The organism is Halorarum halophilum (assembly GCF_013401515.1).
Taxonomy (GTDB): Archaea; Halobacteriota; Halobacteria; order Halobacteriales; family Haloferacaceae; genus Halorarum; species Halorarum halophilum.
This window is the reverse complement of the sequence record NZ_CP058529.1, coordinates 221223-277311: the sequence shown is the minus strand read 5'-3', so window position 1 is coordinate 277311 and position 56089 is coordinate 221223. Positions and strand designations below refer to the sequence as shown.

Genomic DNA, 56089 nt, shown 5'->3' with positions numbered 1-56089 from the left:
CGGACATCGCCCCCATCACGAAGCGGGTCCAGCGCGAGGTCATCGAGATGATCGTCTACGGGGAGGATCACGGGAAGGTGAAGGAGTACGTCCACGACGAGATCGCCCGGTTCAGCGAGGGCGACGTCGACCTCGAGGAGATCGGCATCCCCGGCGGCATCGGGAAACGGCTGGAGAACTACGACACCGACACGGCGCAGGTCCGCGGGGCGAAGTACGCGAACCTGCTGCTCGGCACCAACTTCCAGCGCGGGTCGAAACCGAAGCGGCTCTACATCGAGAAGGTCCACCCCGAGTTCTTCCGCCGCATGGAGTCGGTGCGGGGACTGGACCCGCAGGCCGACCCGCTGTACGGGGAGTTCAAGCGGAACCCGGACGTCATCTGCTTCGAGTACGCCGACGAGGTGCCCGACGAGTTCGAGGTCGACTGGGACAAGATGCTCGACAAGACCCTGAAGGGCCCCATCGCCCGCGTCATCGAGGCGCTCGGGATGTCCTGGGACGAGGTCAAGACCGGCCAGGAGCAGACGGGGCTCGGCTCGTTCGTGTAATCGGACGCGGCCTTTCAATTTCCGATTCGGAAAAGAAAGTTCGTGTGAGAGGATTTCACACGCGCGGATGCGAAACCATTAACCCCCGAAGAGCCCCATCTCCGCGTACGAGGGAATTCACCACATGGCAACACTCGAACTGAGCAACCTGCAGGCGGAAGTCGCCGAGACGGGGGAGGAGATCCTCCGGGGCGTCGACCTCGAGGTGAACAGCGGAGAGATCCACGCGCTGATGGGCCCGAACGGCTCCGGGAAGTCCACGACGGCGAAGGTCATCGCGGGCCACCCGGCCTACGAGGTCACGGACGGGGAGGTCCTGCTCCACCTCGAGGACGAGGACGTGTCGGACCTGGACGTAGAGCTGGACGAGGACGACTACACCTGGAACCTGCTCGAACTGGAGCCGAACGAGCGCGCCGCGCTCGGCATCTTCCTCGCCTTCCAGTACCCCGCGGAGATCGAGGGCGTCACGATGACGAACTTCCTCCGCCAGGCGCTCAACGCGAAGCTCGAGGAGCGCGAGGAGCTGTTCGAGGACGAGGACGAGACCGACGAGGAAGAGGAGGAAGCGGGCTACGACACCTCCCCGATGGAGGGGGACATCGACGAGGGCGAGATCGGCGTCGCCGAGTTCCAGCAGCTCCTGAAGGAGAAGATGGAGCTGCTCGACATGGACGAGAAGTTCGCCTCGCGCTACCTCAACGCCGGCTTCTCCGGCGGGGAGAAGAAGCAGAACGAGGTGCTCCAGGCGGCCATCCTCGAGCCGACCATCGCCGTGCTCGACGAGATCGACTCCGGGCTGGACATCGACCGCCTGCAGGACGTCTCCAAGGGCATCAACGCCCTGCGCGACGAGCAGGGCACCGGCATCCTGCAGATCACCCACTACCAGCGCATCCTCGACTACGTCGAGCCGGACCACGTGCACATCATGCTCGACGGGAAGATCGCCAAGAGCGGCGACGCATCGCTCGCGCAGGATCTCGAGGACGAGGGGTACGACTGGGTCCGCGACGAGGTGTACGGCACCGCGTAATCGGATTCGGGTACTAAACAGTCTAATAACCGTTCGGACGTAAATCAGAGACAAGACATGAGTTCAGATCAAGACCATCTAAAGGAGACCGACACGGAGGACCGCTTCGACTTCAAGAAGGAGGAGAAGTCGGCGTTCCAGACCGAGAAGGGCCTCAACGAGGAGACCATCCGAGCGATCTCGGAGGACAAGGACGAGCCGGAGTGGATGTACGAGCGCCGCCTGCGCGCGCTCAAGCAGTTCCACGCCATGCCGATGCCGACCGACTGGCCCGGCCAGCCCGACCTCAGCGAGGTCGACGTGGACGAGATCGTCCCGTACATCCGGCCGGACGTCGACACGCGCGGCGGCGTCGACGACTGGACCGAACTCCCCGACGAGATCAAGGACACGTTCGACAAACTGGGCATCCCGGAGGCCGAGAAGAACGCGCTCTCGGGCGTCGGCGCCCAGTACGAGTCCGAGGTCGTCTACCAGAACATGCAGGAGCGCTGGGAGGACAAGGGCGTCGTCTTCTGCAACATGGACGAGGCCGTCCAGGAGCACGAGGAGCTCGTCCGCGAGCACTTCATGACGACGTGCGTGCCGCCGAGCGACAACAAGTTCGCCGCGCTCCACGGCGCCGTCTGGTCCGGCGGGTCGTTCGTCTACGTCCCGGAGGACACGACCGTCGACATGCCGGTTCAGGCGTACTTCCGCATGAACTCCGAGGGGATGGGCCAGTTCGAGCACACGCTCATCATCGCGGAGCCGGGCTCGGAGGTCCACTACATCGAGGGCTGCTCGGCGCCGAAGTACTCGGCGTTCAACCTCCACTCGGGCGGCGTCGAGGTGTTCGTGAAGGACGACGCGCACGTCCAGTACTCGACCGTCCAGAACTGGTCGAAGAACACGTACAACCTCAACACCAAGCGTGCCATCGTGGAGAAGGGCGGCCGCATGGAGTGGATCTCGGGCTCCATGGGCTCGAAGGCGACGATGCTGTACCCCTCCTCCATCCTGAAGGGCCGCGGCGCGAGCGACAACCACATCACCATCGCGTTCGCCGGCGAGGGCCAGAACATCGACACCGGCGCGAAGGTGTACCACAACGCCCCGAACACGAAGTCGACCATCGAGTCGAAGTCCATCTCGAAGGACGGCGGCCGGACGAACTACCGCGGCCTCGTCCACATCGCCGACGGCGCGGAGAACTCCTCGACCGCGGTCGAGTGTGACGCGCTGATGTTCGACAACGAGTCGACCTCCGACACGATGCCGTACATGGAGATCAACGAGTCGAAGGTCGACGTCGCCCACGAGGCGACCGTCGGCAAGATCGGCGACGAGGACGTGTTCTACCTCCAGTCGCGCGGTCTCGACGACGACGACGCGAAGCAGATGATCGTCTCGGGCTTCATCGAGCCGATCACGGAGGAACTGCCCATAGAGTACGCGGTCGAGCTCAACCGCCTCGTGGAACTCGAGATGGAGGGGTCGCTCGGATGAGCACGCAGGTGCCACTGAGCATCTCCGAGGACACCATCCACACCATCTCGGAGGAACGAGGGGAGCCCGAGTGGCTGCTCGAACGCCGCCTCGAAGCGTTCCGCGCGCTCGACGAACTGGACCTGCCGGACGTCATCCAGACGCCCGGCCGGCGGTGGACGAACCTCGAGAACCTCGAGTTCGAGAACCTCGTCGACCCGCTGAACCAGAGCGACGAGACCGAGCGCGTCAGCGCCGAGGGCGCGACCGTGCTCTCGTTCGCCGAGGCACTCGACGAGCACGGCGACCTCATCGAGGAGCACTTGGGCTCGGTCGTCGACCCGGAGAGCAACTACCTGACGGCGCTCTCGGCGGCGCTGTTCACCACCGGCACGGTCATCCACGTACCGAAGGGCGTCGACGCCGAGGACGTGAAGGTCCGTGCCGAGATGAACAGCCAGTCGCTGTTCAGCCACACGCTCGTCGTCGCCGAGGAGAACGCCTCCGCGACGATCCTCGAACGGATCTCGAACGGGGAGAGCGAGCCGCCGGCCGACGGCGAGCGCTACTTCAGTAACGTCGTCGAGATCGTCACCGGCGAGAACGCGTACGTCCAGTACGGTTCGCTCCAGGACCTCGACGAGGACGTGTACACGTACTCGCTGAAGCGCGGCGACGCCGACCGCTACGCGACGGTGAGCTGGATCGAGGGGAACCTCGGCTCCCGGCTCACCCGCTCGGACATCGAGACCGAGCTGAACGGCGACTCCTCAGAGACGAAGATCGTCGGGGCGTTCTTCGGCCACGGCGACCAGCACTTCGACGTGAACGCCCGCGTCTGGCACAACGCCGAGCACACGACCGCCGACCTCGTCACGCGCGGCGTGCTCGACGAGCGGGCCCGCTCGGTGTACGAGGGCGTCCAGGACGTCGGCCGCGACGCCTGGGACACCTCGAGTTACCAGCGCGAGAACACCCTGATGCTGAGCGACGAGTCGGAGGCGGACGCCTCCCCGAAGCTCATCATCCACAACCACGACACCGAGGCGTCCCACTCCGCCACGGTCGGGCAGGTCGACCGGGAGGACCTCTTCTACATGACGTCCCGCTCGATCCCCGAGCGGACCGCCCGGAACATGCTCGTGAAGGGCTTCTTCGTGCCCGTCCTCGAGGAGGTCGAGGTCGACGAGCTCCGCGACGACATTGAGGAGCTCATCCGGCAGCGGCTGGACTGAACGGTCGCTTCGTTTTTCGATTCGTTCGCTTCCGTCGAAATCCCGAGTTGTGGTAAGTTTCTTTCGAATCGCTCAACGCAGTCGAGCTACCGATTGCTACGTACAGGGTAGGAACCGGGCACTCCAGCGGATACTTGTCCCCCATTTCGAGGGGTAAACGCACCCCGGGATCAGAGCACGTAGATCGCTAGCCAGTACGCACCGTACAGGAGAAGTAACAACGTCCCGCCCGCTCGCGTCACTTCGCCTCGATAGAAGAGTGCGAGCACCACCAGCAAGGAGCCGACGAGAAACGGCCAGTGAATCGAAAACACCGCCTGCGTGACGGTGATCGGGCGGACAAGCGCGATAACGCCCACGTTCGCTGTGACGAAGAACAGGACGCTCCCTATCACGTTTCCCACGCCGATCTCCGGCCGATTGCGACGCACGGGTTCGACAGTGAGCAGGATCTCTTCGAGACTGGCGATGACCGCCAGTATCGTCGCACCGAACGCCAACCCCGAGAGACCGGAGGCTGCAAGCAGCCCCCGCGCACCGATGACTGTGGCCTCCGCCCCGATCGTCATGCCCACCACCGTCGCAAACACCAGTACCAACGCGAGCAGTTTCGCCCGGAGCGTCGATGATCGCGGGTTCGTGCTCGCTGTCTCACCCGTTTCGCGGTCCGCTCTAAACTCCGCTTCGAGTCCCTCGTCGTCGAAGTACCGTGTCTCGCCGCTCGTCTCCCATCGATACAGAAGCAACAGTATCGGCAGGTATGCGACGAAGAGAACCGCACCATCCATTCGTGAGAGCGTTCCATCCAGTGACAAGACGAGAACGAGGGTGGGGGACGCCAACGTGATGGCGAGATACGGCCGGGGGGTGGAAACCTCGAACGGCGTTAGCACGCCCGCGAGACCAACGGTGAACGTGAGCACGAACACACCAACGCCGAGCACCACCCCGAGGGCGACATCGGGGAGATCCCCGCCCATCGCGGCGAGCGCGAGCGCCGCGTTTTCGATATCCGCACCGGCGAACAGAACCGTGAGAAGGAAGGCGGACACACCGAAGTGGAGCGCAGCCTCGGCGACGTACTCGATGAACTTCTCGACGCTCACGAGTACCACCCCGACCCCGACGAGGAAGACGAGCGCGGAGAGGAGCACCGAGTCGACTACGAACGATTCGGGTCCCATATCCGTACTCGTGTATGCGATACGTTATCATTTGGGTGGCACGATACACACGCCCGCATCACCAGCGCCGCCACGCGCCACCGCCGCGGATGTCGAGCGAACCGTCAGTCGCCCGATCCGAACACCGCGGTCCGCCCGGTCCGCCGTCCCAGCCTGAGCAGCGCCGGCAGCGTCGCCAGCGCGACGAGCACCTCCAGCCCGCCTGCGACGCCGAACGCCGCGAGGTAGCCGAACGTCGCGGCGACGCCGCCGCCGACGAGCGACCCTGCGAGGAACCCCAGGCTGCCGGCGGCGTTGAACCCCGCGACCGCCACGCCCCGCTCGTCGTCGCCGGCGAGGTCGACGACGAGTGCGAGCGTGGCAGGGGCCATGAGCGCGCCGAGCACGCCGACGGCCACCATCCCGACCGCGGCGAGCGTCGGCGTCGGGGCGAACCCGACGGCGATCACTGCGAGGCCGAACGTCGCCGAACCGACCGCGACCGGGACGACGCGTCCGACCCGGTCGGAGAGCACGCCGAACGGGTACTGGAGGAGCGCGAACGGGGCGAAGAACGCCGCGAGCAGGAGGCCGGTCTCGGCGGGACCGAGGCCGAACTCCTCGCGGAAGTACAGCGTCCCGACGAGGGCGAAGAAGCCGGCCGTGAGCCTGTCGACGAACGCGAACGCGTACGGGACGACCAGATCGCCGCGTTCGCGGAGCCCGCGGACGAGCGCGCCCAGGCCGCGCTCGCTTCCGCCGGAGGGCGCCCTGTCGGGAACGGGGAGCGCGAGCAGACCGGCGATGGCGAGGAGGCCGGCGGCGGCGTACAGCGGCCAGAAGACGGAGACCTCGTACAGTTGTCCGCCGAGCGGCGCGCCGATCGCGGTTCCCAGACCTATGGCGATGCCCGCGGCGCCCATGTTCCGGCCGTTTCCGCCGCCCAGGTCGGCGAGCGCGCTCATCGCGAGCGAGAAGGCGCCGACCGTGAGCGCGCCCTGCAGGCCGCGCAGGAGGAGCGCGCCGACGAACGGAAGGCCCGTGGCGGCGGGAAGCACCGCCAGCCCGAGATAGCCCGCGGCGCCGCCGAACGCCCCCGCGACGACGAGCGGCCGGCGGCGGGACGTCGCGTCGCTCAATGCGCCCCACCCGCCCGCGAAGAGGACGAACGCGGCGAACTCCACCGAGAGGAACAGCGTGGGGGCCGCGACGCCCGTCCCCCCGAGTTCGACCGCGAGGAGATCGACGCCCGGGTAGACGAGCGTCTGGGCCAGCATGACGGCGAACACCACCGTCGCGAGCGCGACCCGGTCCCGTCGGTCCGTCATCGGTTCGGCGTTGGGGGGGCCGGGGCTTGAGCGTTGGCGAATCGACACGGCGAGGGAACCGTTTAAGTCTCCCGTCACCCGAGATGCGGTCAATGAGTTCCGTATCGTTCGCCGAGCGCGCGACGGGAGCGATCCGCCGATGAGCGTCGGCCAGCAGGTCACCTCCGACCACCAGCTCGCCAGGCTGCTCCAGATCGGCGTGGTGCTGGAGGAGGTGGTCGAGGCACGGTCCACCCACCACTACCGGGAACTGGACGGGGACTTCGACGACGAGATCGAGGCGCTGCTCGAACACGCGGCGGAGGAGTCCGCCGAACACCGCGAACGCCTCGAGGACATCATCGAGGAACTCGACGCGGAGTCGGTGTCCTACGAGGAGATCGAGGCGCTGGTCGAGGCGCAGTACGGGCAGACCAAACCGGAAGACTTCGACGGCCTGCTCTACGACCAGCTGTGCAACGAGGAGACGGCGTACAAGTTCTACGACGACCTCATCGGGGCGGTCGAGGGGAGCGACTCGCGGTTCTCGGTCGACCGGGACCGCCTGCTCGCGACGCTTCGGGAGATCCGCGAGGAGGAGGCGGAGGGCGTCGAGGAAGTGACCGACATCATGGAGCGACGAGTATGAACACTGCAGATCAGTACCTCAAGGCGATCTACCTGGTTCAGGAGATGGACGACGGCCCGGCGTCGACCGGCGCGGTCGCGGACGCGCTGGACGTCAGCCCCGCGAGCGCGAACGAGATGATCGGGAAACTGGAGGGCCGCGGCCTCGCGGAACACGAGAAGTACAAGGGGGTGAGCCTCACGGACGACGGCATCCTCCGCGCGCGGGACGCCATCCAGAACTACTGCATCATCGAGCGGTTCCTCGCGAACGTCCTCGAGGTCGAGGAGTTCCGCGCGGAGGCCCGCTCGCTCGAGGCGGTAATCGACGACACGGTCGCGGAACGCCTCGACACGATCATCGACCGCTCCTCGGAGTGTCCCGACTGCTTCGACGCGAAGACCGACGCGTGTCGGTATCTCGAGGTCGAACAGGAGAACCCCGCGGACTGAGTCACGGACCGACCCGCGGGAGTTAAGGGGTGGGACCGAGTGTGGCCATCAAGTTCTATGGGTGGGAGCGTTGCAAGCCGGCTGCGACGGTTCGTGGGCCTCGAGGGCGAACAGCCGGCCGCATTCGAATGTCAGGGGTGTGGAGAGGGGTTCCAGATGAACAGACAGCAGTGTCCGGAGTGCGACGGGTTCGACATCCGCCGGGCCTGACCGCGTTCCGGAACCGCTTAGTTTCGTCCGGAGGTAGTGACGTCCGCAGCGGTCGCCCCGTAGTGGTCCGTGAACGCGAAGCGTTTACGAGTCGAACGGGGCTACGGACGACGTGAGCAGTCCCGTGGTGTAGTGGCCAATCATAACGGCCTTTGGAGCCGTTGACGGCGGTTCGAATCCGCCCGGGACTATCCCGTTCCGGCCCGATGACTCCGGAGCAACGGCACCGACCAGTGGAACTAAGCCCAAGACTGGTAATACCCGAGTATGTCTCAGAACATACCCGAAGAAGGCCCAGGGCATATTCATCGAGGAGAGTCGGTCACTCGGACGCTCCACGTGGGGAGGGACCGTCCGATTCGAATCTCGGCTGGGCACCGGCTTCTCCACCACGACGGCAAGTGCAGTCGACCGCACGGACACAACTACGAGATAGAGGTCCGACTTCGGGGAACGCTCACCGAGGAGGGGTGGATCGCCGACAAGGGGGACGTTACGGACGTCATCGACGGCTGGGATCATCGATTCCTCGTGGAGGAGGGCGACCCCCTCGTCGAGGCGTTCGAGGCGAGCGGTGACGCCGACTCGCTCGTCGTCCTCGACGTTCCGCCGACGGCCGAGATGATGAGCGTCCTCCTCGAGGAGCGACTCCGTGCGGAACTCCCGGAGACGGTCTCGTCCATCGCCGTCGACGTCCGTGAGACCGCCGAACTGTGCGGCGGCGGGATGCTGGAGTGACACCATGCCGGTGAACTCGAACGCCGACGCGCTCGACGAGCAGCCAGATCCGGACGCGGACGGACTCCCGATCAACGAACTCTTCCACTCGATCCAGGGGGAAGGCGAACTGGCCGGCGTCCCGTCCGTGTTCGTCCGAACGAGCGGGTGTAACCTCCGGTGCTGGTTCTGCGATTCGTACCACACCTCCTGGGAGCCGACGCACGCCCGGATGACGGTCGACGACGTCGTCGAGGACGTGCTGTCGTACGAGGAGGCCGACCACGTAGTCCTCACCGGGGGCGAGCCCCTCATCCACGAAGCGTCGGTGTCGCTCCTGGAGCGACTGCACGAGTTGGGCTACCACACGACCGTCGAGACGAACGGGACCATCTACCGCGACGCGCCGATCGACCTGGCGAGCGTCAGCCCCAAACTGGCGTCCAGTACGCCCACGCCGGCGAAGGACCCGAAGGGCGAGGGCGAGTGGGAAGCGCGTCACGAGGGGAACCGCATCGACGTGGACGCGCTGGCCCGACTGGTCGACTCCTACGACGCACAACTGAAGTTCGTCGTGACGGACGCGGACGACCTCCCGGAGATCGAGCGGATCGTCGAGCGGATACGGACCGAGGCGACGACGACCGTTCGCGACTCGGACGTCCTCCTCATGCCGGAAGGGACGACGAGAGACGCACTCGACGGGCGACGAGCCGACGTCGCCGAACTGGCGATGCGTAACGGCTACCGGTACACGCCGCGGTTACACGTCGACCTCTGGAACGACGCACCCGGAACCTGAGATGACGAGTACCTATTCACAATCGACCCGACAAACGACGGAACCGGACGAAACGATCGACCACGAGAGGGAGCGGCGCGGCGTTCGCCTCCTCCTGAAGGCAGGAGCGGAGGACGCGCGATGAGTGCCCGACGGGCGGTCGTCCTGGCCTCCGGTGGGATGGACAGCGCGACCGCCGCGGCGGTCGCACAGGAGCGGGGCTTCGACCTGTTCATGCTCCACAGTTCCTACGGGCAGCGGACCGAGTCCAGGGAGTTCGCGTGCGCGACCGCACAGGCCGAGTACTACGACGCGGCCGAGTTCCTCCACCTGACCACGGACCACCTCTCGAAGATCGGCGGGTCGAGCCTCACCGACGACGGGATCGACGTCGAGGACGCTGACCTGGACTCGGATGAGATCCCGTCCTCGTACGTCCCGTTCAGGAACGCGAACCTGCTGTCGATGGCCGTCTCGTTCGCCGAGGCGAACGACTGCGGCGCGGTCTTCATGGGCGCTCACTCCGAGGACTTCTCGGGGTACCCCGACTGCCGTCCCGAGTTCTTCGAGGCGTTCGAGACGATGGTTGACGTCGGGACGAAGCCCGGGACCGACATCGCCATCGAGGCACCGTTCGCGGAGTGGTCGAAGACCGACATCGCCGAACACGGCGCGGAACTCGGCGTTCCGTTCGAGCACACGTGGTCCTGCTATCGCGACGAGTCGCCCGCCTGCGGAACGTGTGACGCCTGCGCGTTCCGGCTGCAGGCGTTCCAGCGGGCGGGGGTACACGATCCGATCGAGTACGCGGAACGGCCGGACTACCTGAACCGGTGAGGAACTGATCCGTTTCCGCGATTCGGCCGACGCGGAATCCCGACCGAGGGTCGCTCGGCGTCCATCTCCCGAACGGACCCTCTCGACCGTCCACTTTCGACGTCGAGTTCCACCCCCGACGTGTAAGTCACTACTGCCCAGTATCGGTCAGTCGTCGGCTCCGGCATCGGACTACTCGTCCCGAAAACCGGGCGTCACGTCGCTTCTACTGACCAAATGGGCCGGTCCCGTCCGTCAGACTCACTCGACGTATCCGAGGTCCTCCAGCCGTCCCTCGACCGACGCGTCGATCGCCTCCCGTACCGCAGGCGCGTACTCGGGGTACGACCTCGCGTCGGTCGCCTCGACGATCGGGAGCGGGCGCCCGTCCATCCGATCGTTTCGGGGGACGCCGAGCGCGGAGAGGATCGTCGGCGCGACGTCGAACAGGTGGGCGCCCTCGATCGATCGGGACGTGTCGATCCCGTCGCCGCTCGCGAGGAACACCCCGTCGATCTTGTGATTCCAGGGCTCCGTGGTCTCGGCGAAGTACTCCTCGCTCGGCTGTGCGGAGAGGAAGTGCTGGAAGTCGTTCGGAATCGTGACCACGTCGACCGCGCGGTCGGCGTACGGTCCGTGGAAGTACCGCTCCCGCGGGGCGACCTCCTCGAACACCGGCTCGCCGTCCGGGTCGGTCACCGATTCGAGCTCGCGAACGAGGTCCGCGCGGACGTCGTCGTACTCGTCGGCCGGGACCTTCCCCGCCGGGTCGCGCCCCTCGACGTTCATCCGAACGCCGAGTTCAGTGCGCGCACGCATGTAGGCCGTCGAGTTCGGAAAGTCGACCTGCTCGTTGCCGGTTTTGACGACGCCGTTCGGCGCGTACTGCCTCGTCCGATCGGCGATCCCGAGCCGTTCGAGGACGAGCCCGACCCGGCGCGTGGTGAGCCCGACCGACGCGAGCCTCGCGGCGAGGCGTTCGACGGCGCCGGGCTCCCACTCCTCGGCCTGTTTGCCCTCCCGCAGGTCCTCGCGCATGAGGTTCCACGTCGGCATCCCCTTCCCGCCCATCGTCGTCTCGACGTACCCGGCGTCCTCGAGGAGGGCGTTGACGCGGAACTCGGGTTTCTCGTACCGGCCGATCCCGTGGTCGCTGGCGACGAACACGCGCTCCGGGTCGCACTCCTCGAGGACGCGGCCGATCTGTTCGTCCGCCGCCCCGTACACCCGTTTGACCTTCTCCCACTCGCCGTCGAACTCGTGGAAGACGGTGTCGGTCTTCTGGAACTCCAGGAAGCCGAAATCGGGGTCGAAGCGGCCGGCGAGGTAGCGGAACGCCTCGCCACGCATATCCACGAGCGAGCAGTACTCCTCCATCTTCTCGGCGTCGGACAGCGAGTCGTCCCCCCGCGTGTATCGGGGGTAGATGCGGTACTCGCCGATGGCGTCGCGTACCTCCTCGAGGATTCCGTCGGGGTGGCACGGCGGGTCCTCCGGGGCGAGGAAGCCGGGGATGATCGCGCCGTCGATCTCGTCGGGCGGGTGGGTCACGGGGACGTTCACGACGACGCTCGAGAGGCCGTGCCGGTCGAGCATCGTCCAGAGGCGGTGGGCGCGGACGTCGCCGCCGGTCACGACGTGGAAGTCGTAGCCGTCGAAGCCGGTGAACCCGAAGACGCCGTGTTTTCCGGGGTTGACGCCGGTGTACATCGACGGCCAGGCGCTCGGCGTCCAGGGAGGGATCTGGGACCGCAGCGGCGCAGCGACGGACGCGTCGACCAGCGCGCTCAGGTTCGGCACGACCCCCTCCTCCGCGAGGCGGTCGAAGACCGAGAGACACCCCGCGTCGATGCCGATGAGCAGCGCACCCATCCGGTCACTTCGGGCCATGAGGTCTCGTTGGCCCAGTGGGAGCCGGGCCCTTATCTCCCTTCTCTTTTCGCCGAACCGCCCGCCGGTCACTCCTCGCTCCGGAGCGCCGTGTAGACGGCCTCGGCCCGTTTCTGCCCGACACCGTCGATCGCCCGTAGCTGATCCTCCCCGGCGGCGAGCGCCGACTCGATGGTCGGGAAGGCGTCGTACAGCGCCGCCGCGGTGTCGGGACCGATCCCCTCGATGCAGCCGTACATCCGCTTCGCGATCGGTTCGGTTCGACCCGTCACCGCGCCGACCGGAAGCTGACGGACGGACGGGTCATCGACGTGCTTGCGGGCGAGCCGGACCGCCATGTCGACGAGCCGTTCGGCGCTGCCACACGGGATCACCGGCACGCCGAACCGCGCGGTGATCGACGCGAGCGACCCCCGGACCGACGCGTCGGGCGTGCCCGGCCAGCAGGCCTCGACGTCCGCGATGTCGCCCTCGAGGAGGACGTACGAGTGGTCGTAGGCATCGGTCATCTTCCTGACCTGTGCCTCCAGATCCGAGCCGAGGCGGCCGAGCGCCGACCGGAGGTAGTCCTCGCCGGATTTCCGCTCGAAGCCAACCCTCCCGATGACGATGTCGGCCGCGAGGAGGCGGTGCACCTCGACCGCCTCGACGTCGGCGTGGGCCCGGAGCGCCGCCGCGACCGCTGGCGGTTCCCGGTCGTCGACGGTCACGGAGACGAACATATCAACGAGGGGACGTAGACGGCGCTCCTGTATGAGTTCTCCGTCGGACGCGGGTCCTTCGACCCCGGAGGTCGGCCACCGACCGCGACGACCCCGTGGGTGCTGTCCGCCTATCTCGTGGACGGGTCGGCGATCCCGAGCTGTCGCAGGAGGCCGAGCATGTCCAGCTGGATCCACCGTTCGGCGATCATCCCGTCCTCGGTGCGCGTGAACACCATGGTTCCGACCTCGAACGTCTGGCCGGTCGGTTCGTAGCCCAGGAACGGCCCCTCGTGCGTTCCGCGGAGCGTGACGCGCATCGCGACGGTGTCGTCCTCCGCCACGACGTCGCGGACGGTCGCGGTGAAGTCCGGGAACGCGGAGAGGAACTGGTCGAACTGCTCCCGAATCGCCTCCCTGCCTTCCCGCTCCCCCATCGGGCCGTGTTCCACCGCGCCCTCCGCGTACACCTCGTCGATCAGGTCGAGGTTCCGCTCCGTCGCGATCTCCTCGGGAACGCGGCGTGCGAGTCGTCTGTGTTCCTTCGTCGTCGGTGTGGTCACGATGTTCTCCTCCGGGCGCCCGCGCCGACCCTCGTCGTCTCCGGGTCGGCTTCGGAAGGAGCCCTGTTCACGACGACAGCCCGGCGCGCGTTAGTGGTTACCACGAAGTGTGTACCAGTTGGGGGCCGTCCATGCCCGCCACACCCCACCGAGGGCGGACCGGATAGCCGCGTTTTTGGTGCCGGCCGTGGACGCTGGAACCATGAGCCTCGAGGCCGCAGTCGCCGTCCCGTTCCGGGGCGCGGGCGCTAACCGGATGGGCGAGGGCGAGTTCGTCGTCGCGCTCTCGCTGGACCGCGACTGGTTCTCGCCCGACCAGGCGAAGCGCCTCGTCGACGTCGCGGCCGGACGCGGCCTCATCGCGCAGGAGGACGGCGACCTCGTCGCGCAGTTCGACCCGTCGGAGGTGACGGTTCCGGTCGATTTCGTCCCGGACGAGTCCGTGCTACGCGAGCAGTCGACCTTCGAGCGGGTCGTCGACGCGCTCGTCGCCGGCGGCGTGGAGAAGCGCGAGGCGGTCGCCGCCTCGAACGAGCGCCAGCGCGACCTGGGCGTGACGCTCGAAGCCGCGGCCGTCCTCGTCGCCCGCGAGCGCGGCATCGACGTGGACGGCCCCGCCGCCGACGCCCGGGCGGACCTCCTCGCGGGCGGGGAGGACTGACGACCGATGACGACAGCGGAGGTGCTCTGACGATGGTCGAGGACAGGACCGCGGACGGCGTCCGCATCGCCCAGTTGCTCGCCTCCGAACTGACCGGGGGCGGCGGCCGCCTGGCCGACGTGACCGTCACGGACTCCGCCCCCGACGTCGAGCCGACGACCGACGGCGCGCTGGCCTACGGGGTCGCCGTCGCGGGGGCGGACGGCAGAGGCGAACCCGACTACGTCGCCGAGGTGTACGTCCACCCGGACAGAGTCCGCGCCGAGTTCCGCGTCGCCCCGGACGCCGCCGCCGACGCCGGGGCCGAGGCTGGCCTCCGAGTCCGACCGAAGGCCGTCAGGCCCCCGCGGACCATCGTCTTCGTCGAGGACGGCGCGGAGGTCAAGCGCGTGCTCCCGGTTTTCGAGACGGCGGTTCGCGCTGTTCACGACGGTAGCACCGGCCGCGACGGGGACGGCGACGAGTAACTCGGCCCGGAAGTCCTCCGGGCTTCGTCGGCCCTCGACGACTCCGACGACTCGCGCGGACCGACCGATGCGGGACCGTACCGTTTTTGCTCCGCCCGCGTAGTGACCCCATAGTGACGCTCGACCCGATCCACGTCGACACCATCGCGTACCTCGCGTCCGCCATCGCGAACGGGGTGGACGACGGGGACCACGACGACCTCGCGGGGACGGTGTGGGCCGAGTGGCTCGAACCGCTCCGCGAGGACGGCCGGCCGGTGGTCGAACCGGTCGGGGACCACGAACTCCGGCGAGCGAACGTCGAGGACGCAGCACTCGCGGAGCGCCCGTTCGCCACGACCCACGGCGTCGACTCGGGGACGCTGAACCCGACGGCGTTCAAGAACGGTCTCGTGCTCGACGTCGCGCACGCGGCGATGGGGACCGACCCGACGGACCTCGACGTCCACCAGTGTCGTTCGGTCGTCGTCACGGTCCACGCGAACGACGCGACCGTCCACCTGCCGGACGGCTGGAGCCGGTACGACGAGAGCAACAGCGAGCGGCGCGTGCTGACGGTTCCCCGGACGCGCCGGTTCGCCGACGAGACCGTCCACGAACTCGCGCTCTCGCTCGCCGAGTCACACCACGCGCTCCAGCACGCCCACGTCGTCGACGACCTCCTGGTGCTCGACGGCCCGCTGTACCCGAAGCGCCTGCTCAACTGGGCGACTCGGGACCGGGAACTCCGTGACCTCGCCTACGGCGACGCGGTGACGGAGGCCGTCGAGAACTACGTCCGCCTCGTCGAGCGCCACGTCGAGCGGGGCGTCCCGCTGGTCGGCTTCGTGAAGAACACGACGTCGGGGTACCTGACCCGGACGCTCGACTCGAAGGGCGTGGAGGCGCCGTGGCCCGACGACGCCGCGATGTTCACGCGGCTGCTGGAGCGATACGATGACGACGAACGGGTGACCGACGAACTGACGTTCACGACGTGGCTCTACTCGCGCGGCGGCTCGGACGAACCGCTGTCGGCGACCGGGGACGCGCTCGGCGTGGAGCGGGACCTCGACCCGGAACTCTACGAGGTGACGTTCATGTTCGTGTACGACCCGCGCGGCGACCTGCTGTTCAAGGTGGAGGCGCCGGCGGCGTTCACGCGGGACGACGAGATGCGTGCGGCGCTGACGAACCAGGTCGTCTCGGAGGTCGCGGCCGAGCGCGGCCCGCCGACGGCCGTGGACAAGGCCGACGAACTCGCGCGCATCGGGATCGGCGAGAAGGAGTCGCTCCGCCGGAAGTTCGAGGAGCGGTTCGACAGCGAGTTCCTCCGGACGTACGACGACGTCCGCTGGGCCGACGAGGGGTAGGTACCGCCGCGCTCAGGGCTGTTGCACCTTCTCGACGTCGAGCGTCACCTCCTCGGGCGGGATGCCGACCCGCGCGAACTGCGTCCTGACGTGTTCCTTCCCCGCGTCCACCGCCTGGTCGCGCGTGTCGAATCCCCGCGGCATCGGCGACTCGAACGCGACCCGGATGGCCCGCCCGTCGAGGTCGAGGCTGGACCCGCCGCTCTCGACCTCGTAGAACTCGTCGCACACCCAGACGTACGGCGCGTCCTCGTCGGGCGCCCCCTTGAACGTCGGCGCCTCCTCCCCCCGCTCATACACCGTACCCGTGAGCTCCGTCTCCCCGACCACACCGCGAATGAGCAACATACCGGAGGTTGAACGCCGACTCTGAAAAATCGCCTCCCCGTTCGTCTCCGAGCCCCGGCACCGATCCGGGGATCGGTTCGGGAGTAACCCGGGAGCCGATTTCCGCGCCGCCGGGTGAACGGGCTTTTTGGGTGATGACGCCGTGGCCCGCCACATGGCCGACTCCGGCGACTCCGAACTCGGGGACTTCGAGGACGTGGGCTCGTCCGCGGACGCGGGTTCGAGTTCGAACGACGAGCGGGGGGAAGACGCGACCGCGGGCGGCGCGACGAGGGGTCGCGGACCCGGCGCCGGTAACGGGGAGGTCGAGATCGAGAGCGACGACGCCGGAGCCGAGGGACAGGACGGATTCGCCCGGTACGCGATGGACGCCGCCGCCGGGCCGACCGCCGCCGGCATCGGGACGCTCTCGGTCGCGCAGGGGCTCCGCGTCTCGGAGGACGGCGAGGAGACGTGCATCAAGGCGTTCGTCACCGCGGGCAACCGCGAGGACGTGCGGCTCGGGACGTACCTGCTCGTGCCGTACCCCGACGGCGAGACGCTGTTCTCGCGCATCGCCGCTCTGGAGTACGAACAGGAGTTCCACACCGACGACGCGACCGAACTCACCGCCCGACGGCGCCTCCAGGGCACCCAGTCGTTCACGGAGGCCGACTACAAGTTCGTCGCCGAGCTCGACCCCACTGCCGTGCTGTTCGAGGACAACGAGGCGCGGAGCGCCTCGGACGGAGGCGACGGAGCCGACGGAGCCGGCGAGCTCAAGCGACGGATGGTCGACCGGGTACCGAAGCCCGGCGCGCCCGTCCGACAGGCGACCGACGCCGAGCAGATCAAGACCGGACTCGCCATCCCCGACGAGGGCGTCTTCCTCGGCCACCTCTCGGTCGGTGGCGAGAAGGTGCGGACGGCGGCAGAGCCGCCCACGGTGGACTACCGGCTGAAGGACGACTACGCCGACGGCGACCCGCTTGTGTTCCGCCACACGCTCGTCGCCGGGGGGACCGGATCGGGGAAGACCCACGCGGCGAAGAACGTCCTCCGGCAGTACCTCGGGCGCACCTACGAGATGGACGACGGGCGCGACGCGAAGGCCGCCGTCGTCATGTTCGACCCGCAGGACGAGTACGCCCAGATGCACGACGACAACCCCGCGTTCGATGGCGACTGGGGCCGGCGCCTCGACCGCGAGGGCATCGACCATGGCGGCCACGACGATACCGTCGCGCTGGTTCCCAAGGAGGTCGGCACGAGCTACCCCGGCGAGGGGCACCGGGCGGAACAGGTCGAGTTCACGATCCCGTTCAGCATCGTGGACGAGTACGACATGCCGTGGCTCGTCGCCGGCGCGGCGCTGAACGACAACCAGTACCCCGCCCTCCTCACGCTGCTCAACCGCTTCTTCCGGAACCACTCCGCGGGCACCTACGAGCAGTTCCTCTCGTTCCTCGACGACCTGGCGCTGAAGGAGGAACTCGACGAGTCCGGGCGCGTCCACGAGGCGACCTACGACGCGGTGAAGCGGCGGGTTCGGGGGATCCCCTCTGGGGTGTTCGACCAGGACGCGAAGCCGATCACGGAGCTGGACACGACGCTGGTCAGGTCGGGCGGGCTGACGGTCATCCCGACGTACCACCTCTCCTCGGCGCGCGCCAAGGAGATGTTCGTGCTCGCCGTCTCGGCGCTGCTCGTGGACGACAAGCTCTCGAACGACCCGAACAGCGCGCGGGTGGACGAGACGCCGCTGGTGCTCGGGATGGACGAGGCGCACAACTTCCTCGCGGACGCCGAGAACGTGCAGGCGCGGAAGGTGGTCCAGAAGTTCACTGAGGCGGCCAAACAGGGCCGCAAGGAGCGGCTCGGGTTGTTCCTCATCACGCAGGACCCTCAGGACGTCGCGGACCCGGTGTTCAAGCAGGTGAACACGCGGCTCGTTCTCAACCTGGGCGACGAGGACGCCATCAGGAGCGTGAACATCCCGCCGTCGCTGGCCGGGAAGGTGCCGTACATGGAGAAGGGACAGATGGTGGTGTACTCGCCCGACAACTCGGAGCCGGTGGAGGTCACCGGCCTGCCGGTGTGTGTGACTCGCCACGGCGATTGAGCGCCGTGGCGATGTGTGACCAGGCACGGCGACTGAACGCCGTGCCTGTATGTGACCAACTGACTCCCCGACCCATCGAGACGGATCGTGTGAAGGCGTATGCCAACGGGGGCCAACCCACCCGACCGGCCCCTCGCCATCAACGTTTTGATACCTGATGTGCTATCGACCCGCATGGTAAAGCGGATCCTCGTCGCCTTCGACGGCACGGACCAGTCCGTCGACGCACTCGAGTACGCCGCGTCCGAGTGGCCCGACGCGGAACTGGTCCTCCTGACAGTCATCGACCCGTCCGAGGCCGGCTTCAGCGCGGGTCGGGGCGTCCCCAGCGGCGCCGAGGAGTGGTACGAGACGATGAAGGCCAAGGCCGAGGGGACCCTCGCCGACGGCGCGGCGCTCGTCGATCGCGAGGTCGAGACCGTGACCGAGGTGGGAAAACCCCGGGAGGCCATCGTGGAGTACGCCGAGGCGGACCACGTCGACCACATCGTGGTCGGGAGCCACGGCCGGCAGGGATTCTCGCGTATCGTGCTCGGAAGCGTCGCCGAGGGGGTGGTCCGCACCGCCCCCGTCCCGGTCACCGTCGTGCGCTGAAGGTCGGGGGGACGTCCGGCCGCGGTCGAACCCGGCGGGCGCGGTCGTTTTCAACGCCGATACGCGGGACCGAGCGTTTAGGTGGGACCGACGGTCCCGGAGGTGTATGGGAGCGAGAAACGGGACGCTGGCGGTACTGGTCGTGCTCGTCGCGGCCGCGGTCGCGGCGGGCGGGGTCGCGGGAGCGGACGAGGGAACGTGTTCGGCGAACGGGGAACGGAAGCTCTGTCTGGAGGACGTGAGCGTCTCCACCGAGCGGATCGTCGTCGGCGAGTCGGCGACGCTCTCCGTCACCGTGCGAAACGCGGGCGACGTGGCCGCGAACGGGACGGTCGTGCTGAAGGTCGCCGGTCCGGTCAACGGGACCGACACCTACGCCCTCAGCGAGGACCGCCTCGAACCCGGCGAGGAGGTCGAGGTCACACAGCGCCTTGACGCGAGCACCCCCGGGACGCACGGCCTGCAGGTCGTACTGAACGACGGCGCGATGACCCACCGGTACGACGCCTCCGAGGTGAGGACGCTGGAGGTCGAGGAGCGGTCCGCCGGCCTCGGCGGTCCAATCGACGCGCCGGAGTACGCGCTCCTCGCGCTGCTCGGGTCGCTGTCGGTGCTCGGGGTCGTCGTGTACCGGAACAACTGAATCGCCGTCGGCGTGCATCGACGTTCGGGTTTCCGACGATGTACTCCGTTTTCTACCGCGAGCGAGGGAGCGAACGCAGTGAGCGATCGAGCGAGCGGGGTTTTGGCATCGCAGGAAATCGAAGATTTCCCGTTAGTAGTGGGATTCCTCCGGAATCCCACAACATGAACGGGTTTTTCCGGGGTTCGACGAACAAGCGAACGAAGTGAGCGAGCGAGGAGGACCCCGGACAAAAGAGGTTCCTCAGAAGATGTTCGCCTGCCGGTACACCGAGATGCCGTCGGCCGTGATCTCGTACGGCTTCGTCTCGCGGGAGTGGTTCGCGTCGCGGATCTTCTGGATCTCGACTGCCAGGCGCGTCTCGCGGAAGTCTGACGGACGGACGTACTGGAGGACGAACACGGCGTCGGTGAGGTACTCGACGATGCCGTGGCGGGAGGCGTAGGAGTTCTCCTCGCTCGCCTCCGAGGTCAGCATCGTCGTCACGCCGGCCTCCTTCAGCGACCGGGTGAAGTCGAACACCTCCGAGCGACGCTTCGAGGGGTGGTCGTACATCATCTCCAGGAGCGAGACGGAGTCGAGGACGAGCCGATCCGCCCCGAACTCGTTGATGAGCCGCGAGATGTCGTCCCGGATGGAGTCGAGCGAGTTCGCCATCTCGATCGGGTCCATCGAGACGACCGCGAGGCGGTCCTCCGCCTCGTACTCGCGGTAGGGCCAGCCCTTCTCCTCGGCCGTCGAGAGCACCGCTTCGCGGGACTCCTCGAGTGTGATGTAGACGGCCTTCCCATCGTTCGTGAGTGTCTCGTTCAGGAACTGGAGGCCGAACGTGGTCTTCCCGGTGCCGGCGCTCCCGATGACGGTCATCAGCGACCGGTGTGGGACCCCGCCGAGGATCATCTCGTCGAGGCCCTCGATGCCGATGTCGATGCGCTCGATGTCGGACTCGAACTCCTCCTCGTCGAACCCGCCGCTCCCGCCGAAGTCACCGAACCCACCCTCGCCCATACCGAAGTCGTCCCCCCCGCCGAACCCGTCGAACTCGCCGCCGCCTCCCGCGTCGAAGCCGCCGAACCCGGCGTCCCCGTCGCTCGTCCCGCCGGGTGACGGCGCGCCCTGCATCGCGTCCGCGAAGTCCTGACCGAAGGGGTCGTCCCCGTCGAAGTCGCCCGCTCCGGGCACGTCTTCACCGCCGAAATCCCCGACGTCGAACTCGTCGCCCGCTTGCGCGTCGGCGAAGCCTGCGTCGTCGACCGCGTCGTTGGGCCGATGCACGTCGTTCGGTCCGTCCGCTTCGCTCGATTCGCTTCCGTCGCCGGACTCGTCCGCGTCGGCCGACATCCCTTCGGTCCCGTCGTCCGCCACGGTGGACTCGTCGTCGCCCTCCCCGTCCTCGTCGAGGGCCTTCTCGAACCAGTCCTCGTCCCCCTCCTCGCTCACGCGAGCCACCTCCGGGGGCGTTCTCCCGACCCGTGGGTCGTTCGGCGGAGGGAAGACTGACGGCCCGGACGCGCGTTCATGGCCGGTGACAACCGGCCGGGGGGGCATGAATGTTCCCCAGCGGCGCGGGGTCGGCGGGATTTTTGTCCGGGCCCGGCGAAGTCGCGCCATGGACGTTGGTATCGTCGCCCAGAAGGGGAACAACCGGGCCGCCTACCTCGCCGCGGACGTCCGCGACCGGCTGTGCGAGGCCGACGCCCGGGTCCACCTCGACGAGGCGACGGCCGCGACGCTCTCCGAGGAGGGTCGGCCCGTCGACGCGATGGACACGACCGACCTCGTGGTCTCCATCGGCGGCGACGGCACCTTCCTCTTCGCCGCCCGGGGCGCGGGCGGGACGCCCGTGCTCGGGGTGAACCTCGGCGAGGTCGGCTTCCTCAACGCCGTCCCGCCTGACGAGGCCGTCGAAGCGGTACTGAAGGAGGTCGAGGCGTTCCAGGACGACGAGATGACCGTCCGGGAGGCCCCCCGACTCGCCGCGACCTGCGACGGCTGGGAGAGCGCGCACGCCACGAACGAGATCGTCGTCCAGGGCGCCCGCCGCGGTCACGGCGGCGGGGTGTGCGTCGAGGTCCGGGTCGACGGCTCGCTCTACTCGGGCGGCCACGCCGACGGCGTCCTCGTCGCCACGCCGACCGGGTCGACCGCCTACAACCTCTCCGAGCGCGGCCCGCTCGTCCACCCGAGCGTCGACGGCCTCGTCGTGAACGAGATGTGCGCGACGGGCGGCATGCCGCCGCTCCTGATCGCGCCGGACGCGACGGTGAGCGTGACGCTGACCGACTCCGAGGAGGCGGTCGTCATCAGCGACGGCCGCGAACCGCACCCGGTCGACGTCCCGACCGAGATCGTCGTCGAGCGGACCGGGCCACCCGTGCGGGTCGCGGGGCCGTCCTCGGACTTCTTCGAGGCGCTGAAGAAACTGGAGTGAGCGGTCGACGGGGCGTGCCCGTCTAGCGGTTCGGGGTTCGTTGTCGACAGGAAGACGGAGACGACTACGAAAGCCCCTGCAGTCAGTGGTTGATCGAACCGCGCCGGTCGACGTCCAGGTGGTCGGCGCCGCGGGAAAGAAGCAGTCAGCGCATCCGGTTCAGCGGCCCCACTCCGCCTGGCGGCGCGGGCGGTCCGAGACCGCCAGCACGTCGAGGTCCTCCTCGCGGTGGGCGAGCGCTTCGAGCGAGGCCCGGGCGGCCGCCTCGGTCGAGACGTACGCCACGTCCTCGTCCACCGCGGCCCGGAGCGCGTCGCGGTCGTCGGTGACGAGCAGGTCGACGGCGCCCTCACGGAGTGCCGTCGCCACGTCCTCGACCTCCGCCGCGTCGTAGTACTCGCCGAAGCCGGCCATCAGCTCGGTGGCCGCCTCGCTCCCCGGTTCGGGCAGCGCGTCGCCGACGAACTGGAAGACGACCGTCCCCGACTCGGGGAGCCCCTGGCCGGCGGCGTCGAGCGCCTTGCCGTACGCCTTGCCGAAGGTGCTCGCCGTGCCCATCACCTCGCCGGTCGACTTCATCTCCGGGCCGAGCCGCGGGTCCGAGTCCGGCAGGCGGTCGAACGGGAGCACGACCTCCTTCACGTTGTAGTGCTCCGGGATCGCCTCGGTCGCCCCCAGTTCCTCGAGCGAGTGCCCGGCCATCACCTGCGCCGCGAGCTTCGCGATGGGGACGCCCGTCGCCTTCGAGACGAACGGGACGGTGCGCGAGGAGCGCGGGTTCGCTTCGAGGACGTACACGTCCTCCCCCTGCACGGCCAGCTGGACGTTCAGCAGGCCGACCGTCTCGAGCGCGCGGGCGATGTTCTCGGTGACCTCGCGCACGCGGGCCAGCGTCTCCTCGCTCAGCGAGCGCGGCGGGATGACGCAGGCGGAGTCGCCCGAGTGGACGCCCGCGCTCTCGACGTGCTCCATCACGCCGCCGATGAGCACGTCCTCGCCGTCCGAGACGGCGTCCACGTCGAGTTCCACAGCGCCCGCGAGGAACTCGTCGACGAGGATGGGCTTGTCCGGCGAGACGCGGACCGCCTCGGTGATGTACTCCCTCAGTTCGTCGTCGTCGTGAACGACCCGCATCGCGCGCCCGCCGAGCACGTAGCTCGGGCGGACGAGCACGGGGTAGCCGATGTCGTTGGCGAGTTCGAGCGCCTCGGCCTCGCTCGTCGCGGAGCCCCCCTCCGGCTGGTCGACCCCGACGTCGTCCATCAGGCGGTTGAACCGGTCGCGGTCCTCCGCGAGGTCCATCGCCTCGACGGACGTTCCCATGATCTCGCAGTCGACGCCCCGGCGGTCGAGTTCCGCAGCCAGGGGCTCGCCGATGTCGACGGAGGTCTGCCCGCCGAACTGGATCATCACGCCGTCGGCGTCGGTCGCCTCGATGACGTCGGCGACCTCCTCGGCGGTGATGGGTTCGAAGAACAGCCCGTCGGAGGTGTCGTAGTCGGTCGACACCGTCTCGGGGTTGTTGTTGACGACGTGCGCCTCGATCCCCTGCTCGCGCAGCGCGCGGACCGCGTGGACCGAGCAGTAGTCGAACTCGACGCCCTGCCCGATGCGGATGGGGCCGCCGCCCACGACGACGACGCTCTCGGCGTCCATGTCCACGCGGAGTTCGCCCGCGGCTGCGTCGCCCTCGTAGGGGCCGGAGAACCACTCCGGCTGGCGCGAGGAGTAGTAGTACGGCGTGGAGGCCGCGAACTCGCCGGCGCAGGTGTCCACCTGCTTGTACGTCCGGCCGGGAACCGCCTGCTCGACCTCGCCGACGCCGGCGCGCGCGGCGGAGACGGGGATGTCCTCGTCCGCCGCCTCGGCCCCGGCGTCGCCCGCGACCGTTTCGGTCGCCTCCGCGGTCCGCCACGCGCCGCGCGTCTCCGGGAGCCACGTGAGGCTGCTGTCCTCGAAGACGTTGCCCGCGAGTGCGGAGATCTCCGCGTTCGTGAAGCCCGCGATGGCAGCCGGGGTGAACTCGCCCTCGACGACCTCCTTGCTCGCCTCCACGATGCGCGAGAAGCGCTCGACGTACCACTCGTAGATGCCCGTGGCCTCGACGACCTCCTCGACGGAGAAGCCGCGCTCGAACGCCTCGAACATCGCGTACGGGCGGTCGGGGCTCGGGCGTTCGAGGTACTCGGCGGTGAGCTCGTCGTCCTCGAGGTCCCCGAAGTCCTCGGCCGGGTCGTACTCCGAGGAGCGCAGCGCCTTCAGGAGGCTCTCCTCGAACGTGCGGCCGATGGCCATCGCCTCGCCCGTGGACTTCATCGCCGTGCCGAGCGTGAAGTCCGTGTCCTCGAACTTGTCCTTGGGCCAGCGCGGCACCTTCGTCACCACGTAGTCGATCGCCGGTTCGAACGCGGCGGTCGTCTCGCCGGTGATCTCGTTGTCGATCTCGTGGAGGCGCTTGCCGAGCGCGACCTTCGCGGTCACGCGGGCGATGGGGTAGCCGGTCGCCTTCGAGGCGAGCGCCGAGGAGCGGGAGACGCGGGGGTTCACCTCGACGACGCGGTACTCCCCGCCGGGGGTGCCGTCGTCGCGCCAGGCAAACTGGATGTTACAGCCGCCCTGGATGCCGAGTTCGCGGATGACCCCCAGGGCCGCGTCGCGCATCTCCTGGTGGCCGTCGTCGGGGATGACCTGCGAGGGCGTGACGACCGTCGACTCGCCGGTGTGGATGCCCATCGGGTCGAGATTCTCCATGTTGCAGATGATGATGCAGGAGTCGTCGGCGTCGCGCATCACTTCGTACTCCAGCTCGACCCAGCCGGAGATGGACTCGGTGACGAGCACCTCGCTGTTGCGCGAGAGGCGCAGTCCGGTCCGGACGCGGTCGATGAGTTCGTCCATCTCACCGACGACACCCGACCCGGAGCCGCCGAGGGTGTACGTCGTGCGGGCGATGACCGGCAGGCCACCCACCTCGTCGGCGGCGGCCTCGACCCGCTCGCGGAGCGCCTCCCCGTCCAGTTCCGTGACCACCTCGCCCTCGTCGAGCGAGATGGTCGTCGACTTCGGAACCGGCTGACCGATGTCCTCCATCCGCTGGCGGAACAGGTCGCGGTCCTCGGTCGCGTAGATGGTGTCGAGCGGCGTGCCCATGATGTCGACGTCGTACTCCTCGAGCACGCCCTCCTCGGCCAGTTCGGCGGTGACGTTCAGCCCGGTCTGCCCGCCCAACCCCGCGATGACGCCGTCGGGGCGTTCCTTCCGGATGACCTCCGTGATCGCCTCCGTCGTGATGGGTTCGATGTACACCCGGTCGGCCATCTCGGGATCGGTCATGATCGTCGCGGGGTTGGAGTTGACGAGCACGACTCGAGCTCCCTCCTCGCGAAGTGCGCGGCAGGCCTGCGCCCCGGAGTAGTCGAACTCCGCGGCCTGCCCAATCTGAATCGGTCCGCTGCCGATGAGAAGGATGGTGCGGCCGTCTCCACTCATTGTCGTGAGCCAGTTCGCGTATCGTAATAAGTTCCGCGAATCGCAGCGATATTCGTAGCGAGTTTGCGAATTTCGCAAGCGGGCCGTTCACATACCCCAGGGCCGGCTCACCCGGCCGCGTCGTCCGCGGCCGGCAGCGTAAAGGAGAACGTCGCGCCCTCGCCGGGTTCGGAGTCGACCCAGATCTCGCCGCCGTGTCGCTCGACGATCCGCTTGCACAGTGCGAGCCCGATACCCGTTCCGGCGTGCTCTTCACGAGTGTGAAGGCGCTCGAACACCTCGAAGATGCGCTCGTGGTCGTCGGGGTCGACGCCGATCCCCTCGTCGCTGACCGACAGGATCCACTCCCCGCCAGCCCGTTCGGTCGAGACGTGGACCCGGGGTGGCGCATCGTCGCTGTACTCGAGCGCGTTGCTCAGCAGGTTCTGGAGCACCTGCCGGAGCTGGCTGTCGTCGCCCTCGACCGTCGGCAACTCCTCGTCCGTGATCTCGGCGGCGTGCTCCTCGATCCGAAACTGGAGATCGGCCAGGACGTCCGCGAGGACCGATTCGAGGTCGACCGGCTCGAACGGTTTCCCCTGCGTATCGACCCGAGAGTATTCGAGCAGGGCAGCGATCATCTCGCGCATCCGGTCGGCGCCGTCCACGGCGAACTCGAGGAACTCCCGGCCGTCCTCGTCGAGTTCGTCGCCATAGCGATCCTCGAGCAGCTGTAGATAGCTCGACACCATCCGGAGGGGTTCTTGCAGGTCGTGGGAGGCGGCGTACGCGAACTGCTCGAGCCGCTCGTTCGACTCCCGCAACTGGCGCTCGAACGTCTTCCGTTCGGTGATGTCCCGCGCCACGCCGACCATCCGCGTCGAGCCGTCCTCGTCCTGAATGGGCCGGCCCGGGGCTTCGATCCACCGCTCCTCCCCGTCCCGATCGATGCGGATCTCGTCGGACTTCGGCTCGCCGGTTTCGAGCGCCTCCCTGATCCCCTCCTCGACCTGCTCTCGGTCGTCGGGGTGGACGATCCCGATGAAGTCGTCCCAGTTCTCGACGGGGGTCCCGTACAACGACTCCGCTGAGGGATAGAACGACGTCCGGTCCTCGTCGACGTTCCAGTCCCAGACGATCGCGTCCGTGGCGTTGAGGGCGAACTCCATCCGATCCCGGACGCGCTGGAGTTCCTGTTCGCGCCCTTTCCGCTCGGTGACGTCCTGGACGGCCCCGCGGAGCGAAACGACCTCCCCGTCCTCGACGTCCGGCTCGCCGATGATCCGGAGCCAGCGCACCTCGTCACTGGGCGCCTGGAACCGACTCTCGATGTCGAAGGGTTCGCCGGATCGAAGCGCCTCCTCGACCGCGCGTTCGACGATCGGTCGGTCCTCGTCGTGGTAGACGTCGAGCGCCTCGTCCAGCGGCGGCTCCTCGTCGGAGGAGACCTCCAGGATATCGAAGAGGTGTTCGGTCCAGAACACGTCACGCGTGTCCGGATCGATCTCCCAACCGCCGATGTCCGCGATGCGTTCCGCCCGCTCCAGGAGGTCGTACACCCGTTCGAGCTCCCGCTCGCGCTCCCTGCGCTGGGTGATGTCCTCGAAGTACACGGAGAGGCCGGACTCGGAGGGGTAGATCCGGACCATCGCCCAGATCTCGAGCTCCTCCGAGTAGTGCTCGAACCTCATCGGTTCCTGCGTCGCGAACGCCTCCTCGAACCGGTCGAAGAGCGGGGCCGATTCGTCGACGTCGAACACCTCCCACGGCCTCCGCCCGATGAGGGTCCGTTCCGGCTCGCCGAGGTGCGCCTCGGCGTGATCGTTCACGTACTCGTACCGGAACTCGTCGTCGAGCGCGTAGAACGCGTCGTCGATCCGCTCGAACACGTCGTCGAGTTCCCGTTCGAGCTCGTCCCGCTGGCGTTCGAGCCGTTCCGCCTGTCCTTCGAGCCGCTGCTCGTACTCGCGCCGCTCGGTCATGTCCCGGGTGACTTTGGTGAACCCCTGGAGCGCCCCGTCGTCCCGGATGGCGGTGATCGTGACGTTCGCCCAGAAACGCGAGCCGTCCTCCCTGACCCGCCACCCTTCGTCCTCGATGCGGCCCTCGGTCGCGGCGGTTTCGAGGTTTCGAACGGGGACGCCGTCGTCGACGTCGTCGTCGGTGTAGAACGTCGAGAAGTGTTCGCCGACGATCTCCGCCTTGTCGTAGCCCTTGATCCGCTCGGCGCCGTCGTTCCAGCTGACGACCCGGCCCTCGGGATCGAGCATGAAGATGGCGTAGTCCTTGACCGCGCTCACGAAGGCCGCGAACTGTTCGTCGTCCGTGCCCTGACGATCAGTACTACCTCCCCCAGTAGCCCACCAGACCCGCGTCGACCCGTCGATCTGTCTGGTTCGAAGTTCACCCCGCTCGGTGAGCTCTTCCAGGTAACGGTGCGCCGTCTGCGGCGGACAGTTCAGGAACTCCGTGACGTCCGTGATCGCCACCGGCTTCGTCGGCTGCTCCAATCGGCCGAAGAACCCCCGAAGATCGTCGATAGTTACACCTGAAGGCGAATCCGAGGTTCCCATTGGCCTTCCCATAAAGCGAGGGATAATAAGCACTTGGTGAATCGAGGTTTCCGGTTAGCTTCCGACACCGCCGGACGGGGGGACACGATAACTTGCTGTCGGACGTCCCCCCGAGTTCGACAACGAGGGGAGCGTTCGCGATAGTAGCTGTACTCTACCCGCGAACGCCGAACGATCCGAGCCTCGCGTCCCGTTCGGCGGAGAGCTCACGTTCCAGTCGAGACCGGTCCCAGCCGAGCGGGGAGACCACGCTCACGGCCGCCCGGACCAGCAGGTCGCGGTAGTACCCCTCGTCGTAGCCGTCGAACTCCTCGAACGGCAGTCGAACCCGACCGCGCCCGCGCGCGGCGTCGTCGACCACGACGTACTGGACCGACTGGCCGGCCGAACGCTCCACGCCGGCAGCCGAAGAGCGGTCGAGCGCGGCGGCGGTGAGGGTGTCCCGCCGGTACTCCCCGGGCGCCTTCGTGGCGCGCGTCGTGACGACGAGGTCCGCGGGGTCCACGTCCCCCCGTTCGAGTCGCCGGAGGTGCCCGGCGAGGCGGTCGCGGACGGTCTCGGGCGACCGGTCGGCGTCGAACGCCTCGATCAGGTCGCGCTGGGCGTCCGCGACGAACGCGGGCGTGCTCCGCTGGCGGCACTCGATGCCGCGGAACTTGTACGAGCCGTCCCGCCGCCGCCCGAAGTACTTCGTCAGCGCGCCGGCGTTCGAGTCGCGCTTCGGGACGAAACACACCCAGTCGTACGTCGCCTCCAGTTCCAGCGGGATGTCCGCGATCGCGGTCACGTCCGCGGCCAGCTCCTCGGGCGGCGTCGAGTCGGCGGCCCGCTCCCGCACCCAGACGCTGTCGACGATGGCGTGAAGCACCTCCCAGCCGCCGGTCCCCAACGCCTCCTTGGCGTCGAGCAGGGTGTCACGCGCGATGGCGTTGATGGCCTCGTGGCACTCGATGCGGCCGAACTTCGCGTTCCGATAGCCCTGGTAGCCGAAACACGAGACGAGCACCCACTTGATGGCGTCCGACCTTGCGGCGGCCGCCTCGTCGCCCCCGGCCGCGTCCTCCTTGAAGCCCGCGCGGTCACGGAGGAGCCGGTCGAGGACGTTCGGGAGGAACCCCTCGCGGTCGCAGATGCTGTAACCGATCCCCGGCACGTCCGCCCGGTCGCAGCAGTCGCACCGCACCGTCTCCGCGCTTATGTTGTGCTCGCAGATGATCGCCGGGTACAGCGAGGCGAAGTCGAGTTCGACGACGTCCTCGTAGTAGCCGACGCGGGGGCCGAGCGTCACCCCGCCGCGGTCGGCGTCGTGGAGCGTCCGCATCGGCTTGAACTGCTCCGGCTCCCACGGTCGCCACGGCGCGGGGACGTACCGCGCCCGGGCGTGCCGGATCTGCATCGACGTGAGGATGCTCCCGATGCTCGCCCTGCCGGCCTCCTGGACGGGTCGCCACGACCGCTCGACGAGGTACAGCAGTCCCTCCAGCCCCGCCTTTCCCCACATGAAACTGTTCGAGCAGTCGAGGATGGCCCGTCCGGGGATCGAGTACCGGGCCGGCGAGTGACCGACCCGACCGTAGCTCTCGAAGGTGTTCTCCCCAGCCAACTTCCGCCAGTCGCGCCCGTCCGTGTCCGGTCCGTCCACGTCCGGTTCTCTCGGACCCGGTACGTCTCCGTCCAGGTCCCGTCCCCACGAGAACGGCACCCCGAGCGCCTCGGCCCGCCCGCTCACGACCGGGACGGCGTCCGCGCTCGACAGGACGAGCAGGTCCGGGTCGGTCGCGGCCAGGCGGGCCGACAGGGCCTCGACGGCGTCCCGCTCGTCGTCCGCGAGGGGTTCGCCCCCGACCCGCAGGCCGCTGGCGTCTTCGGCGGAGAGCGCCGGTTCGGCCAGGTCGACGCGGAGCGACACGAGGTCCCCCTCGGGGGAGGGGTTCCGTCCGGTGTCGAGGTGGAAGCGGAACCCGGGGGAGAGGTCGACGTCGTACAGTCGGAGCGTCCCCGGCGGGTGGTTGGCCGCCTCGAACTCCCGCCGAACCCGCCGCGCGACCGGGCCGGCGGACTCGGGGTGCCCGAGGTCGACCCGGAGCATCGACGTCGGTTCGCGCGCCGCGAGCGAGCGGTATCGCTCGGCCGTCCCGGTCCCGGTCACCCGGTCGTCGCCGCCGAGCCACGTCGCGAGGTGGTCGCGGGCGTCCGCGGGCCCGGCGACGAACAGCGACGGCTCGTAGTCGGCCACCCGCTCCCGTTCGAGGCCGTTTGGGCTCCGCGTCCAGACGACGGCGTCGCCGTCGCGGAAGTCGACGGTGACGGTCACGTCCGGTCGGTCTCCGGCGCCGACGCGGGGGCCGGTTCCGCGGCGGATTCGAGCGACTCCACCCGCTCGCGGAGCCGCCGGAGTTCGGCCTCGTGGGCGACCAGCAGCGAGAGCAGGAGCGACTCCGTCGGGTCGGGGGGGTTCTGTACCCCGGCGGCCGCGGCGTGCTCGGCCGCCCGCTCGAACAGCCGGTCGAAGTCGCCCCGGTACTGCCGGCGGAGCGCGCGACGGAACGGCGCCCAGTCGGACTCGTACGATTCGAGGAAGTTCCGGTAGGTGGGGTTCGTCCGACCCATCAGCGGCGCACCTCCCCGAGCGAGCCGAACGACTCCCGATCCGGGCTCACGCGTGCACCTCCGTCGCCACCTCGGGGTCTCGCAGGACGACGCGGCCGAGCAGGTCCACCCAGTACGGCACCGTCGTCTGCCAGTAGCCGTCTCGGTAGTAGCCGGAGTGCGTGAAGCCCGGCGCGTCGAACGTCAGCCCGAGGCGGGTCCGTTCGCAGTCGACCACGACGTCCGCGGCGTCGACGACGCGCTCGGCGCGCTCGTCGTCGCCGGTCGCGGTGAGCAGTACGGGGCAGTCGAGCGCGTCCGCAAGTTCCGTCAGGACGCTCAGGCTCGCGTCGAGCAGGCGTGCGGCCTCGGCCCCGGGCACGTCGCCGTCACGGTACAGCGCGGCGGCGTTCGGGACGACGACGAGGCGCGTTCCCGGCCGCGCGTTCCGCGGGAGCCCGCGGACCAGTTCGTGGTGCTGGTAGGCGGTGAACGCCCGGGCCACCATGAGTCCGGCGAGCGACCGGCGGGACGGCGCGGCGTCGTACAGCGCGTGCGTGTTCGCCGCGTTTCGCGCGTCCACCCAGTAGACCGGCCCGGACTCCCCGAGGAGGGCGTCCGCGACGAGTCGGTGGAGCGCCGTCGAGCGCGGGGCGGGCGGGCGCAGGACCGTCACCCCAGGCTCCAGGGTCGGCAGGTCGCTCGCCGGCTCGGGTCGGTTCGGTGTCTGATCGAACATGTCACCGGGTTCGACGGCTTCCGGGAAAACCCCGACCCGTACCCCCGCGACGGAAGTGAAACGGCGGTGACGACACCGGAGCCGCTCTCGTCTCCCGATTTTGCGCCGTCAGCGCCCCGATTCCGCGGGTGAAACTAACGCGCCACTATCGGTCGCCATCCGTCGCTATCCGTCATCCTCAGTTACTCCCGATCAACTACCGGTCGCCGTACGTCGGAACCGGTCGGTACGGGTCGCGCTCGACGGTTACCGGTCGCCCTCGGTCGCGAGCACCTCGCCGTCCTGTTCGGCCCCAGCCGAACGGCGAGTGCGCGCCCCGTCGATGCGGTCGGCGACCTCGTAGCCGGCGACGACGCCGCCATTCAGGCTCCGCTCGGGGTACTGCGCGCGGGAGGCCATGCCTGCGTAGTAGAGCCCCTCGGTCACCTCGTCGCCGAGGTCGTACGGGACGACCAGGTCGAGGTAGCCCTGCTCGTAGATCGGCGCCGCGCGCGGAGCGCGGGCGAGCCTGAAGTCGGAGACGCCGTCCGGGTCGAACGCCGGGAACAGGTCCTCGATGCCGGCGAGCCAGCGCTCCTCGATCTCCCCGTCGGTCGCGTCCCAGAGCCACTCGTCGGGCGACTGGACGTAGCTGGCGACGTACAGCAGGTGGTCGCCGCCGTAGCGCTCGGGTGGGACGAAGTTCGTGTGCTCGATGAGCGCGCCGAACGGCGCCTCGTCGGCGACGTTGAGCCAGTAGATGTCCGTCAGCGACTCCTCCATCGTCACGACCGCGCACACCGCGCCCTGGAAGTCGATCTCGCAGGCGTAGCCGGTGAGGTCCTCCAGCACGTTCGGCATCGTCGCGACGACCACGTCGTCGACCGACTCGACCCTCGTCTCGGTCCCCGCTCCGGTGCCCTCGCCCTCCGATTCGACCGTGATCTCCGAGACGGCGCCGTCCTCGGTGGCCAACCGGGTGACCCGGGCGTTCGTCTCGATGTTCTCCCGCCCCACGGCGTCGACGAGCGCGTCGAGCAGGACCCGGAAGCCGCCGTCGAAGTAGCCGAGGATCTCCCCGCGCAACAGGTCGCGCTCGCCGCGGAACTTGATGCGCCCGAGCAGCCACGCGGCGCTCACCTCGTCCTTCCTGGAGCCGAACTTCGCGTCGAGCAGCGGGTCGAAGAACGTCTCGTACACGTTCTCGGTCGTGTGCTCCTTCGCGAAGTCGACGGCCGACTGGTGCTCGAAGTCCTCCAGGTTCTCGTAGGTGTCGAACGAGGGAACGCCGCCCCGCACGTCGATGTCGAGGGTGAGCATGCCCAGCCGGAACTTGTCGTAGACGCTCCAGTGGGGGAACGCGAGGATCTCCCAGGGCGTGTCCATCGGGTGGACGACGCCATCGACGTAGTAGGCGTTCTTCCCGACGAGCCACTCCAGGTCGTCGCCGACGCCCAGTTCCTCCGCGAGTTCGACGATGGTCTCCTCGGACTTCGAGAGGTGGTGGTAGAACTGTTCGAGGTCGTCGCCGGCGGTGGCGTACGTCCGGGCGAGTCCGCCCAGCGCGTCCGGCCCGCCCGCCTCGAACACGCGGACGTCGTGGCCGCGCTCCCGGAGTCGATAGGCGGCTGACAGCCCCGCGATCCCGCCGCCGACGATGGCGATCATGCACCCGAATCGTCGCGGACGGGCTAAGTCGCTTGTGGATGCCGGTGAGAACTCGCAACGAAGTGGAAGTTGGTGTTCGGATAGGCTCCGGTTCGAGGGGACTCGGACCGGAGATTTCATCCGTCCCGTTCGACCCGTTCCCCGTCGAACTCGGTTCGGGTGATCGGCGACAACGCTGAAAAGTGGCGGGCGCGTACCCACGGGTATGTCCGATGACGAGATACGCGTCGACGTGGAGGTCGAGGTAGAGGTGGACAGCGACGAACTCGAGATCGAGGTCGGCGACGTGGTCGAGGCCGAGTCCGAGCTCGAGAAGGAGGGCGTCGAGATCGAGATCGAAGTCGAGGTGGAGCGGGAGGGCGACGAGGGGGCCGACACGGACGGTCGGGACGAGGACGACTGGGAGGAGGGCGAGGGGAGCGAGGACCCCGGAAGCGACGCCGAGGACCTGGACGAACCGACCGGCGAGACGGACGCCGTGCCGGAGGGCGAGGAACCCCCGTACGAGGACTACGAGTAGCCGAGCGCCCGCGGTACGGCCGGTCCGACGGGCCGATCCGCTCCGCCGCCGTCGAACGCGCTTTTTAACCGACCCGGGACGCTAGCGACGGGTATGGCACAACCGCGCGTCCCCGGCGGCGGGGGCGAGGAGTTCGAGCTCCCGTGCGGGGAGACCGCCCGGGTCCGCGAGTTCGACATGGGGATGCGGGAGTTCGAGTGCGACTGCGGGGCGACCCACGCCGTCGTCACCGACGTGAACCCCCCGGACCGCTTCCTCCCCGAGTTCCTCGTCTCGCTACTCCGGGACACCGTCGAGACGACGAGCGAGGAGATGCCGGAGTTCGGCACCCCGCACCTGCTTGGCATCGTGCTGGAGGAGTTCCCCGAGGCGGTCGTCGCGGAGGACGTGAGCGAGGACCAGGACGTCGGCTACACGATGCTGTGGGTGACGGAGTTCGACTCCCGGCGCCTCCACGAGATCATCGTCGAACTGGTGATCGAACTGATGGAGCACGCGGTCTCCCACAGCGACGACGAGAGCGCGATGACGGAGTTCGAGGAGCAGATGCTCGCGTTCGACGTGAGCGAGTTCGTCGAGCAGTACCGGTCGGAACGCGACCTCGACGCCGACGACGTGTACGTCTGATCGCGCGTCGGTTCCCGAAGAGCCGAAGCCCCGTTCGGGGCGAGTTCGGCGCCTGGTTCGTCGACGGACGATCGGCGACGATCGCAATAGCCCGACCTCGTTCCGTTCCCGCCGACCCTTCTCGGATACCGTTCTCCGAACCCTTCTCCCTGCTGGGACGTACGTGCACGCGGTCCCGAGGCCGACGGCGTTCGTGCGGACCGGTCCGACTGCGGGTGACACCTGTGCTCCTCGCGTCGGGGGCGCGTGTGAAACGAAACTTTACGTCGACCGATTGACTAGGGGAGCCAGCGTGCGTTCGTCCTCCCCACCCGCTGAACTCGAGACGCGGATCCGGCAACAGAAGGTCGTCGCCGAACTGGGCCAGCAGGCGCTCGAGACGGACGACCTCGACCGGTTGATGCACGACGCGGTGGCGGCCGTCGCCGAGACGCTCGACGCTGACTACTGCAAGGTGCTCGAACTGCTGCCCGGCGGGGACGAGGTCCTCCTTCGCCAGGGGGTCGGCTGGCAGGACGGACTCGTGGGGTCCGCGACGGTCCCCACGGATCGGGACTCGCAGGCGGGTTACACCCTGCTCTCCGAGGACCCCGTCATCGTCGACGACCTCGGGACCGAAGAGCGATTCTCCGGGCCGGCCCTGCTCGTCGACCACGACGTCGTCAGCGGCATCAGCGTCGTCGTCGGCTCGCTCGAGGACCCCTGGGGCGTCCTGGGGGTGCATACGCCCGAGGAACGGGCGTTCTCCGAGTACGACGCCAACTTCGTCAGGAGCGTCGCGAACGTCCTTGCGTCGGCCGTCGAGAACTACCGCGCGCGGAACGAACTCAAGGAGATTTACGGGCGTATCTCGGACGCGTTCTTCGCGCTGGACGAGGAGTGGAACTTCGCGTACCTCAACGAGCGGGCCCACGAACTCATCAACCCGGGGGACCGGGAACTGGTCGGGTCGCACGTGTGGGACCAGTTCCCGGCCGCCATCGGCCGGCAGTTCAAGTCGAAGTACGAGCGCGCGATGTACGAGCAGGAGACCGTGTCGTTCGAGGAGTACTACCCCGAACCGCTCGACGCGTGGTTCGAGGTGCGGGCCTACCCGTCCGAGACCGGCCTCTCGGTGTACTTCCGGGACGTCACGGAGCGCAAGGAGCGCGAGCGGGCGCTCGAACGGAGCGAACACCGGTACCGGACGCTGGCCGAGCAGTTCCCGAACGGCATCGTCACCCTGTTCGACGAGGACCTCCGGTACACGCTCTCGGCGGGCCGCGCGTTCGAGGACCTGCCGGTGTCCGCGGAGGACGTCGAGGGGCAGCCGGTCGCGGAGGTGTGGGGCGAGGAGGTGGCGGCGGACCTCGAACCCGCGATGCGGGCCGCACTCGCCGGGGAGGAACGAGCGATCGAGGTGGCGTACGCCGGTCGGGAGTGGATCATCCACGTAGTGCCGGTCGGGGACGAGACCGGGACCGTGTTCGGCGGCATGACGATGGCCCAGGACATCACCGAGCGAAATGAGACCCAGCGTCGGCTCGAGGCGTCGAACGAGCGGCTCGAGCAGTTCGCGTACGCCGCCTCCCACGATCTCCAGGAACCCCTCCGGATGGTGTCGAGCTACCTGCAACTGATCGAGCACCGGTACGAGGACGAGTTCGACGAGGACGGCCGGGAGTTCCTCGAGTTCGCCGTGGACGGCGCCGACCGGATGCGCGAGATGATCGACGGGTTGCTCCGGTACTCCCGCATCGATACGCAGGGGGACTCGTTCGAGCCGGTCGACCTCGACGACGTGTTCGAGCACGTCCGGGAGGACCTCACGGTGCAGGTCACGGGGACCGACGCCGAGATCACGACCGAGAACCTGCCGCGCGTCGAGGGGGACCCCGACCAGCTCCGGCAGGTGCTCCAGAACCTGCTGAGCAACGCACTCGAGTACAGCGACGAGGGGCCGCCGCGGGTCCACGTCTCGGCCGAGCGCGACAGCGACGAGTGGATCGTCTCCGTGCGGGACGAGGGGATCGGCGTCGACCCCGACGACCACGAGCGCATCTTCGAGGTGTTCGAACGGCTCCACAGCCGCGACGACTACCCCGGCGCGGGCATCGGCCTCGCGCTCTGTCAGCGCATCCTCGAGCGACACGACGGCGAGATCTGGGTCGACTCCGAACCCGGCGAGGGCGCGACGTTCTCCTTCACGCTGCCCACAGTGGACGACCGCTGAGTACCCCGGGTGGGGGTGTCGGGGGTGTTCACCGTCGTCCGTCCGTCTGTCGGCAGTCGGGTAGGCCTCGTCGACGATGTATCGATGCCCGACTAGTCCGCGTTCACGCCGTCGTCGTCGACGCCGGGCACGTCGGAGACGTCCACGTCCTCGGGCTCCCCGCCGCCGCCGGCCGTCACCTCGCCGGTCTCGTCCTCGACGTACACGTCGTCGGCGAAGCCCGCGACCGCGTTGGCGTACTCGCCCTCCTCGAGCTTCTCGGGCGTGGACGGCGCCTCGGCGATGCCGTCCGCCGGACGGAACTCCCCGAGCGGGTTGTCGATGGTGATGCCGTGGGCCGAGAAGAACTCCTCGTAGCGGCGGTAGTGGGGTTCGAGTTCGTCGGCCGGGATCTCCATCATCTCCGTCCAGCCGTGGTTGAAGAAGTCGAAGTTGCCCTGCGCGTGCGTAATCTCGCGCGCCTCGGCCTCGGAGTAGCCGGCTTCGAGCGCCGCGACGTACGCGTCCATCGTCGCCTCGAAGAAGTCGTCGAGGTGGTCGCGCCGCTCCTCCCTGCGAGCCTCGTCAGCCTTCCCGAGGAAGATTCGGGTGTGGAGCTTCACGAGTCCGTAGGTCGCCACGTTGCTGACGCCGGGTGTGGTGAGCGCCTTCTTCGCGGCCCAGTGGCGAGGGTTCTGGCGGATCTTCATCGGGGTCGCGTTGGGTCCGGCGGGACATAAACGGTCGGCCGCGCGAACGGTCCGCGACGGGCCGTCGGGAACGGGACGAACCCGGTGGGGTCTTTCGGTTCCGTGCAAACCCACGGAATGCGCGGATAGCAACCCACATTAACCCCGAAGCCGAATCGCGGGGTATGACCGAGTCGTTCGTCATCATCGGCGACGGAGTTGCGGGGTCGTCCGCCGCCGAGACCCTCCGGGAGGAGGCGCCCGACGCCGACATCACGGTGCTCACAGAGGAGGGCGAGGCCCTCTACAACCGCATCCTCATCAAGGAGTTCGCCAAGGGGAAGCTTCCCGAGGCACCCATCTCCATCCACGACGCCGAGTGGTACGAGGAGCGAGACATCGACCTCCGGCTCAACACGCTCGTGGTCGACATCCGGACGGACGCCCACGAGGTCGAGACCCACGAGGGCGAGGTGTTCGAGTACGACAAGCTCCTCCTCTCCGTGGGCGGCACGCCCCAGCAGCTCCCCGTCGAGAACTCCGACGCCGACGGCGTCCACCACTTCTGGACGTTCCAGGACGCCCGCGGAATCAGGGAGGCCGTCGAGGGCGCCGAGAACGGCGTCATCGTCGGCGCCGGCCTGCTCGGCATCGACTTCGCCGCGATCTGCGGCGCACAGGAGGTCGAGGCCAAGTACCTGATGCGCGGCGAGTGCTGGTGGCGCTACGCACTCTCGACGGACGGCGCCGAGATCATGCACGAGGCCATGCGCGAGCGCGGGGTCGAGCCCGTGTTCGACTCGGGCGTCGACCGCTTCGAGGTGGACGACGAGGGCCACATCGAGGCCGCCGTCGACCCGAACGGCGAGCGCTACCCCGCGGACTTCGCCGGCGTCGCCATCGGGCTGAACTTCAACACGGAACTCGTCGAGGACACACCGATCGAGACGGACAACGGCATCGTCGTCGACGAGTACATGCGGACGAACCTCGACGAAGTGTTCGCGGCGGGCGACATCACCCAGTTCCACGACGTCATCCTCGGCGATCGCGCCCAGAACGGCGCGTGGGGGTCGGCGAAGGAGCAGGGCACCATCGCCGCCAGGAACATGCTCGAGTACGAGTCGGAGGGGTTCAAGTGGGTCTCCTCGTACTCCATCACCCACTTCGACTTCCCGTTCCTCTCGTTCGGCCACCCGACGCTCGGCGACGACGAGGTGGAGCGCAAGTTCGGCGACGACGAGTGGCGCCGCCTCGCGCTGAAGGACGGCAAGATCGTCGGCGGCGTGCTCATCGGCAACCTCGCCCCGCAGTCCGCGTACAAACAACTCATGCGCGAACAGGTCGACGTCGGCGCCCAGAAGGAGGTCCTGATGAACGAGGAGTTCTCGGTAGAGGACCTCGAACAGGAAGCGGCCGCCGGCGAGTAGACGCCACGAACCCGGTTTTCGCGGAACAGGACGGATCCGACGGGAGACGACGGACCATCAGCGATAGCACCCGAGTCCGAGAGAGGCCAGAGTTGCGATCCGTCCAGTGGATCCCTCGGCCGCGGCGAGAGTACCACCGGCCACCATCTTTTCAGACCATTGGATACTGTAGCAAGGTTTAAGGTGAATAATGTTGTACGGTAGCACATGACACAGCGCGGGCCGACCCTGACAGCTCACCGTGCCGGACCGGTCCCGGAGGACGCGACGGTCCGACACGTGGACCAGCTCTCCGAGGACGACCTGGAGGCGTTCGTGCGGATGACGGCGGGCGAACCTGTTCGGGCGTCCGGGCTCAACCCGGACGACGTCATCGTGTTCGCGGGGTACTACCGGATCGCCCGGACCGAACAGGGGAAGGTGAGCGGCAGCGCCGAGGCCGCGACGGACGGCGGCGCGGTCGTCGTGGAGCGGCGGTAACTCGACGGAGTAGCGGTCGGGCCCGGAGCGAGCGACCCGCCGTCGGGTCGAACCCGCGACCGACACCGTTTTCGGCGGTTCCCCCCCACTCACGGTATGGACGGCGGCGGCTCAACCGACATGACGCTCGCGTTCGAACTGGCGGCGCTCAAACGCCTCGCCGACCCGAACGCCGTGTTCAACGACGCCCGGGGGTGGACCGAGTACGTCGGCGTGGTCTCCGAGAAACCGACGTACGTCGTGACGAACTTCACCCGGAAGCACCGCGTGCGCCAGGACTTCTTCTCGGGTCCGCGCGGGGTGCGGGAGTCGCTGGAGAACGTCAAGGGACAGTTCGAGACCGACCGGCACGTGTTCGTCGGGACGACCGACGAGGACGAGGCCGTCGCCGAGGCGGCCGGGTGGGAGTTCCTCCCGCTGGAGGCGGCCGCCGAGGCCGCCGGCTGGACGCTCGGCGACGAGGATGAGGCCGCGGACCCGTTCGACGACGAGGGACGCGACGACTGGCCGTAAACCGGGGACGACGGGGGCGAAAACTGCGGATCCTGTATTGCTCGGCGTGAACAGCTTCCGACGTTTCGGAGACGTCTCCGTCGGTTCTCGGAAACCGGCATACCCCTTTCGAAAGCCATAATCGCCGGCCACCCGTGGTACCTGCCAATGAGTCACAACTTGCCCGACGTGCAGGCGAGCCGGCCCGACGTCACGGTCGGACTCAGCCAGGTCGGGGTGACCGGCGTCGAGAAGCTGGTGAAGATCAGCCGGAACGGCGACCGGCCGTGGATCCTGATGGCCGACTTCTCGGTCTTCGTCGACCTGCCAGGCGAGCGGAAGGGCATCGACATGAGCCGGAACATGGAGGTCATCGACGAGGTGCTCGAGGCGACGACTCGCGAGGAGGCCTACCGCGTCGAGGACGTCTGCGGGGACGCCGCAGATCGACTCCTCGCGAAACACGAGTACACGTCGACGGCCGTGGTCGAGATGACCGCGGAACTGGTGCAGCGCGAGAACACCCCCGCGAGCGACCACCAGACCCAGAGCACGGTGGAGGTCATCGCCTCCGCGACCGCGACCGAGGCTGGGACGCGCGAGGAGATCGGCGCCCGGGTCACCGGGATGACCGTCTGCCCCTGCTCGCAGGGGATGTCCGAATCTCGCGCACGCGACAAACTCGCTGAACTCGGCGTCGACGACGGGACCGTCGAGGAGTTCCTCGAGGCGGTCCCCCAGCCGGGCCACTCGCAGCGCGGGCACGCGACGCTGACGTTCACCGCCGAGGGCGCTCCGGAGGTCGACCTGCTCGACGTCATCGACACCGCGCGGGACTCCATGAGCGCGCGCATCTACAACTACGCGAAGCGGCCGGACGAGGACCACATGACCTACCACGCCCACATGAACGCGAAGTTCGTTGAGGACTGCGTGCGGACGATGGCCGAGGACGTCGTCGAGGAGTTCTCGCATCTGGCGGACGACGTCACCGTGTACATGAAGCAGTCGAACGACGAGTCCATCCACCAGCACAACGCCCACGCCGAACGCGAGGTCCCGATGGGGCTGCTCCGCGAGGAGCTGGCGTAGGGGGCCGGCCACACTCTTCTCGTCCCGTACCGCCTAGAGGCGCAACGGCTCAGCCTCGGCCCAGCGACTCTGGAACCGCTCGCGGGCGTCGCCCGCGAACTCGGGGTCCTTCAGGTCGATCATCGCGAACGACTTCTCCGGGTCGACCGGGCTCGGGACCTCGAGACAGACCTCGGCGTCGTCGACGAGGGTGAACGTCCCGCGGACGCCCTCGGCGGTCCGAACCTCGAAGTTGGGGTGGGCGGCCACCCGTTCGGCGTACTGGCGCCCGACGCTCTCCGGGAGGCGTGCGGGAAGGTCCTGCTCCATCAGCACCGACACGTCGACGCCGCGGTCGAGCGCGGCCTCGAGTTCCTCCATCACCGACTCGCCGATGTCGCCGAGGTCGAGCCCCGACGCGGGCGCCGAGGCGATCATGGCGACGCGGTCGTCGGCCGCGGCGAGCCGTTCGAGGAGGAGGTCGGCGGTCTCCTCGGGGCCGACGGCCGCGGTCCAGAACTGCTCGTCGGGCGGTTCGCCCGCCTCGAGCTCCGTCGAGAGCTCCCCGACGACCTGCTCGTACTGCTTGGCCGTCTCGTCGAGTTCCCGCTTCTTCTCCTCGAGCAGCCTGTCGAGCGCGGCGTCGGGCTCGACCGCGACGTACTTCTTCGGCCTGCTCGCGGCCTGGCTCCGGGCGAGCCGGTGGCGCTCCAGGCTGTTGAGCACGTCGTACACGCGGCCCATCGGCACGCCACTGGCGTCAGACAACTCCTTGGCGGTTGCCGGCCCGGCGTCCAGGAGCGCCCGGTACGCGCGGGCCTCGTACTCCGAGAGGCCGAGGTCACGAAGGGTAGCCATAGCCCACGGGTAGGACCGCCTTACCAAAAACGCATCGGCGGTTTATTCGTCGGCGGTCGACGCGACGAGGGCCATCAGCTCCTCCGGGTCCGCCGCCGGGGGGTGGTCGCGCCCACGGATGACCGCGGTCCCCTCGGGCGGTTCGTCCGCGCCGGGGACGACGACCTTCTCGTGGTCCGCGATCCGGAGGGCCGCCCGGTGGAGGTCCGACCCGGGGGGCGCACCGACGTCGACGACGAACGGGTCGCGGGTGAGTCTGGCAGCGACGCCGCCGTAGCCGGCCACCTGGGTACCCATCCGGTCGGCCGCGCCCGCGAACGCGCCGACGATTTCCCGGGCGCGCTCCCGGTAGGCGTCGTCCCCCGTGAGCGCCGCGAGATCGCACAGCGCGTCCGCGAACTCGACGTTGTCGTCGATCGGTCGGAGGGGCCTGTCGAGCAGTCCCGGCCCGCTGGCGCGGCCGTCGCGGAGGGCCGACTCGTCGCCGAGCACGTCGAGCGCGCGGTCGGCGACTGTCCGGGCCGTCTCCACCTCGTCGCCGAACGTCTGGGCGGCGGTGGCGAACGCGCCGACGACGCGGGCACAGTCCGACAGAACGTCGACCTCGCCCGCCTCCTCGCGGTCGGCGAAGTGGAGGACGCGGCCATCCTCGTCGACCAGGTCCGACCGCAGGTACGCCAGCGCGTCCTCGGCCGACGCCCGGGCGTCGGCGTCGTCGGTGTACGCGTACAGCGTCGACAGCGCGTCCGCGGCGAGCGCGTTGCCGCCGGCGTACGCGGTGAGGTCCCGACGGTCGCCCGCGGGGTCGATGCTGCCGCCGAAGGCGAACCCGGACCAGAGCTCCTCTCGGAGGAAGTCGGCGGCGTCGACCGCGACGTCGCGGTACGTCCCGTCGCCCGTGTAGAGGTAGGCGTTCGCGTACGCCCGCAGGAGCGCGGCGTTGTCGTCGAGCAGTTTCTCGCGGTGGGGGTCGCTCCAGTCGCGGGCGCCGGCGTACCGGAAGAAGCCGCCGTCGTCGTCGCGGAGGTTGCGCTCGATCGCGTCGAGCGTCTGGGTCGCCTTGTACCGGTCGCGCTTGAGCGCGAACTCGATCGTGTGCGGGAGGGGGAACTTCGCGTCGGTGCCCCACCCCGCGAACTCGGGGTCCCATTGGGCGTCCAGCTGGCCGGCCAGATGCTCGTCGATCCGCTCGTCGACCGGTCCGGAGGGGGTCGGATCGTCGGCCAGCGCGCGGGGGACGCGGCCCGCCGCCTCGCCCTTCGCGTCCCACGACTCGCGGACGCTGTCGAGCACCTGTCGGAACCCGGTCGGGCCGAGGTACGTCGCGCCCGTAAGGAGTTCGCCCGCGGGCGTGGTGAACACGGTCGAGGGGAACCCGCCCATGTTGTACCGCTCGCGGACCCGCGGGTGGCGGTCCACGTCGACGAGCACGGGGACGAAGCCGTCGTTGACGTTGGCCGCGATCCGGGGGTCGCCGAACGTCTCGACGGCCATCTCGTGACAGTCGTCACACCACGTCGCCGTGAGCCAGAGCAGCACGGGTTTGCCCGTCCGTTCGGCGGCGTCGAAGGCGTCCGCGCCCCACTCGTGCCACTCGACGCGGGTCTCCTCGTTCATACCACGACTCGGGGTCGGGTGTGCGTAAAGTCGGCGTTCCGGGCAGGCGGTTGCCCCCGTGGCCGTCCGCACCGCCGATTCCGGTTCGAGCACCCGCAAGGGATATACGCGACCCTCGGGAACGCTCCGTATGCGCATCCGCGCACGCTACGTCATCGCGCTGTTGCTGCTCATCCCCCTCGCGGACGCCGTGTTCCTCGTCTTCGTCGCCGACCGGATCGGCGGGGTGACGACGGTCGCGCTGGTGGTACTGACGGGGCTGATCGGGATGCTACTCGTGCGGGCCGAGGGCAGACACACCGTCCGTCGGCTCCAGGAGAAACTGGCGAGCGCGCAGATCCCGACCGCGGAGCTCCTCGACGGCGGCCTGCTCATCGCCGCGGGCGCGTTCCTGCTCACGCCGGGGCTGGTGACGGACGCCATCGGCTTCCTGCTCGCGGTGCCGCCGACGCGCTATCCCGTTCGGGCCCTGCTCGACCGGTACGTGCTCACGCCGTACATCGACCGCAAGACCGGCGGCCTCGCCACGGGGGTGGCGTGGACGGGCGGGTTCCCCGGGGACGACAGGACAGGCGGCGTCGGCGGAGCAGCCGGCTCGGGTGCCGGTGGACCGGATCGCGGCGGGTCCGGCGGGGCAGCGAGCGGAGGGGCGGGGGGCGGCCGGACGGACGGGTCGGGCGAGGACGTGGTCGACGTGGACCCCGACGACTATACGGTCGATGAGGGGTGAGAACGCACGACGTGACGGCGTTGTCGAACGGAAACGCTTAAACTACTCCCCCCGCAACCTCTGATTGCGCTCACCTGGGCCAATAGCTCAGTTAGGTTGAGCGCTCGGCTGATAACCGGGAGGTCCGCGGTTCAAATCCGCGTTGGCCCATATCGACCCCGGCCCGTCGTTGGGTCGGGGGAAATTGGGGCCATTGGCTCCCCAGCCACCCAATTTCCGCGTTCTCAATCCTACTTAGGGTACTTATGGGTCTCCGTGGAAGCATGGTTCTCGACGCCCCACAGAGCTTGCTGGCACTCTCAATAGCCATGCAGCTCGGAATCTCGGTAGGTGCGCTGAACGGAAGAAATACTGAATCTGAGTGAAAAGAATGGGCGTTCGGTATACTGGTAGCAGTACCCTGGGATTTGACACCTGACGCCTGAGAGACGAAGTATAGATTCAATGGCGCCGGTAGCAGATACGATTCGGATCTTCGAGGACAAGACCGAGAGAATCCTTTGGTTGCCGGTTCTCACAGTCGGATATTCGTTCGTACTAACAGGAGCCTCAGTCGACTTCTGGTTGGCTGTAATTTCGATTGTCCTGCTCGGGTTGGTCCTCATTGGGGGAGGTACAGGAATCTGGAATCAACACCAGATTCACCAGTGTCACGCAGAGTATGATGATGATCCGGGGGTAGCCGTAGAGTGTGAGGATCCCTCCGTGCAGATTACCACCTTTCTATCGATACTCTGTATCGCCATTGGTGCTGGAGGATCAGTTTTGACGCTCTACCGTCGATATCGCTGATCGGTTCGCAAGCCCACTTAGCGGCTGATTTGTCGCTGATGGCCGGAAAACGAACGATAACCGTCTACTGTATACACCCTCTGTATTCAGCAGGCGACGTTTAGCAGATCCCGGAGGGATCGGTAGTCGCTCCGGTAACTGCTTCACCTGTACTTTGCGTCACATTAGTTAGCTGTTTAGGGGTCACTTCCGAGAATAGCTAATTCTCGGCAGTCCTCCTTCTGTAAGTTCGTCGGCACTCGGGACAGACGTATGGAACCGGTGTGAGGATTTCGTCTGCCCGGAGGCTGCTAAGAAACCTGTCGTCTGACGCAAAGAGGATATCAACAGAGCCGGATTAGGTTACACCGGTCGCTTCGAGCACGCTTGTCATCGACAGTCCTTGGAGGATCATGCTTGCGACGACAACACCAAACACCGCCGTTTTGAGCTGACCTCCGAAGGGGATGGCCGGTCCGAGACTGAGCGCGAGAGCGATCGGTATCACGCCGTGCATTCCACCCCAGATTATGACGTGCTGGTAGCTTACGGGAACGGGGTCCTCGATCACCTGGTTCAGGAGATTCATAATCCCGTAGATTACGCCAGCACGGACACCGATCAGGAGGACAAGCGTAGTTAGCACGATCGGAAGTGTACTGAGCACTTGCCTCGACGATACCTCGATGCCGATGGCGACGAACAACATCGTTTCGAGCAGGAAGACGATGCTCTCCCAAATCCCCACCAGAAACTCGAGATTCTCCTCGCTCAGTGCGTACTTTCTGGACAACGTCCCCAAGATGAGGCCTGTAACTACCGTGGCGAGAATTCCACTTACGTGGAGCACGTGTTCCGCGACGTAAAACCCCCCGTAGACCGCGATGAACGATATCATGAAAAGATTCGCTTGGTCATTCGTTGCCCGTTGCATTCGGTACGTGGCGTATCCAATACCGATTCCGACGAGAGTTCCGCCCAGACTCACAATGAGGAAGTCGATCACGAACGCTCCCAACTGGTCTAACGAGAAGAGTCCCGTTCCGGTAAGTTCCGTGGGGCTAGCATCTCGTACGAGTGCTAACAACGCCGAGAACACAACGATCGCAAGACCATCATCGAGAAGGCTCTCCCCCTCGACAAGAACTGCCAGTCGTGGTGGAGCTCCCGCTTTCTCAAACAGTGAGAGGACGGCAACGGGATCGATCGGATAGGCCATCGCTCCGAACAGGAGCATGATCAACAGCGGCATTTCGAAGAGCTTCGTCCCGAGCCAGCCGATCGCTGTGATGGCGACGGGGAGCCCGACAAGAACGGTTATTACAGTGATCAGCAAGTTTTGTCGAAATCTCTCGTGGTCGATCTCCGCAGCGCCAAGGAACAGAATCGCGGGCAGAAATATGAAGAGAATCGCGTCATGCGTAAAGAGGGGGTCGAGGTTGAACCCGAGGTACGTCTGAAGGGGAAAAACCGACAACATGAATCCGACAGTGACAAGTAAAACGGTGTATGGGAGCAGGGTTCGGTTTGACAGAACCCGAACGCCGATAGCAATGGCGAAGGAGACAAGCACTCCCAAGACGACAGCGGTTGTCTCGACCATGCAGTATTTGAACGCTATTGTACCACTGGAGTCTCGATTCGCTTGAATGGCATGGCCAAGAAGGAATGGGAGGGGCGCATCTGTAGTGGCCGGCCGTTCTACTGGAATAGCTGTCTCAAGAGGAGGGTCTCAACAGAGCCAGAATAGCTTAGTTTCGGTAACTCTTCCTCGAGGATCGACTGTCACTCACAGCGCCCACACACAGGGAAGAAGTTGTTCAAATCGGCTGAGTCTGAATCAACTGCTACGTAGACCTGCTTACGAATCCCCGCCTCTGTTAGCGGACGTCTCGTCCGTATCTGGGTCGTTCCGTAGTTGTCGGACTAGATTCATATGCATGAGGTGGAGGTGCATCCCAATGCCGAACAGCAATAGCCCCATACCGACGAAGATGAGCGGCATGAGTAACGTCTCGACAGCGCTCGCGGGTGAGTCAGTGTTCTCGGGCAAGAGAACGACGGCCGCGAGGACGAACGTGACGAGGATGACACCGAGACCTGCTCTGACGAATCGGGAGTAGTGTCCGAGCTGCTGCAGGCGTTCTTCGATTCGCCTTGCGTCCATTCCACCGTCATCTGAAGCCATCTTTTTGAATAGAGTTACGAGGTCTTCACCGTCCGAGCAGTAGCGAAGGAAGCGGTGGGTGTGTTCGTGGTCGTCACTTAGCTGTTGGCCATACTCCGACAGGATTCGGCGCACTCCCGGAGGACGTCCGCGCAGACCTGACAGTGGTCGGCGTCGTGGCGCTCGCACTCCTCGGCGCACTCCTCGCACGCGCCGGCACAAGCCTGTGCGAGCTGGGTGCTATAGTTCGAACTCCGGGCTATAAAGCGGGCGTGCAGCGACGTGAGGTCAGCCACGTCCCGGCAGAGTCGGGCACACTTCTCCATCCCTTCCTCGCCGAGGCACTCGTCGGCACACCATTCACAGACCGCGGCGGCCTCGTTACAGTTCTCGATGCATTCGCGTTGCTCGTCGCTCAGGCTGTCGATTTTCGAGATGGTGTCTGAAAGGGACATACCATCCTAGGTGGCATCCGGCAACTGCGTAAACGATCTGCCTGCCACTGAAGGGGATCTTACCTACTCTTGAGTTGCTAAGGCGCCCATCCCAGACAACACGGATTGCATATTTCTCGACATCACCGATGGAGGAGCTCGCTAATCCCGGACACTGTACTTAGCGTTACATCAGTCAGCCGTACAGGGATTACTTCCGGGAATCGGGTAGTCTCGGCAACCAATTGGCTCGCGGGTGCCATCGACGACCGATCCCCCACTAGATCGACCTAATCGCGCCGGTGATGATGAACTATCATGCCAGAAAGAGTCGGCGTTCGCAGTGGCCGAAACCGCCATCTGAAGACCTCGTTTTTTGCGAGCCAAAATCTCACAAGAGCCCACCCAATAGCCACGTCGATCCACGGAGCGAGCGATATTCGCCTCCGAGCACAGCGGACGAACAATATGGTAAGTACCACTATTGAACTCGCCTGTCTGGGTACACTAGCGGCGATCGAGGGAGGCAACTATGGACAGGGACAACACATCGCCGGATCCGACGGGAGAGGACGGATCGACCGACACGAGCACGGCCGCCGTCTTCCCTCCCGCGGACGAACTGTACAGGGCGTTGGGTACCGCGAACAGGCGTCGCGTCCTGTACTACCTCCTCGACCGGCAGGCCGCCTCCATGGAGGAGCTATCCGATTTCCTGTCCGGGTGGAAGGCGGCGACCGCGGCGGGACCGGTCGGACCCGAGGAGCGGCGCCGCACTCGGACGCGCCTCTACCACACGGACGTCCCGGTACTCCAGGACATGGGGCTCGTCACCGTTGAGGAGGGGTCGGACGGGATACGGCTCGTCACTGTCGCCGATCCGGTTCGGGAGACCATCCGATCCGCGATCGAGTACGAGGAGGCTCGCGGCTCCGTCCCCACCCGATGAGACCCGTGTCGGTAGGGAGACGGCCGCTTCCGGGGGCCGTCCGCGGATGAGCGAACCGACCCTCGCGACACTTCTCGAGGAGGCGGAACGAACGCGAAAGTCGCTGGTCGTGTACGGACCGACGGAGTCGGACATTGTCACCCAGTTCGGTGCCCGAAACGTGGCCGTCGAGCACCGATCGCTTCCCGACGGGGGCCCCGACGAGTTCGTCATCGTTCGCGACGGCGACGAGTTCCGCTGTGCTATCGGACGCGAGGACCTCCAGGCGTTCCTCTCGCCGCCGATCCGTCAGCCCTGGGATCTCGGTCTGCTCCCCCCCGAGTACCGGAGTCTCTTCGAACTGCTCGACGACACCGTCTTCGGCTCGCTGAACCGGAGACAGCTCCTGGCGACCGCACGGGAACTCGAGGAGCGAGCCTACCGGCTGGGTCGGGGGACGTTCCGAGTCGGGTTCCAGTCCCTGTCCGCGTTCCGTTCCCAGGAGCGGATCTACCGACGACTCGCCGAGGAGACCGAACTCGACGTCCACGTCTACGCAGTCCCCGAGGCGCCGACGGAGGACACCTCGGACTGGCCGCTGACCTTCCACAGCGAGCCGTCCGACCAGATCGGACGCTACTGGTTCCTCCTGTTCGACGGGGACGGGAACGACGAGTGGAAGTGCGCGCTCGTCGCCGAGGAGCAGGAGGCCGGCACGTTCTACGGCTTCTGGACGTACGACCCGGCGATCGTCGACAGGGCGTTCGAGGCGCTGAGCGAGTATCCGTGAGGCGCTCGAATCCATGTTCGGCGAATCCGGAGGGCCGGGACGGGGTTCGTTCGAACTCCACTACTCCGTGACACTTACCTCACCGCTCGCCGACGTCGGGACGTATGTCCCCGTCCGCACCCTCCGAACCGACGGACACCGCCGATCGGAGCTACTCCTATCTCGACCACCTCGAACGCGGCGTCGACGCTGTCTCGAGGGCACCGTCGCTCGCGCTCGTGACGCTGCTGACGGCGCTGCTCGGGGTCGACAGATTCGACGACGTGCTCGCCAGTAACGAGATGCTCTCGGTAACGCTCGGCCTCCCCTCCCCCACGCCCGACCTCTGGTCGTTCCTCAACACGACGGGGCAGGTGAGCGTGACCGACGGCGTCGTCCGAGCTTTCGGGCCGGAGGGGGCGGCGCTACTGGTGGTCGGCACCGTCATCCGGGCCGTCCTCGGCGCCGGCATCCTCGGCGTCCTCGCCGGACTCGTCGGCGGAGGTGACCGACCGTCGTTCGCCACGGCCGCCCGCCGGTACTTCGTCCCCGTGTTCCTCTTCGAGGCTGCTGTCGCGCTCTGGGCGCTCCTCCTCGCGCTCCTGGCGCTCGCGAGCGGCGGGAGCGTCGGCCTCGTACTCGTCGGCATCCTCGTGGGACTCGCCGTGCTCTACGTCGCGTACGGGACCCCCTTCATCGCCGTCACGCACGACTACGGCTTCCGCCGAGCGCTCGACCGTAGCGTCTCGCTCTCCACGACTGGTCCGTACGTCGGGTTCACCGTCGGCTACGCGCTGACGGTTCTCGTTTGCTCACCGTTCGTAAGTGCATTGGCGTACGCGGACGGCGTTCCAGGCGTCCTCCTGGCCGCCGTCGTGGCGGCGCCCGTCGGTGCCGTGCTCGCCGGTGCGGCGACCTCCTTCTTCGCGAGCGTCGCGGAGTGAGTGGCCCGTCGTCCAGGTCTCGCCTTCGGTCGCGAGCGACCTACCGTCGCCGCTCAGAACCCCTCGCGGAGGAACGGCCTCGTCCCCGGGAACGCGGCTTCGAGCGTCTCCAGTCCGTCCCCGCCCCCGGACGTGACGGTGGCGTGGCCCAGTTCCTCCAGCCGACCTACCGTGTGCGAACCGACCGCGAGCCGGGAGAGCGCGCCGACGTCGAGTGAGACGTCCGGCTCCGCGTCCGTCGGCTCGCACGTCGCCGACCCGCCGTCGACGCGCAGTTCGACGGTTCCGTCGTTCCACTCGCAGTGGTCGTCCGTCACCCCGAGGACCACCTCCCCAGAGACACCGTCGGGGTACGAGAGCGACGACAACCCCGCGGACACGTCCACGAGACGGAACATCGGACCGGGCTCCACCTCGGTCTCGACCGCCGACGGGTCGGTGAGGCGGTCGAACAGCCGAGCGTCGTCCCGGCCGATCAGCCGGACGCGCTCGACCTGCGAGTCGTGGTTCCGGCAGAAGCGCAGGAGGTGCCCGCGCGCCTCCCGGTCGACGCCGACCAGTTCACGGGCGACGAGCGTCCTGCCGTGCTCTCCCTCGTCGTCCGATACGGAGTACACCACGTACCCCCGGAGTTCGCCATCACGCTCCCAGCCGTAGACGAACGGGTCCGTCTCCCAGGACCGGAACACGCGATAGCGCCACCAGTCCTCGGTCCTGTCGAGGCCGAGCGGCTCGGTCGCGGCTGCGGCGTACACGCCGTCGAGCCGCTCCCAGTCGTCCGCCGAGAGCCGCACGAACTCGCCGTCGGGTGGGGGGACGGCGCCCTCGAGTTCCGCTGGGGGAACCGTCAGGCGCGCGTAGTCGTTCACGCGGGCGTACCCGAGGCGGCGGTAGAACGAGTACTCGAACGGCCAGAGCGCGGCGAAGGCGACGCCGTCCGACCTGAACTCGTCGTGCAGCTCCGCGAGCATCTCGCGGACGATGCCGCGGCGTCGGTGCTCGGGCGGGGACGCGACCGCGGCGACGCCGCCGACCGGGTGGAACGCCCCCCGGATCCTGGCCGAGAAGTCGTAGTATCCACACACCGTGACCAGGTCCTCGGCCGATCGTTCCGCCGACGGCGTGCCGGCGGGAACCTCGTACATCCCGCGACGGTGGAAGGACGCGGGGCGGTCCGGACCGTCGCGGTCGGGGTCCGGTCCGCGTTCGGGGGCGAACGCGTGCAGGAGAACCCGGTCGTAGGTCTCCTCGTGGTCGTCGGGGACCGCGGCGTACTCCATGGCAGGCGTCGAGACGGGTACCGTATAGCCCTTGCGTCGCCCTGCCGCGTGGTGCCACGGCGCGGTCGGAATCGGGGGGTTCACCTGCCGGGCGAACCGAGCAGGACCATGACCGACTCCGACGGGAACTGGCGGACGCTCGTCACGCGCGATCGCATCCTGCTCGCGGTCGTGCTGGTCGTCGGTATCGCCGGGACCGGGATTGTCCGCCGCCAACTGGGCCTGCTCGGCTACAACGAACTCGGCCGCATCGTGTTCATCCTCGGTTACGGCGGCACCGTCTTCGTCCTCTGGTACGGCTGGATCCGCCCGCTGGACATCACCGGGCCGACCGACGAGTCGGGCCGCGACGGGAAGGAGTGAGGTCGGCGGACGGCGTCCGGCCGCGTCGCCCATCCACCGGAATTCGACGGGAAGAACGGAACGTTAATGCGGGCCCCGAAGCCAACTCGGTGTAAGAATGCTGCCGCTACAGGTCATCGACAGTTTCCTGCTCGATTACAACGTGGGGCAGGCGATCCTGCTCGGGTTCATCCTCACGACGGTGGCGACGTTGCTGCTCTCGCGTAAGGTGCTCGCGCTCAACACGATCCTCTTCGGAATCGTGTTCATGCTCACGCCCCAGAACCTCGTGCCGGTCCACTACCTGTTCCTCGGCATCGTCCTCCTGGTGGTCGGGCCGCTGCTGTTCGTGACGGCGCGGGACTAGCGGAACTGTTCGGTCGAACGCGAACCCTTTTGCCCACCCCATCACACCGATTCGCCATGGTCACCGCCCGCGCCCCGGCGACGAGCGCTAACCTCGGGAGTGGGTACGACACCTTCGGCGTCGCCCTCGAACGCCCAGCGGACACCGTCACCGTCGAGCGCGCGAGCGAGACGTCGATCGACGTCACCGGCGCGGGTGCACAGTACATCCCCGAGGATCCGGACGGTAACACCGTCGGCGCTGTCGCCGAGGCGCTCGAGGCGCCCGCACACATCAGCATCGACAAGGGCGTCCGCCCGGCCTCGGGACTCGGTTCCTCTGCCGCCTCCGCGGCCGCAGCCGCGCTCGCCCTGAACGAACTCTACGACCGCGGCCACACCCCGAAGGAGCTCGTGTCGGTCGCCGCGAAGGGCGAGGCCGTCGTCTCCGGCACCGCGCACGCGGACAACGTGGCCCCGTCGCTGCTCGGCGGCTTCACGATCATCCGCGGCGACGACGTCACCCGCGTCGACGCGGACGTCTCGCTCGTCGCCTGCCTGCCCGAGGTGGCAGTCTCGACCCGCGACGCGCGCGAGGTGGTCCCCGAGTCGCTCTCGATGGCCGACCACGTCGAGACGGTCGGGAACGCCGCGACGCTCACCGCCGGGATGTGCCGGTCGGACCCGACGCTCGTCGGCGAGGGGATGGACGACCCGGTCGTGACCCCGGCGCGCGCGGAGCTCATCACCGGCTACCACGCCGTCCGGGACGCGGCCTTCGACACCGGCGCGACCGGCGTCACGGTGAGTGGCGCCGGACCGTCGCTGCTCGCGGTGTGTTACCCCGAGAAGCGCCGCGCGGTCGCCGGAGCGATGGTCGAAGCGTTCGCCGACGCCGGCGTCGGGGCGCGGGCCTACCAGACCCGGGTCGGGCGGGGCGCGACGATACTGTAGCTACTGGGTCCCGCTCACGTCGTCCAGCGCCCGGTCGGCGAACCGTTCGCGGAGCTCTGGCGGCGGGAGCTGGCACTCGTCGGTCCGTCCGAACAGCCGGTAGCGGCGGGACGCGACGAGGTCGTAGCCCGCGTCGCGCAGTCGTTCGGGGCTGTACACGAGCGGCCAGAGGAGCGGCCACGGGCCGTCGAGGCGGCGCGCGACCCGGAGCGCAGCGGTGGACTTCTCGAAGGCGCGACCGCCCTCGACGAGCACGAACGAGTCGAATTCGTCGGCGTCGAGGCCGTGTCGCTCCTGCAGCGCCCGTCCGACCTCCGACTGGAGCGGGGCGAACCGGAACGTCCCGGCCGCGTCGAACCGGACGACGTTTCGAACGACGCCGTTGCAGAGGTTACAGACGCCATCGAAGAGGAGGACGGGGTGCTCTGTGGTGTCGAGTCCGGCGAGCGGGTCGTCCGCGGCGGAACCCTCGTCGCTCATGTGCCGACGTACGTGCCCGCGATGGATGAACCTGGCTGACAGGCGGCGCGTTCGTCTGCTGGGCAGTCCGCCGCGCGATCGCTCGCTGCCCTGCGGCGACTCGTCAGGTCACGGGGCGTGTGGCCCCGTCATCGTTCAAAAAGGTTCGTCGTGCGGTGGTGTGTTCGGTCTACTCGACCCGCTCAGACGCCGCGACCCTGGAGCTTCTCCTCCTCGGGCATCGTCTCGTTCGCCTGGCCCTTCATGCCGCGGCCGATCCCCTTGGCGATCTCCTTCAGGGTCTCAGGGTCGTCGTAGTTGTTGACGGCCCTGACGATGGCCGAACCCATCTTCGCGGGGTCCTGCGCGCCGAAGATCCCCGAGCCGACGAAGATGCCGTCGCAGCCGTGCTGCATCATCAGCGCGGCGTCGGCCGGCGTGGCGATGCCGCCGGCCGCGAAGTTTACGACCGGGAGCCGGCCCATCTCGGCCGTCTCGTGGACGAGGTCGCGCGGCGCCTCGTTCTTCCGCGCCCACTCGTCGCGCTCCTCGAACGCCATGCCCGAAAGCTGGCGGATGGAGCGCTGGATGGAGCGCTGGTGGGTCACGGCCTGGTTCACGTCGCCAGTGCCGGCCTCGCCCTTCGTGCGGATCATCGCCGCGCCCTCGTCGATGCGCCGGAGCGCCTCGCCGAGGTTCCGGGCGCCGCAGACGAACGGCGCGGTGAACTCGCGCTTGTCGATGTGGTAGCGCTCGTCCGCCGTGGTGAGCACCTCGGACTCGTCCACCATGTCGGCGCCCGTCGCCTCGAGGATCTGCGCCTCGGCCGTGTGGCCGATGCGGCACTTGCCCATCACCGGGATGGACACCTCGTCGATGATCTCCTCGAGCTTTCCGGGGTCGGCCATCCGCGCGACGCCGCCGCGCTTGCGGATGTCCGCCGGGACCGCCTCCAGGGACATGACCGCCACAGCGCCCGCGTCCTCCGCGATACGCGCCTGCTCGGGATCGACGACGTCCATGATGACGCCGCCCTTCTGCATCCGCGCGAAACCGCGCTTCACGAGGTCGGTTCCGCGCTTGAGGTCTTCGAGGTCCGTCTCGCTCATACGTTGAGGTACGGGTACGCACACTTAACGAGTGCCCTTCACCGGGAACGTCCCTCACCCCGAGTCGTGCAACCAGTAGCCGGTCGTTCTCCGCGGAACCGGGCGGCGCCAGACCGGGCCTCAGGACGACGAGTCGAGCGCCTGCTCGATCCGACGATCGGCCTGGGCGACCCGCTTTTCCACGAGCGCAGGGAACGTCTCCGGGAACCGCCCGCGGTCCCGGTGGATCACGTCGAGGATCGCCGAGAGCCTCGTCCGGAGTCCGTGAAGCCGCCGGTCCGCAGCCTCCGCGTTCCCGTTCTCCGCAGCTTCGGCCGCGCGGGACGCCTGCCGCCTCGACGCCTCCAGCGCGCGGAGGAGCCCGGGGAAACCGGGAGGGAGGTCGCTTCCCGGACCGTTTCCACCACCGTTCCTCCCGCCCTCCGTCCCTGTTCCGTCGCCGGCGTCGTCCGTCCCGTCGCCGTCCTCCGGGCTCGCGGTCGTCGACTCGTCGCGGAAGGGGTCCTCCTCGCCGTCGTCGTCGACGTCGTCGAGCAGGCCGTCGTCGGTCTCGGTCGGGGTGGCAGTCGTACCGTCGTCCGTGACGGTCCCGTTCAGGACGTCGTCGGTCGTCCCGTCCGCGCTCGTGAGCACGTCGTCGCCCGTGTCGTTCGCGGCCGTGAGGACGTCGCCGGTGGCGCTCCCGTCGGACGGACAGTTCGGTCCGGTGCTTCCGTTCACCACGTCGCCGTCGGTCCCGTTCGGAACGCCGTCACCGGTTCCGTTCCGGACGTCGTCGACGGTCCCGTTCGTCGCCGCCTCCACCCTCGAAGCCGCCTCATCGACGGCGGCCGCCGCCTCGTCCCCGCGTTCGACCGTGTCGTCCGGCGTCGGCACATCGTCGATGGCGTCGATGCCGTTCTCCGCGACGGAGTCGGTCTGGACGAGCGTCTCCGAGAGGAGCGTGTCGACGAAGCCGGCGAGCGCCGCCTTCCCCGTTCGGAGGTCGGCCACCGTCGCGGTCGTCTGGTCGGCGTCGGGGTTGACCCGGAACGCACCGGCCTCCCCCTCCTCGTCGGTGATCTCGGCGGTGAACGCCCCGTTCCGGTGGACGTACGTCCCGAAGCCGCCCTCCTCCCCCACGATGGGGCGACCGGCGTAGACGGCTCCGGCGAAGTCGTCCTCGACGGTCACGTCGGCGACCGATGGTCCGTCCGACCCGGCACCCGCCCGGACCTTCACGGCGTCCTCGTTGGGCGGGGAGATCACCGCGCCGTCCGCACCGGCCGCGGTCGGCGTCCCGTCCTCCTCGTGGTCGAGGCGTTCGGCGTAGGGGGCCAGGCCGGCGCCGTTCACCGTCAGGCGGTGGCCACCCTCCGGCACGTCGCGGAACGCGGCGACGCCGTGCCACGTCGGCACGGCTTCGGGCACCGACTCCAGCCGAGCGACCCCTTCGACGCGGACGCTCCGGGTGTCGATGCCGTTGCTCCCCGGCGCCTCGTCGGACGTCGTCGCCTCGCGGAGGACGCCGACGACGTCGCCGAGCGTGCCGCTGATGTCGAGTTCGTACCGGTCCGAGAGGGCGCTCCGGTGGATGGGGTCGGTCACGTCCGCGGCGGGGTTCGTGAACCGCGGCTGGTGCCACGGGACGCCCGTGGTGGTGATGTGGCCGGCGATCGCGTCCTCGGCGAACCGGGGGACCGCGAACTGGAAGCTCAGTTGCGGACCGGTGAACGCCTCGATGTGGTTCACGGCGTCGGTGTGTTCGAGCGC

At 67.9% G+C, this 56089-nt stretch carries 53 protein-coding genes and 2 tRNA genes (2 of these 55 only partly in view); 32 read left to right on the top strand and 23 right to left on the bottom strand.

From position 1 onward, the window contains the following. The 4 genes from HUG10_RS01445 to sufD all read left to right on the top strand — a co-directional run. Positions 1–551, top strand: partial view of a DNA-directed DNA polymerase gene (locus HUG10_RS01445; protein ID WP_179167858.1) — the end only. 2188 nt of this gene lie to the left of the window's left edge; 551 of the gene's 2739 nt are visible here — the last part of the coding sequence; its start codon lies off the left edge, out of view; the stop codon is at positions 549–551. A 124-nt stretch (positions 552–675) separates the two neighbouring features. Then, the gene (locus HUG10_RS01440) at positions 676–1587 is read left to right on the top strand and encodes an ABC transporter ATP-binding protein (RefSeq protein ID WP_179167857.1); all 912 of its coding nucleotides are present in this window, start codon (positions 676–678) and stop codon (positions 1585–1587) included. A 57-nt stretch (positions 1588–1644) separates the two neighbouring features. Continuing rightward, positions 1645–3075, top strand: a complete 1431-nt coding sequence (sufB, locus tag HUG10_RS01435) for a Fe-S cluster assembly protein SufB (RefSeq protein ID WP_179167856.1) — start codon at positions 1645–1647, stop codon at positions 3073–3075. After that, a complete protein-coding gene (gene sufD / locus HUG10_RS01430) occupies positions 3072–4289 on the top strand; it encodes a Fe-S cluster assembly protein SufD (protein ID WP_179167855.1) in 1218 nt (405 codons plus the stop codon). Before sufB ends, sufD begins: the two co-directional genes overlap by 4 nt. A 170-nt stretch (positions 4290–4459) precedes the next feature. Here sufD and HUG10_RS01425 read toward each other — a convergent pair whose 3' ends face one another. Beyond that, positions 4460–5473, bottom strand: a complete 1014-nt coding sequence (locus HUG10_RS01425; protein ID WP_179167854.1) for a sodium:calcium antiporter — start codon at positions 5471–5473, stop codon at positions 4460–4462. Between the two features lie 104 nt (positions 5474–5577). Continuing rightward, positions 5578–6780, bottom strand: coding sequence for an MFS transporter (locus HUG10_RS01420; protein WP_179167853.1), 1203 nt, complete (start codon positions 6778–6780; stop codon positions 5578–5580). Between the two features lie 139 nt (positions 6781–6919). Here HUG10_RS01420 and HUG10_RS01415 point away from each other — a divergent pair, with 139 nt between their 5' ends. The 6 genes from HUG10_RS01415 to queC all read left to right on the top strand — a co-directional run bounded on the left by HUG10_RS01415 (position 6920) and on the right by queC (position 10384). Then, positions 6920–7408: a ferritin-like domain-containing protein gene (locus HUG10_RS01415; protein ID WP_179167852.1), complete on the top strand. Its 489-nt coding sequence runs from the start codon at positions 6920–6922 to the stop codon at positions 7406–7408. Beyond that, on the top strand, positions 7405–7839 hold the full coding sequence (locus tag HUG10_RS01410) for a metal-dependent transcriptional regulator (protein WP_179167851.1): 435 nt from the start codon (positions 7405–7407) through the stop codon (positions 7837–7839). Before HUG10_RS01415 ends, HUG10_RS01410 begins: the two co-directional genes overlap by 4 nt. 328 nt (positions 7840–8167) lie before the next feature. Further along, a tRNA-Gln gene (locus tag HUG10_RS01405) sits at positions 8168–8240 on the top strand. Between the two features lie 76 nt (positions 8241–8316). Next, positions 8317–8787, top strand: a complete 471-nt coding sequence (locus HUG10_RS01400) for a 6-pyruvoyl trahydropterin synthase family protein (protein ID WP_179167850.1) — start codon at positions 8317–8319, stop codon at positions 8785–8787. A gap of 4 nt (positions 8788–8791) precedes the next feature. After that, a complete protein-coding gene (locus HUG10_RS01395; RefSeq protein WP_179167849.1) occupies positions 8792–9568 on the top strand; it encodes a 7-carboxy-7-deazaguanine synthase QueE in 777 nt (258 codons plus the stop codon). Positions 9569–9688: 120 nt separating this feature from the next. Next, positions 9689–10384, top strand: coding sequence for a 7-cyano-7-deazaguanine synthase QueC (gene queC, locus HUG10_RS01390; protein WP_179167848.1), 696 nt, complete (start codon positions 9689–9691; stop codon positions 10382–10384). 240 nt (positions 10385–10624) lie between these two features. On the opposite strand, the gene HUG10_RS01385 is transcribed toward queC, so the two are convergent. From HUG10_RS01385 to HUG10_RS01375, 3 genes are all read right to left on the bottom strand, one after another. Next, entirely contained in the window at positions 10625–12253 is a 1629-nt protein-coding gene (locus HUG10_RS01385; RefSeq protein WP_218780633.1) for an alkaline phosphatase family protein, read from the bottom strand. Between the two features lie 68 nt (positions 12254–12321). Next, positions 12322–12975, bottom strand: coding sequence for a helix-hairpin-helix domain-containing protein (locus tag HUG10_RS01380; protein WP_179167847.1), 654 nt, complete (start codon positions 12973–12975; stop codon positions 12322–12324). A 110-nt stretch (positions 12976–13085) separates the two neighbouring features. Next, positions 13086–13520: an ester cyclase gene (locus HUG10_RS01375; RefSeq protein WP_179170961.1), complete on the bottom strand. Its 435-nt coding sequence runs from the start codon at positions 13518–13520 to the stop codon at positions 13086–13088. Between the two features lie 199 nt (positions 13521–13719). Here HUG10_RS01375 and HUG10_RS01370 point away from each other — a divergent pair, with 199 nt between their 5' ends. From HUG10_RS01370 to HUG10_RS01360, 3 genes are all read left to right on the top strand, one after another. Next, positions 13720–14178: a DUF2240 family protein gene (locus tag HUG10_RS01370; RefSeq protein WP_179167846.1), complete on the top strand. Its 459-nt coding sequence runs from the start codon at positions 13720–13722 to the stop codon at positions 14176–14178. Positions 14179–14210: 32 nt separating this feature from the next. Next, positions 14211–14645 carry a hypothetical protein gene (locus HUG10_RS01365; protein WP_179167845.1) on the top strand — a complete coding sequence of 145 codons (435 nt, stop codon included), beginning with the start codon at positions 14211–14213 and terminating at the stop codon, positions 14643–14645. Between the two features lie 113 nt (positions 14646–14758). After that, on the top strand, positions 14759–15997 hold the full coding sequence (locus HUG10_RS01360) for a DNA double-strand break repair nuclease NurA (RefSeq protein WP_179167844.1): 1239 nt from the start codon (positions 14759–14761) through the stop codon (positions 15995–15997). Positions 15998–16009: 12 nt separating this feature from the next. Here HUG10_RS01360 and HUG10_RS01355 read toward each other — a convergent pair whose 3' ends face one another. Beyond that, positions 16010–16345: a DUF7113 family protein gene (locus tag HUG10_RS01355; protein ID WP_179167843.1), complete on the bottom strand. Its 336-nt coding sequence runs from the start codon at positions 16343–16345 to the stop codon at positions 16010–16012. Positions 16346–16499: 154 nt separating this feature from the next. Here HUG10_RS01355 and HUG10_RS01350 point away from each other — a divergent pair, with 154 nt between their 5' ends. The 3 genes from HUG10_RS01350 (at position 16500) to HUG10_RS01340 (ending at position 19683) form a co-directional block, all read left to right on the top strand. Then, the gene (locus tag HUG10_RS01350; RefSeq protein ID WP_179167842.1) at positions 16500–18446 is read left to right on the top strand and encodes an ATP-binding protein; all 1947 of its coding nucleotides are present in this window, start codon (positions 16500–16502) and stop codon (positions 18444–18446) included. A 174-nt stretch (positions 18447–18620) separates the two neighbouring features. Next, positions 18621–19040, top strand: a complete 420-nt coding sequence (locus tag HUG10_RS01345) for a universal stress protein (protein ID WP_179167841.1) — start codon at positions 18621–18623, stop codon at positions 19038–19040. Between the two features lie 106 nt (positions 19041–19146). Continuing rightward, on the top strand, positions 19147–19683 hold the full coding sequence (locus HUG10_RS01340; RefSeq protein WP_179167840.1) for a CARDB domain-containing protein: 537 nt from the start codon (positions 19147–19149) through the stop codon (positions 19681–19683). A 243-nt stretch (positions 19684–19926) separates the two neighbouring features. Here HUG10_RS01340 and HUG10_RS01335 read toward each other — a convergent pair whose 3' ends face one another. Further along, complete coding sequence (locus tag HUG10_RS01335) at positions 19927–21123, bottom strand: KaiC domain-containing protein (RefSeq protein ID WP_246310196.1); 1197 nt, start codon at positions 21121–21123, stop codon at positions 19927–19929. Between the two features lie 169 nt (positions 21124–21292). Between HUG10_RS01335 and HUG10_RS01330 the strand changes: the two genes are divergently transcribed. Next, on the top strand, positions 21293–22114 hold the full coding sequence (locus HUG10_RS01330) for an NAD(+)/NADH kinase (protein WP_179167838.1): 822 nt from the start codon (positions 21293–21295) through the stop codon (positions 22112–22114). A 159-nt stretch (positions 22115–22273) separates the two neighbouring features. Here HUG10_RS01330 and carB read toward each other — a convergent pair whose 3' ends face one another. The 6 genes from carB to HUG10_RS01300 form a co-directional block, all read right to left on the bottom strand. Continuing rightward, positions 22274–25603, bottom strand: coding sequence for a carbamoyl-phosphate synthase large subunit (gene carB, locus HUG10_RS01325; RefSeq protein WP_179167837.1), 3330 nt, complete (start codon positions 25601–25603; stop codon positions 22274–22276). A 107-nt stretch (positions 25604–25710) separates the two neighbouring features. After that, complete coding sequence (locus tag HUG10_RS01320) at positions 25711–28155, bottom strand: PAS domain-containing sensor histidine kinase (RefSeq protein WP_179167836.1); 2445 nt, start codon at positions 28153–28155, stop codon at positions 25711–25713. 154 nt (positions 28156–28309) lie between these two features. Continuing rightward, on the bottom strand, positions 28310–30469 hold the full coding sequence (locus tag HUG10_RS01315; protein WP_179167835.1) for a type B DNA-directed DNA polymerase: 2160 nt from the start codon (positions 30467–30469) through the stop codon (positions 28310–28312). Continuing rightward, entirely contained in the window at positions 30466–30765 is a 300-nt protein-coding gene (locus tag HUG10_RS01310) for a hypothetical protein (RefSeq protein WP_179167834.1), read from the bottom strand. The genes HUG10_RS01315 and HUG10_RS01310 overlap by 4 nt, the downstream gene beginning before the upstream one ends. Positions 30766–30811: 46 nt before the next feature. After that, a complete protein-coding gene (locus tag HUG10_RS01305) occupies positions 30812–31483 on the bottom strand; it encodes a P-loop NTPase family protein (protein WP_179167833.1) in 672 nt (223 codons plus the stop codon). Between the two features lie 246 nt (positions 31484–31729). Further along, complete coding sequence (locus tag HUG10_RS01300) at positions 31730–33130, bottom strand: NAD(P)/FAD-dependent oxidoreductase (protein WP_179167832.1); 1401 nt, start codon at positions 33128–33130, stop codon at positions 31730–31732. A 205-nt stretch (positions 33131–33335) separates the two neighbouring features. On the opposite strand from HUG10_RS01300, the gene HUG10_RS01295 reads away from it, so the two are divergent. The 3 genes from HUG10_RS01295 to HUG10_RS01285 all read left to right on the top strand — a co-directional run bounded on the left by HUG10_RS01295 (position 33336) and on the right by HUG10_RS01285 (position 36489). Next, a complete protein-coding gene (locus tag HUG10_RS01295; protein ID WP_218780632.1) occupies positions 33336–33650 on the top strand; it encodes a hypothetical protein in 315 nt (104 codons plus the stop codon). Between the two features lie 93 nt (positions 33651–33743). Beyond that, complete coding sequence (locus HUG10_RS01290; RefSeq protein ID WP_179167831.1) at positions 33744–34277, top strand: DUF5815 family protein; 534 nt, start codon at positions 33744–33746, stop codon at positions 34275–34277. Between the two features lie 292 nt (positions 34278–34569). Further along, positions 34570–36489 (top strand): ATP-binding protein, encoded by a 1920-nt coding sequence (locus HUG10_RS01285; protein WP_179167830.1) that lies wholly within the window; start codon positions 34570–34572, stop codon positions 36487–36489. 92 nt (positions 36490–36581) lie between these two features. On the opposite strand, the gene HUG10_RS01280 is transcribed toward HUG10_RS01285, so the two are convergent. Next, a complete protein-coding gene (locus tag HUG10_RS01280) occupies positions 36582–37178 on the bottom strand; it encodes a DUF6149 family protein (protein ID WP_179167829.1) in 597 nt (198 codons plus the stop codon). 164 nt (positions 37179–37342) lie between these two features. Between HUG10_RS01280 and HUG10_RS01275 the strand changes: the two genes are divergently transcribed. The 4 genes from HUG10_RS01275 to mptA all read left to right on the top strand — a co-directional run bounded on the left by HUG10_RS01275 (position 37343) and on the right by mptA (position 40651). Beyond that, entirely contained in the window at positions 37343–38587 is a 1245-nt protein-coding gene (locus tag HUG10_RS01275; protein WP_179167828.1) for an NAD(P)/FAD-dependent oxidoreductase, read from the top strand. Positions 38588–38794: 207 nt separating this feature from the next. After that, complete coding sequence (locus HUG10_RS01270; protein WP_179167827.1) at positions 38795–39067, top strand: hypothetical protein; 273 nt, start codon at positions 38795–38797, stop codon at positions 39065–39067. 96 nt (positions 39068–39163) lie between these two features. Next, complete coding sequence (locus HUG10_RS01265) at positions 39164–39580, top strand: DUF7124 domain-containing protein (RefSeq protein WP_179167826.1); 417 nt, start codon at positions 39164–39166, stop codon at positions 39578–39580. A gap of 147 nt (positions 39581–39727) precedes the next feature. Continuing rightward, positions 39728–40651, top strand: a complete 924-nt coding sequence (gene mptA, locus HUG10_RS01260) for a GTP cyclohydrolase MptA (RefSeq protein WP_179167825.1) — start codon at positions 39728–39730, stop codon at positions 40649–40651. Positions 40652–40684: 33 nt separating this feature from the next. Here mptA and HUG10_RS01255 read toward each other — a convergent pair whose 3' ends face one another. Together HUG10_RS01255 and HUG10_RS01250 are read right to left on the bottom strand one after the other, a co-directional pair. After that, entirely contained in the window at positions 40685–41488 is an 804-nt protein-coding gene (locus HUG10_RS01255; protein ID WP_179167824.1) for a TrmB family transcriptional regulator, read from the bottom strand. A 42-nt stretch (positions 41489–41530) separates the two neighbouring features. Next, the gene (locus tag HUG10_RS01250; RefSeq protein WP_179167823.1) at positions 41531–43105 is read right to left on the bottom strand and encodes a DUF255 domain-containing protein; all 1575 of its coding nucleotides are present in this window, start codon (positions 43103–43105) and stop codon (positions 41531–41533) included. 136 nt (positions 43106–43241) lie between these two features. Between HUG10_RS01250 and HUG10_RS01245 the strand changes: the two genes are divergently transcribed. After that, positions 43242–43835 carry an FxsA family protein gene (locus tag HUG10_RS01245; protein ID WP_246310268.1) on the top strand — a complete coding sequence of 198 codons (594 nt, stop codon included), beginning with the start codon at positions 43242–43244 and terminating at the stop codon, positions 43833–43835. Positions 43836–43911: 76 nt separating this feature from the next. After that, positions 43912–43985: transfer RNA gene (locus HUG10_RS01240), tRNA-Ile, on the top strand. Positions 43986–44964: 979 nt separating this feature from the next. Here the strand turns inward: HUG10_RS01240 and HUG10_RS01235 are convergent. The 3 genes from HUG10_RS01235 to HUG10_RS01225 form a co-directional block, all read right to left on the bottom strand. Continuing rightward, positions 44965–46209 carry a cation:proton antiporter gene (locus HUG10_RS01235; protein WP_179167821.1) on the bottom strand — a complete coding sequence of 415 codons (1245 nt, stop codon included), beginning with the start codon at positions 46207–46209 and terminating at the stop codon, positions 44965–44967. 258 nt (positions 46210–46467) lie between these two features. After that, positions 46468–46794: a hypothetical protein gene (locus HUG10_RS01230; protein WP_179167820.1), complete on the bottom strand. Its 327-nt coding sequence runs from the start codon at positions 46792–46794 to the stop codon at positions 46468–46470. A 77-nt stretch (positions 46795–46871) separates the two neighbouring features. Beyond that, positions 46872–47228 carry a four-helix bundle copper-binding protein gene (locus HUG10_RS01225; RefSeq protein ID WP_179167819.1) on the bottom strand — a complete coding sequence of 119 codons (357 nt, stop codon included), beginning with the start codon at positions 47226–47228 and terminating at the stop codon, positions 46872–46874. 511 nt (positions 47229–47739) lie between these two features. Here HUG10_RS01225 and HUG10_RS01220 point away from each other — a divergent pair. The 3 genes from HUG10_RS01220 to HUG10_RS01210 all read left to right on the top strand — a co-directional run bounded on the left by HUG10_RS01220 (position 47740) and on the right by HUG10_RS01210 (position 49848). Beyond that, positions 47740–48156, top strand: a complete 417-nt coding sequence (locus HUG10_RS01220) for a DUF7344 domain-containing protein (protein ID WP_179167818.1) — start codon at positions 47740–47742, stop codon at positions 48154–48156. A gap of 46 nt (positions 48157–48202) precedes the next feature. Further along, positions 48203–48925 carry a DICT sensory domain-containing protein gene (locus tag HUG10_RS01215; RefSeq protein WP_179167817.1) on the top strand — a complete coding sequence of 241 codons (723 nt, stop codon included), beginning with the start codon at positions 48203–48205 and terminating at the stop codon, positions 48923–48925. Between the two features lie 104 nt (positions 48926–49029). Continuing rightward, positions 49030–49848 (top strand): hypothetical protein, encoded by an 819-nt coding sequence (locus HUG10_RS01210; RefSeq protein ID WP_179167816.1) that lies wholly within the window; start codon positions 49030–49032, stop codon positions 49846–49848. 53 nt (positions 49849–49901) lie between these two features. On the opposite strand, the gene HUG10_RS01205 is transcribed toward HUG10_RS01210, so the two are convergent. Continuing rightward, on the bottom strand, positions 49902–51128 hold the full coding sequence (locus tag HUG10_RS01205; protein ID WP_179167815.1) for a GNAT family N-acetyltransferase: 1227 nt from the start codon (positions 51126–51128) through the stop codon (positions 49902–49904). A 108-nt stretch (positions 51129–51236) separates the two neighbouring features. Between HUG10_RS01205 and HUG10_RS01200 the strand changes: the two genes are divergently transcribed. From HUG10_RS01200 to HUG10_RS01190, 3 genes are all read left to right on the top strand, one after another. Beyond that, on the top strand, positions 51237–51491 hold the full coding sequence (locus HUG10_RS01200) for a hypothetical protein (protein WP_179167814.1): 255 nt from the start codon (positions 51237–51239) through the stop codon (positions 51489–51491). Between the two features lie 97 nt (positions 51492–51588). Further along, positions 51589–51837, top strand: coding sequence for a hypothetical protein (locus HUG10_RS01195; protein ID WP_179167813.1), 249 nt, complete (start codon positions 51589–51591; stop codon positions 51835–51837). Between the two features lie 56 nt (positions 51838–51893). After that, on the top strand, positions 51894–52769 hold the full coding sequence (locus tag HUG10_RS01190) for a homoserine kinase (protein ID WP_179167812.1): 876 nt from the start codon (positions 51894–51896) through the stop codon (positions 52767–52769). On the opposite strand, the gene HUG10_RS01185 is transcribed toward HUG10_RS01190, so the two are convergent. The 3 genes from HUG10_RS01185 to HUG10_RS01175 form a co-directional block, all read right to left on the bottom strand. After that, positions 52770–53249, bottom strand: a complete 480-nt coding sequence (locus tag HUG10_RS01185) for a thiol-disulfide oxidoreductase DCC family protein (RefSeq protein WP_179167811.1) — start codon at positions 53247–53249, stop codon at positions 52770–52772. Between the two features lie 182 nt (positions 53250–53431). After that, positions 53432–54337: a pyridoxal 5'-phosphate synthase lyase subunit PdxS gene (gene pdxS, locus HUG10_RS01180; protein ID WP_179167810.1), complete on the bottom strand. Its 906-nt coding sequence runs from the start codon at positions 54335–54337 to the stop codon at positions 53432–53434. Between the two features lie 120 nt (positions 54338–54457). Then, positions 54458–56089, bottom strand: partial view of a hypothetical protein gene (locus tag HUG10_RS01175; protein ID WP_179167809.1) — the 3' portion only. Its footprint extends 810 nt past the window's final position; 1632 of the gene's 2442 nt are visible here — the last part of the coding sequence; its start codon lies off the right edge, out of view; it ends in the stop codon at positions 54458–54460.

What these genes read in the sequence shown, in the direction of transcription:
- HUG10_RS01440 (WP_179167857.1), top strand. Translation starts at nt 676, where the DNA reads ATGGCAACACTCGAACTGAGCAACCTGCAGGCGGAAGTCGCCGAGACG.
- sufB (WP_179167856.1), top strand. Translation starts at nt 1,645, where the DNA reads ATGAGTTCAGATCAAGACCATCTAAAGGAGACCGACACGGAGGACCGC.
- sufD (WP_179167855.1), top strand. Translation starts at nt 3,072, where the DNA reads ATGAGCACGCAGGTGCCACTGAGCATCTCCGAGGACACCATCCACACC.
- HUG10_RS01425 (WP_179167854.1), bottom strand. Translation starts at nt 5,473, where the DNA reads ATGGGACCCGAATCGTTCGTAGTCGACTCGGTGCTCCTCTCCGCGCTC.
- HUG10_RS01420 (WP_179167853.1), bottom strand. Translation starts at nt 6,780, where the DNA reads ATGACGGACCGACGGGACCGGGTCGCGCTCGCGACGGTGGTGTTCGCC.
- HUG10_RS01415 (WP_179167852.1), top strand. Translation starts at nt 6,920, where the DNA reads ATGAGCGTCGGCCAGCAGGTCACCTCCGACCACCAGCTCGCCAGGCTG.
- HUG10_RS01410 (WP_179167851.1), top strand. Translation starts at nt 7,405, where the DNA reads ATGAACACTGCAGATCAGTACCTCAAGGCGATCTACCTGGTTCAGGAG.
- HUG10_RS01400 (WP_179167850.1), top strand. Translation starts at nt 8,317, where the DNA reads ATGTCTCAGAACATACCCGAAGAAGGCCCAGGGCATATTCATCGAGGA.
- HUG10_RS01395 (WP_179167849.1), top strand. Translation starts at nt 8,792, where the DNA reads ATGCCGGTGAACTCGAACGCCGACGCGCTCGACGAGCAGCCAGATCCG.
- queC (WP_179167848.1), top strand. Translation starts at nt 9,689, where the DNA reads ATGAGTGCCCGACGGGCGGTCGTCCTGGCCTCCGGTGGGATGGACAGC.
- HUG10_RS01385 (WP_218780633.1), bottom strand. Translation starts at nt 12,253, where the DNA reads ATGGCCCGAAGTGACCGGATGGGTGCGCTGCTCATCGGCATCGACGCG.
- HUG10_RS01380 (WP_179167847.1), bottom strand. Translation starts at nt 12,975, where the DNA reads ATGTTCGTCTCCGTGACCGTCGACGACCGGGAACCGCCAGCGGTCGCG.
- HUG10_RS01370 (WP_179167846.1), top strand. Translation starts at nt 13,720, where the DNA reads ATGAGCCTCGAGGCCGCAGTCGCCGTCCCGTTCCGGGGCGCGGGCGCT.
- HUG10_RS01365 (WP_179167845.1), top strand. Translation starts at nt 14,211, where the DNA reads ATGGTCGAGGACAGGACCGCGGACGGCGTCCGCATCGCCCAGTTGCTC.
- HUG10_RS01355 (WP_179167843.1), bottom strand. Translation starts at nt 16,345, where the DNA reads ATGTTGCTCATTCGCGGTGTGGTCGGGGAGACGGAGCTCACGGGTACG.
- HUG10_RS01350 (WP_179167842.1), top strand. Translation starts at nt 16,500, where the DNA reads ATGGCCGACTCCGGCGACTCCGAACTCGGGGACTTCGAGGACGTGGGC.
- HUG10_RS01345 (WP_179167841.1), top strand. Translation starts at nt 18,621, where the DNA reads ATGGTAAAGCGGATCCTCGTCGCCTTCGACGGCACGGACCAGTCCGTC.
- HUG10_RS01340 (WP_179167840.1), top strand. Translation starts at nt 19,147, where the DNA reads ATGGGAGCGAGAAACGGGACGCTGGCGGTACTGGTCGTGCTCGTCGCG.
- HUG10_RS01330 (WP_179167838.1), top strand. Translation starts at nt 21,293, where the DNA reads ATGGACGTTGGTATCGTCGCCCAGAAGGGGAACAACCGGGCCGCCTAC.
- carB (WP_179167837.1), bottom strand. Translation starts at nt 25,603, where the DNA reads ATGAGTGGAGACGGCCGCACCATCCTTCTCATCGGCAGCGGACCGATT.
- HUG10_RS01320 (WP_179167836.1), bottom strand. Translation starts at nt 28,155, where the DNA reads ATGGGAACCTCGGATTCGCCTTCAGGTGTAACTATCGACGATCTTCGG.
- HUG10_RS01310 (WP_179167834.1), bottom strand. Translation starts at nt 30,765, where the DNA reads ATGGGTCGGACGAACCCCACCTACCGGAACTTCCTCGAATCGTACGAG.
- HUG10_RS01305 (WP_179167833.1), bottom strand. Translation starts at nt 31,483, where the DNA reads ATGTTCGATCAGACACCGAACCGACCCGAGCCGGCGAGCGACCTGCCG.
- HUG10_RS01300 (WP_179167832.1), bottom strand. Translation starts at nt 33,130, where the DNA reads ATGATCGCCATCGTCGGCGGCGGGATCGCGGGGCTGTCAGCCGCCTAT.
- HUG10_RS01295 (WP_218780632.1), top strand. Translation starts at nt 33,336, where the DNA reads ATGTCCGATGACGAGATACGCGTCGACGTGGAGGTCGAGGTAGAGGTG.
- HUG10_RS01290 (WP_179167831.1), top strand. Translation starts at nt 33,744, where the DNA reads ATGGCACAACCGCGCGTCCCCGGCGGCGGGGGCGAGGAGTTCGAGCTC.
- HUG10_RS01280 (WP_179167829.1), bottom strand. Translation starts at nt 37,178, where the DNA reads ATGAAGATCCGCCAGAACCCTCGCCACTGGGCCGCGAAGAAGGCGCTC.
- HUG10_RS01275 (WP_179167828.1), top strand. Translation starts at nt 37,343, where the DNA reads ATGACCGAGTCGTTCGTCATCATCGGCGACGGAGTTGCGGGGTCGTCC.
- HUG10_RS01270 (WP_179167827.1), top strand. Translation starts at nt 38,795, where the DNA reads ATGACACAGCGCGGGCCGACCCTGACAGCTCACCGTGCCGGACCGGTC.
- HUG10_RS01265 (WP_179167826.1), top strand. Translation starts at nt 39,164, where the DNA reads ATGGACGGCGGCGGCTCAACCGACATGACGCTCGCGTTCGAACTGGCG.
- mptA (WP_179167825.1), top strand. Translation starts at nt 39,728, where the DNA reads ATGAGTCACAACTTGCCCGACGTGCAGGCGAGCCGGCCCGACGTCACG.
- HUG10_RS01255 (WP_179167824.1), bottom strand. Translation starts at nt 41,488, where the DNA reads ATGGCTACCCTTCGTGACCTCGGCCTCTCGGAGTACGAGGCCCGCGCG.
- HUG10_RS01250 (WP_179167823.1), bottom strand. Translation starts at nt 43,105, where the DNA reads ATGAACGAGGAGACCCGCGTCGAGTGGCACGAGTGGGGCGCGGACGCC.
- HUG10_RS01235 (WP_179167821.1), bottom strand. Translation starts at nt 46,209, where the DNA reads ATGGTCGAGACAACCGCTGTCGTCTTGGGAGTGCTTGTCTCCTTCGCC.
- HUG10_RS01230 (WP_179167820.1), bottom strand. Translation starts at nt 46,794, where the DNA reads ATGGCTTCAGATGACGGTGGAATGGACGCAAGGCGAATCGAAGAACGC.
- HUG10_RS01225 (WP_179167819.1), bottom strand. Translation starts at nt 47,228, where the DNA reads ATGTCCCTTTCAGACACCATCTCGAAAATCGACAGCCTGAGCGACGAG.
- HUG10_RS01220 (WP_179167818.1), top strand. Translation starts at nt 47,740, where the DNA reads ATGGACAGGGACAACACATCGCCGGATCCGACGGGAGAGGACGGATCG.
- HUG10_RS01215 (WP_179167817.1), top strand. Translation starts at nt 48,203, where the DNA reads ATGAGCGAACCGACCCTCGCGACACTTCTCGAGGAGGCGGAACGAACG.
- HUG10_RS01210 (WP_179167816.1), top strand. Translation starts at nt 49,030, where the DNA reads ATGTCCCCGTCCGCACCCTCCGAACCGACGGACACCGCCGATCGGAGC.
- HUG10_RS01205 (WP_179167815.1), bottom strand. Translation starts at nt 51,128, where the DNA reads ATGGAGTACGCCGCGGTCCCCGACGACCACGAGGAGACCTACGACCGG.
- HUG10_RS01200 (WP_179167814.1), top strand. Translation starts at nt 51,237, where the DNA reads ATGACCGACTCCGACGGGAACTGGCGGACGCTCGTCACGCGCGATCGC.
- HUG10_RS01195 (WP_179167813.1), top strand. Translation starts at nt 51,589, where the DNA reads ATGCTGCCGCTACAGGTCATCGACAGTTTCCTGCTCGATTACAACGTG.
- HUG10_RS01190 (WP_179167812.1), top strand. Translation starts at nt 51,894, where the DNA reads ATGGTCACCGCCCGCGCCCCGGCGACGAGCGCTAACCTCGGGAGTGGG.
- HUG10_RS01185 (WP_179167811.1), bottom strand. Translation starts at nt 53,249, where the DNA reads ATGAGCGACGAGGGTTCCGCCGCGGACGACCCGCTCGCCGGACTCGAC.
- pdxS (WP_179167810.1), bottom strand. Translation starts at nt 54,337, where the DNA reads ATGAGCGAGACGGACCTCGAAGACCTCAAGCGCGGAACCGACCTCGTG.